The following is a 52,521-nucleotide window of genomic DNA, read 5'->3' as shown; positions in this document are numbered from 1 at the left end:
CGGCGCACAGAACGCGCCGCATATCGGACTAAGTTTTATTCAAATTTGTCTTCACCAACACGATTTGACGAAGAGCCAATAAAACAACGTCCTAAGATCAGCTTGATTGCTTCTTCCGCCTACATGGCTGCTATCTGCTGTTTTGGTCTCTTGTTTTACTTACGTCACAGACTTTTTTTACTTTTCGGGCCGCGTTGCTTTGACCTTTAATGTGCTGACCTTTAAAACGCTGGCTAAAGGGATCATACGAATTTGTTGCCGATCACTTTGCAGTTTCAAAACGACTTGTTCTTTCGCAACCGTTTTTCCAACGATCCAACCGGTAACGGTTTCAAAACTGCCAACCTTCTCGGTTTTCACTTGTAAGACGACCAGATGTTTGTCACTGGCCGCTTTTTGCAAAATTTGCCGAATCTCATTGATCTTTTCAGTTTGATTTTTTTTATCGGCATTGTCACTGAAGAAAGTATCCAACAAGGTTGTCGAAGTCATGACAATCAACTTGCCCAGCTGTCTGATGGGAGATGATTTCTTTTCCATTGGTCTTTCCTTTCTGCTAACAGCAGCGGGTTTCTCTAAAACCGCACATACGTTCTCGTTTATTGCTTTTATTTTAACAAATTTTGAGGAAAAAACAAGCGAACATTCCCTTTATTGGGCAGCATTTTTTATTTTTTCTATCCAAAGGGGCAGTCCTGCTTGAATCAAGCGGTATGTTTGGTTGAAATCTCCTGTGTAATAAGGATCTGGAATATCTTCTCCCTCTCCAGGAACGACACTTAAGTACGTGTAAAGCTTATGCTGCATACCTGCTGGAGCCATTGCTGAAAGGTCCTCATAATTGTTACGATCCATGCCAATAATCCAGTCATAGGTTTCAAAATCCTCAGAAGTGATCTTGCGGGAAACCATGTTCTGCCAAGAAATCCCCGCATCTGCTAATAGTTGACGAGTTCCTTGATGAGGCGGATTACCCGCTTCCCATGAACTAGTGGCTGCTGAATCGATCTGCCAAGGCAATTGACGTTCTGCTATTGCTTGCTTGAAAAGCCCTTCTGCCATCGGTGAACGACAAATATTTCCTAAACAGACAAATAAAACTTTCGTCATGATTATTGCTCCTCTTTTTGATAAATTTGATAAGAAAAAAATTCCACATCTTTTGCCAAGCGAAAGAGTTGGGTCGCGATTTCTAATGGCATTTCCGGAAAATCATCACGAATCCAAGTTTCTAAGATTCCACTACAGCCATAAGAAAAGAAACGGCTGTAAAAAGCAATGTCTTGTTGCGACAATTGTTGCTCTTCATCGACTTCATCAAACAAGCGCTGAAATAAAGGCTCCGTAATTTGATAAAACTCACTCATCAGAATATCCCGGTCATAAGTAACAGATTTCCGATAGAAGGTTCCGTTTTGCCGCATCGCCTTCAACATTTTCAAAGCTGCTTCTTCCCAATTGTCTAGCGAAATGTTTTCAGATGTTAGATAAATCAGCGCATCTGTTTTGTAGATCCAACGAATCAATGCTTTTTTATCCGGGAAATGATAATAAAAGGTTTGTCGATTGATCTGCGCCTTCTCAGCCAGCTCTTGAATGCTGATTTTGTTTAATTCTTTTGTCTCACAAAGTTCAACGAATGTTTGACCAATGACTGCTTTGGTTTGATTCCCTTCTGCCATGGTACACCTCTTTTTCAAATTCTCTCCTTATCATACCAAATTTCCAACTAAAAAAGTATTCTTGCAGAAAAAATCCCAGCTATTTCACTAGCTGGGATCAAAAAAAGAGCTGAAAACAATTTCAGCTCTTTTTTTAATAATGCAATCCTTCACGTCCCAATCGGTTGGGTGAACTTATTTCTCAAATTTTTTTTTCAAAAATTCTCTGCGGATGCCCACGACTTTCTCGGTAAAGTTGACCCAATCCACTGGACGCGGCGGCGCCAGCCACAAAATATGATTGATCCCCATTGCCCCATAAAAAGGCATGTTTGAAAGAGTCAGATGAGTCTTTTCATCCGGAAAACTTTGAAACTGAATATTCAAATCGAGAATCTTTTCAATATTGTTGCGAATCATTTGATTATACGAACGACCATAAGAAAAATCGACACATACATAGAGAGGAACAGATATTTCTTTTAATGGGATCGTTGAGATCAATAAAATCAGATAGCGAAAGAATAGAAATTCCTTGTTGTTCCACAAAATGGGTCGGTTCCGGTTAGCTTCAAGGTAATTCCGACAAAAAGCCACATATTCAGGGTATGTTTGCAGAAAATAAGTGACGTCCAAATGTTGATACTCGCATCGCGAACTGAAAGAAAATGAAAGCAGTTGGTAATGAATGTTCGTCAATTCAGTTGTAAGCAGTGCTAGAAGCTCTTGGGAAAGAGCAAAACGACCACTAAGTTCTGTATAGAAATGTTCATTTAATTGGGTGATATAATGATTTTGATCAATGTAGCGGTCATTTTCTACTAACCAGCCTTCTACGATCAGAAACCGCAATATCTCCTTTGCTTCCCGCTCTAAGGTAGTCAGGCTCACCGTAGGCAAGATCTTCGCCAGCCAGTCTTTCAGCTCTTCAATGATTCGTAAGTGTTCAGCATTGATCAAACCATCCTCAACTGTATTTTGCAGAAAATGACCATTGCACATTCGGGTAATAATGATTCCTAAGTATTGTTCTTTGCGGATCTGCATTCGGGCAGATTGCTGAGGGTTCAACCAGCCTTGACTATTAAGCGCATCGAAAGTCTTTCTTTTTGTTTCGATTTCTTTCGGAAAAACCGACTGATTCAAATAGTATTCTTTCATAAAAAACAATAATATGAATTCCCTTATTTCATTTTCTTCACCGATCAATCGAAATTCCTTCGTCACCTCAATGTCATAATCATTAAGGATCTGCTTGAATTGTTTAAATTCTTTATACACAGGCGTATGGCTTAAAAAATGGTTCGTAGCGAATTCATAAAGTGAAGACAGTTGTTCAAAAAAACATTCTTTCAGCATGGAAAATTTCAGTGACTGGTCCAAATAATAGGTCAAGACGTTATCAGAGGTTGCCAAACCAGAAGCATTTAATTTGATCACGGTCTCATCAGTCACAATACCAAACTCTTCATCCAATCCAAATTCATAAAAGTCCGTGTTTAATTCTTGAACGGTCTTGTTGATCAAAAATTCGGACATTGTCAGATTATCCATCAATGCCTCTTTTGTCTCGGATAAAGAAACCGCATTTTCCAAGTATTGAAGCAGCACCAATTTTCGCTTATCCGCTTTATTCAAAAATGTCAAAAACATGCGTTTTCAGGCCTCCATCATTCTTTTGCCCATAAAGGACACTTCCGGTAAATAAATAGCACAAGCTTGTAAGATAAGACGGCTGATCATTGCCATCACCACCTGAATCATCGTCTGGCATTGCTAAGTCGACCGACAGACTATTTGCAAGGAAGATATCTTCCACCGTCACGCGTTTTGCCAGCTGCTTGCCATCAGCCAAAAACGGTTTTGTTAGATTCAGTAACGGCTGTTCCTTTTGACTGTTTTCTTTTGATTTGGGTTCTTCCTTAGGCGATGCTGGTTCTGCTGCTTTTGGTGTCTTCTCATCAACAGGCGCCTCGTTGATTTCTGGAGGGTCTTTCGGAACGATTTCTTCTGAAGGATTCAGCGGATTATAGATGGTAGCGAATACGACCTGTTCGGTAACAAGGTCGATCATTCCGATAATAATACAGGCTCCTAAAACAAAGCCAAATTTGCGTTTCATTGATTATTTCACCGCCTTAACATAGTTCTATCTGGCATCTCACTTGGGCCTCTCCTCACGTACCATCAATAATCGATGAATCTATCAAAGACAGCCCCACACCATTAGGTGTAGCTGAAAAAGCCAGCTGTTCTTACTTGCTGCTAACTTGTTGTCCTAACTGGAGATCTTTCTCCATAAGACTTACTTTGAGAAACAGGAAAGAAAATGATTCCGCAATGAATCGGCTATCGCTCATCACTTTTCAAAACTAGTTACTCTCCTTCATTCTTTTTCTGACGATGCCAAACAATCAGAAATGCAATGATCACCAAGAGGAGTCCAATCAATAAATATTGCCACGTATGATCTTCTTCGATAGTGACATCTTTCCGATTGAGGTCTCGCGCAACATCGCCAGCCACTGTAAACTCTTTTTTAAATTCCCATCTGTATAAATATCTTTCTTCCTCATCACCATTCTTGACTTTATACTGTCCTTCATCGCTTTTTCCGCTGTAGGCAACAGATTTCAGCAGGTAAGTACCTGCTTCAAGCTTTTGTCCTTCTAATGAGATGGGATAAGAAAAATGGGAATTTGGTGCCATCTGCATACCAGAAGTATCAGAAGAATAGCGGCTGTCGTTTTGCCCTTTTTTAGTGACATCGTTGATCAAACAAAATGAATTCAAATAGGCAGCGGTCGGATTTTGAAAAGTCACATTGATTACATTGCGGGCATTCACTTGATCAGGTTCGACGGCTAACAACTTCAAATCTGGAACGATTTCATCCGTTGTTTGTCTCAACAAAATTGCGACGACATAGGCATATTCATTTTTGATCGCTAATCCTTGATCCTCGGACTGATCAGAGGCTTCTTCCTGCTTTTCTTTTAATGTCAGTCCACCGGAAATCACGCCTTTAAATGATTCTGAAGGCATGCTTACTTTTAAAGGCAAAGTCACTTGAGACTGTTTGGGAATCGTGATGGTCTCTGCGATGTCTACCAAATCCTTCAAATTGTGCGTTAAGGTTTCATCAGGTTCGATATCATTTTGACCATACTCAACAACGCCGTTTAGATTGGTGGTTGCCGAAGCGATCTTCGGCTCAATCACTACGTCCTTATCCGTATCATTTCTTAATAGAACCTCCACCGTTTGAACAGCACCTGGTGACATCTTCAAATCAAAATAAGTCTTAGATTTGTCTATTTGGTTCTCTGGTATGACTGGATTTACTGCAAAATTGAATTCAGAGGCCATGCCTCTTACCGAAATAAAAAAGAAAAGACTTGCCAAAACCAGTATAATGAGCTGTTTACTTTTTTTCATGATGGATTTTCCCTCTCTATCTATGTACCACCCTTACGTATCAAAACCTTACACTTAAAGGGACTGGTTGCTATGGATTTGTCGGGGTATCAGTTAGCAGCCAGGTAAATGTGGTACTGTACTTCACGGCATATTTCGTTGTTGAACCAGGCACTTCTAATTCAATACTATCTACTGCTGCGAATAAACTGTCACCCCAGCTCATAAGATAAGTACCGGCTCCTTCCCCTTTTTGGGCACTCATGACTAATGATTCAGCCCCATTGGGATCCAGGGTAATCGTGCTTTTAAAATTAGAAGGTTTTGGGGATTCGGATGGTGTAACGATCGTCCCGTTAGTCAAGCGAATTTGAGCTGCTTTTAATTCTTGGTCTTTCCCTGTTTTAAATTGGCCATTTTGTTTGACATGCAACGTCCAGCCGCTTTCCATTCCTCGGTTATCTGTGACTTGTACAAAATTTGGTCCTTCTTGTTCTGCACCTGCTGCATCCTCATATTTTTGCAATGAGGCATGGTAGACTTCCGTTTTTGAAGTGATTTTTTGCATGCCAAAATACAAACTGGAGGCAAAGTCGATCGATAACGGTCCGTTGGTTCCTGGTTCAGGTTTGCCATCTGGCGTGGTGGGATCGACTGGTTTGATTGGATTGTCTGGATCTGGGTCTATTGGACTGATTGGATCCGTTGGCTCCGTGTTTGGTTCAAAGACAATTTGACCATTTGAATGATAAGCTGCCACTTCTGCTGCTTGAGCAGTGACCGTGCTCGTCATTCCCAATCCTACGAATACTGCTGCGGTTACTATTTTTTTCACTTTTCTGCCCCTTCTTATTCAGTCTCTGGTACATTTTTGAGGTACCAAGTCAAGGTTGTTCGATATTCTTTGGCTAATTTAACCGAACGACCAGGAATGTTTAATTTTACAGCTGCCGCTCCTTCTGATGCATCAGCACCAAAGCGATAGATCCAAGTCCCCATCCCTTTGCCTGCCGGGACATTCACCAAGTTCATTTCACTATTGGGAACAAATGTGTGATTCTCTACTACTGTTGGTGCATACTGCTTATCTGTCACAGAAATTGCTGTTCCGGAAGAAATTGATAATGAAGCCCCTGCTAGCACTTCACTCTGTGCTGTCTTAAATTGACCGTTCTGTATGACGCTAAGAGACCAGCCTTCTTGAGTCCCCCGTTTATCTGTGACTTGCACATAATTCGGACCTGCTAAACTTGAAATGAACTCTTGCAGTTTTGCATAGTAATCCATTGTTTCTGATGTGATCTTTTGATTGCCAAATTGGAAACTGGAGGCAAAATCAATTGACAACGGCCCAGCAGTTCCTGGATTTGGTCCCATTGGATCCGTGGGATCGACCGGGTCGACTGGTTTTTCCGGATCGGTAGGGTCGACTGGTTTAGTGAGATCATTATCCGTTTCAAAAATAATTGCCCCATTTGATGTATACTCTGCTGCAACTGCGGTGATCGGCAAGATTATTGAACTAAGGATGACGATACCCATCGTTATTAAACTCTTTTTCATTTCATTTGCTCCTTTTTGATAAAATACCTAGTGCTGCCAACAAGCAACCCCCATCGCGAGTTAACTGGAAGAGTCAGAACCCGTTGTGGGTAAGATTTTATGTCCTTGTTGGTCGAATGGCTGATTTCTCAGTACTTTCGCCTATGGTCTTGGATTTTTTGCTGGATATTCCTAAACGCCATAAAATGACGTTCCGCCATTGCTGTCATCCGCGCCTATTTCAGCAGCTAAGGTAGTTGCCAAAAACAAGAATAATCAGCCGAGCAAACTTGCATTAATGACTGTTTTTATCTTTACTCTTCTGCCTTTTATGGATTGCCTGGAGCAGATACTAGTTGCCAGGATAACGTTCCGCTATATTCGCCTATTTTTTGCTTTTCTACCGGAACAACTAATTTAAGACCTTTATTCGCTGTTTCTCCCCATTCTTGATTCACATGATAGTCGCCGTTTTCGGTCAATTCCGTCTCTTCAACGATAATTTCCCCATTTGTTAGTAATTGCTCTTCCCCATTTTTTACAAAGAACAACGTATTTTCTAAATGATCTGTCCCATTACTCAAGCTCTGCTGTTCTTTCACAGTGAGCCGCCAAGGACTTCGTTCAGATCCTCGTGTATCTTTGACAATCAAATCTCCTTGAATGTCAGGCCAATACGTTTGAGTGGTGGTAGTGATTTTTTGTGCCCCAAAATCGATAGTTGTCGGTACACTGCTCAAGGTCAACTCACCAGCGATCGCCACATTCACTGTTTTTTCAGCAGTTTGCCCATTTTCGGTGAAATGATACGTAGTTGTGACATTTTTTAGCAGCTCTTCTTCGCTTGTTTGCTGGATCGATTCGAGTGCTTCTGGTGCAACTTGCGGCAACTGCTCGTCTCGACCATCAGCAAAAATCGTTGCGGCTTCCGTATATGCTGCTAAATCAGCTTGATTCGTGATAGCCGTTGCTTCCCCTAAAGTCAAGCGGCTATCTTTGGCAAAGACAGCGAATTGCCGATTGCTTGCCAAGGCACTCTCATTTTTCACGACTACCAGATTGACTGCTTGTTCTACAGATGATTGATTTGCTGCTCCTGCTTTGAATGAAACAAGATGCTTGCGAGAAGTTGCTGACCCCAATGGTTTTTGAATCTCTGCTATTGCTTCTTCCGTCAGACTATCTGTAAAGAATGGGCGTCCTTGTGCCTGCAAATAGTCCAGTGCATCTTCTTTAGTGAGGTTCTCAGCTTCTTGTTCTGTAATGATTGCGTTCTGAGCACGAAGTTCAGCTTGATTCGAGTAAGAAACCTTCACTTGATAGCTGTATTCACCATCGGGAATCTGCCAATCGACTGGATCTGAAGACGATTGTTCTGGGATTGTTTCTGTCGCACTAGCAACTTTGCTTGACTGGATCTGTCCAGCATAAAACCAAGAACCTTTATTCTGGGTTTCTGGTGTAAAGGTCAGTATCGGTAAATTTGACCCAGTATACGGAATAAGCAGCCGCCCTTTTTGAACCTGGATGCCAGCAATATCTGTTCCCCATGCTTGAATCACAAGTGGCGCATTATTTTCTTTAACGCCTGTCACGTCATGAGTGATTGAACCTTGCCCATCAGCGATACCGGGCATTTCGACTTCATAGTCGATCACTGAACCAGGAATCGCAATTCCGTAGCCATTGACTCCCGTCACATCATTGTCCCCAATGAATGTTTTACCAGTCGCTTTTTCGATGCCGCTAAAAGTGATCGGCGTGATCGGCGTCGCATTGTTTGCAACTGGATTGATAGTCAATACTTGGTAGCTTGTGACTTCTCCAAACCAAGTGCCCTGACTTTTTGCTCGTGCTGCAGCATCATTCTCCGTATTTTTGATCCAAGTCAAATGATCTTTTTTTGAATCTGGCACTTCAAAATAGGAAAGGTTGATCCGACCAGTACCCGGAGGAGATTCAATGGTTGCCTCATCTTCGATGGTTAACTTACTGCCTGAAATCATGTTGTTTGCTGAAGAAATTCCAATACCGGCATTTTTCGACAGCTGGATCGTCCCAAACTGGTGATAAGTCGTACTATGGTTGGCCGCTGTAGCTGAGCGCCCATTTTTTATATCCCCACCGGTAGCCATCAATGTCAATCCGTTAGTCACAGTTAATTCGGTAAAATTCACGAGACCTAATCCTGTCATAGATATGGGCTCATCTTGGTAAGCATTGGTTCCATCTACATTCTCGCCAAAATTCATTTTGACTTGATTGGTGCTGTTAGCAACGATTGCATTGGTGAAATTGTCCGTTGCATTTCCGCCAGAGATCCCATTGATACTTTTCGCCCCTTGAATACGCATCTCTACATCGCGCAAAATCTGATTAGAGGAAATATTCGAGTAATAGGTGGTATATAAATTACCAATACTGGAATCTTCCGCTTGAATGTTCATCATGATCTTGCCGCTTCTCGTATTGCTAGCAGTTCGGCCGCCATCCCCATAAATCGTGGCACCGTTCAAGACATCCGATCCTGGTTTTGTATAGATGTTCAGCGTAATCGTATTGGATGTATCTGTTCCGACAATATTTGTACTGTTGAATGGATTTCCGCCAGAAATATTGGTCCCGCTAGGCAGCTTAAACTCACCGTCATAATTTCTTAAATCCAATGTTAAACTTGCATTTCCCAATAGTCTGCCATTATTAGTCACACCGCCAGAAAAACCATTAGAGCCAGTTCGTGGGGTACCGGAAAAGTTCCCGCCGAAAATCCGATTATTCGAATTTCCGTTGATCGTATGAGAACTGGAATCTCCGTATGAAGCCCCTAGAGAGGCATTGATCACCCCATCATAAACCGTTACTGCCACGTTCCCACCAATCAAGAGATCGTTCCAGCCGCCGCCAGACAAGAACCAATCCACTTGTCCGTTATTGACTGTCGTTTCACCATTACCATAGACTCTTCTACCGGTATAGCCAGTACCTTCAAGGGTGTCTACGATCCCTGAGTTCAATGTATTCGATGCATTTCCTTCAATAACTCCAGAGAAAGAGCCGCCATAGGTCCAGCGAGCAACCGTATTATTTAGAATTGTTTTAGTATTCCCTTTGATGTAGATATTCCAGGTAGTTCCCGGATCTCCCCCACCGCCGACAATATCCCAGCCAGATAGTTCCCCTCGATTTTTGGTTGTTGTGGAATAAGCAAGGTTGGTCGGTTTTGATCCTTTATAAGCAATACCGTCTCCACCTGGACTGCCATCTGCTGTAATCGACCCCACTTCAATCGTGGTATTCCCATCAATATAACCGCCGCGACCTGCAGCTGTAGTATATGTTGCACCATTTGAAAAAGAACCGCTGACCAGATGGGAGGTAATATTGCCGTATACTTTGAAACTTGCTCCCGCTTCTGCTAATTGAGCCCGTTGTGCGGGAGTATAATTGTCGTAAGTCGTTGTATTCGAAGCTCCCATCGAACTTTGTGAGAGCGTGCTGACATTGTTCCCGCCGCCGCCATTGAAATCACCGATCCCACCGACACTAGCGCTAGGACCCGCTTTGACCGTATTTACGATGTTTCCATTGATTGTGCCAGAGTATCGATTACCACCTTCAAAAGTTGCCCGGCCTGTAGAATAGAGACTCGAATCAAGATTCGTTACGATGGCATCTTTAGCAGGTTCCGAGCCAATATTTCCATAATAGGAACCGCCGATAAAACGATTGGCTGTCCCAGTCCAGCCTCCACTACCGGAAACAGTGCTGTTGATTCTACCGTCGATCGTTCCATACTGAACCCCTCCGACAAACGTTCCCAACCGAAAATTGGCATTTTTCGTAGCAATCGTCGTTTCAACATTCCCAGTCACATTGGCTGCATTTGTAGCACTTGATCCAACACCACCGCCATAATAGTTTGTCAATGTGCCATTCAATTGCTTGATCGCTACTTTTGTATTGCCATCGATCGTTCCAACATTGGCTCCCCCTGCAATGGTACTTATCCCAGAGACGGTATTGTTTACGTTGATCGTTACATTCCCCTTCAACGTTCCGCCGCTTTGGTTGCCCCCATAAATATTCCAAGTACCTGAACCCGTGTTATTCACATGGATCGTCGGATTGCCTTCCAGATCCCCACTGTTTGTGCCACCATATATCGTAAAGCCATTTCCAACGGCACCCCCATTGAGGAAAAGACTGTGCCCGTTCATGTAAATCGTCGATCCCCTATAGTCGATATTGCGAAACACGATATCCGAGCCAAAATAATTATTCGTTGAGAAATCAACCCGTCGACTGCCTGAAGCCAATGTTGTCGCATCTGTGATGGGATCGTTAGCATGACCAGTTAATATCAAGCGACTAACTTTCCCTTGTAATGCATAAAACGTGATATTGCTACTGTCTACTGTGCTTGGTATTGTTTTGGCTGTCAGATCAGCCGGTAAAGTCAAGGTACCCCCTGATCCGACATACAAAGCAAACTCACCGCCATTGCCATTTTGATACATATCAAACAAGGCTTGCCGAAAGCCATCGACACTATTTGCATACTCAGCGTAAGTTTCCCCATCGCCTGCAGGACTTGGAACGGCAACAAGTCGTGAAGGATCTGCACTTGCAATAATATCTTTGATGGACAGGTCTACTAAGGAACCGCTAGACCGGACACTCACGCCCTGTTTAAAAACTGCTAGCAGGATCTGATCATGATCTAGGTCCACGTTTTGCAATGCTTCATTACTATAAATTTTTCCTTCTAGCTGCCAGCCTTCAAAGGATGCCGGATTTTTAAAGGAAGGAATGTCCGTTGCTGTAAGACGTTCCCCTTTTTTCTTGCTGATTTGAAGGCTTGTTTCTCCTGTTTCCAACAAACGCCCTTCAGCACTTTTGAAGGTTATCGTCAGTTCTTCTGACTCTTGTGAAGAACTAGTAACAGATTCTTGGGAATGAGATTCAGATGCTGAATGTGCTGGCGATTCATCCGATTCTGCTGTTTCAGTCGCTTCAGATGTTTCGTTTGTTTCGTTATCCTGACTTGCGGTACCTTCACTGCTTTCACTGCTACTTTCTCTGTTACTCGTGATACTTTCCTTATTATCTATATCGCTAAGCTTTTCTAACTCGTTTAAAGTATCCGTTGTTTCACTTTTTTGCGCGATACTTTCTGCATGTGCAACTACCTCTGTATATGAAAAACAAGGAGAAGATACTAATAGAAAAACAAGAAAATTGGTTAAAAAACGATTCACTTTATCCCTCCTGACTGAGTGAAAATGAGTAAAATATTGCGCAATACACGCATTATGCTATCCATAGTCTATATCCAAATAAAAAAAGGATTATAATTTTTTTCATCCATTCCAAAATTATGATTATAAATTGACATCCTAACCGCTTGTTTCTTCTCATTTTTGGCCTTGTCAGGCAGTTTGTTTGACATTTACTTGAAATGCTTGGAAAGGATAAATTTAGAGTTAATTTCACCTAGCATACTAAAAAAACGTAAGAGTTCAAGAGATATAATTAGAATAAGATTATAAAAATCACATAATAAAGCAATCTTTACCACTGAAAAATTAATCTATTATCCGAATTATTTGTACTTGATGCCCCTATATAGAAATCGCTAACATCATTTATATTTCATAGAATTAATAATGTTATAACGAATAATAATTCACTGTATTTTCTAAAATAAAATAACTCAAAGTATAATAACCGAAAAAAATTTTATAATTTTTTCTAAACAACATTAGAAAAATAATACAATCATAAAAAATAAAATAACTATTAATCTAATTTAACAGCATGTATTTTTATTTCCGTGCGCAAAAAAAGCACCAAACAGTCCTCTGTTTGGTGCTTCATTTTCAATTATTTGGAAAAGAACGTCCATCAATAAATGTTGTATAGATATGCTCGTCCTCTACTTGCTCTCCTTGAATCGATTTGACGATTTTCTCTGAAGCAATCATTCCCCAACGATGCTTCGAGTAAGAAATTGTCGACAACCGCGGCTGTATAAACGCCCCTAATTCTGTATTGTCAAAACCAATGATGCGGATATCTTCTCCGATTTTTAAGTCTGTTTTACGTACATACTTATAAACCCCGATGGCCATTTCATCGTTTAAGGCAAAGATATCGATTGGTCTTAGCGGATTTTTTGCTAAAATTTCTTCTGCTCCCCGATACCCTGAGGGTTCAGTAAAATCACCAGCTATTACATCATAGGAAATGCCAAATCGGGTAAGCTCTTTGATACTGGCTTCTAACCGTTCTTGACTATCATAACTTTTTTCAGGACCAGCAAGTAAAAAGACATGTTGGCTGCCACCTGAAATCAATTTATCAATAGCCAGTGCCGCACCACCTTTATTATCCAAAAGGACTTGATGGATATTTTCATGATCGAGGATCCGATCTAGTACAACGATTTGATGTCCCCGCTGAGCATACCGCTCAATTTCCTCTGAAGGAAAAGTCCAATCTAAAACGATGGCTCCATCGATCATACGCTCTGGTATAAACAAATGGGATTTTTTGCCGCTGCAAACAATCATTTCGTAACCAAAAGTCTCGAGACTTTTTTTAATCCCGTCTAGCAACTCTCCATAGAAACTCCCCGCGTAGTCTGCGAGGTACACGCCAATGATGTTCGTTTGTCTGCGCTTCAGTGTACGAGCAGCCATGTTCGGAACATAATTCAAGTCACGAGCAATCGCTTGGATACGGGCGCGCGTCTCCTCCGTCACTTTAGGGCTGCCGTTCAAAGCATAGGATACAGTGGAAATAGACACACCGGCTTTTTTAGCAATATCTTTGATCCCTACCATGGCTCCTCCTTTCTATCGATAAATATCGATATGATTTATTTCCTTATTGAACAACGGCAGCACTGCTGATTTGTCTAAACAAAAGGCCCCTTTTCGATAGCTGTTTTCTGCTAGTGTATAGTCTACCGGTTGGCCATTGATCAATACCTGTTCTTTTGACGCTTCGTGAAAATGGATCTTAACCGGTTGATCAAAGACCCGGTAGGTCATCGTTAAGTCAGATAACTCAGTTGGCAAGACAGGATCAAGGAACAAATCATCTGCCATTTCGCGAATGCCCAAGACATTGCTGATCAATTGATTCAAATAGATACCTGGTCCGCTGGAGTACACGCGCCAACCGCCTTTTACACCGACGCTTCCATCTCTAAGTTTACCAAAATTCTCTTGGGCTTCAAGCCTTGTTTTGAAATCGCCGTCAGAGCTGCTGAAATAGACATTGGCTTGTCGCAGTTCTGCATTTGGCACGCGTTCTTGCAACTGAATAGGATTGATGACCCCTAAAGCATGCCAAGTTTCTTCTTTTTGTCCCAATTTGGCCATTGCTTCAGTAAAACGGATGTGGGCATGAACATATTGCAACCCGATTTCCCGACCAAAGTTCGCTGCTTGCTCTGCACGTTTGAAATTCGTACTGACCCCACCATGATAAGCCGCTGGACGATTCATCAAGCGAACGCCATCTGGATGTTGCAAGTGTTCTTTGATGATGCCTAAATGGTGCTCGGCTTCGTCCGGAGAAAGTAATTCACCGATCATGCTTTGCTGCATCGGCAACAATCGGTACTGAATCCCTGTCTTTTTGTCTTCTGGATGGATCATCAATTCCACATGTTCAGGGTCTTCCATATAAACAAATCCTGGGATGGTTCCTGAGGACAAAATGTATTTATCAAAATCTGTACGAATGCCGCTGACGATGGTTTGTAAATGATCAGCATAATTTGGATCATAGTCTTTCAGCTGTGCCGCTAGTTTCTTCATCACTTCATAAGTTAATGCAACTGTCCAACTGCTGGCCATCTGCTTTTTCAATTTGCTATTGTTTGGCTGCAGGGTATCATCCCAGTCCCCATCCCCATAACATGAAAGATACGTACCTTCCAAGAAATTCGCTTCGATATATGCAATCTCTTTCTGTAAATGATCATAAAGAGAAGCAGTTTGACTTGTCTTTAAGAACGTTTCGCGATCTGTATAAGGTATTTGCGTTTCTAAAATCGCGAAGTCCTTCGTTTTTTCCAAGTAATCGCTGACGACTTTCATTGGCCACACAATCACATCTCCATGACTTTCGTCGGCTTTTTGTTTTTCGTAGCGGTCAAACATAAACCATTGCGGCCAATTGCCATCGTCGGCAAATTGATTGGCAAAGAGGTGTTTGATGATCGACGCAACGATCTCTGGACGATTGACTGCTAAGAAAAATTCTGTTGGTCCTTGTGAGACATCTCTGGTCCCCCAAGCAGCACCGCCATACTGTTCCAAACCATGAGGAGACAAATAATGGACCAGCATGTTGTGCGTGTACCACCGAGAGAGCAAATTAAGAGTTTGGACTTCTGCTTGGTCATGGGTCAATTCAAATTGATTCAGCAGTGAATCAATGAACGTCACATATTTTGCTTCTTCTTGCTGCTTAGAAGACGCTTGTTCTCGGTAAGGATCTCCGGTCAACGTTCCCTGAATCTTAAGGGTAACTTCTGACTGATCCGCAAATGTCAGAACAGTTAGTGCGCCATCACTGTTTTCTTGTAAGAACAAGGAATCATCTGTCACATCAAAAGGCTGATCCGCCTGCAGATAATAAGTTAATTCTGGATACGCTTCTTTTACTGGTGACGTAGTCCCGCTTGTGATCACTACTTGCTGCTCTTTTTTCACAACCGCTGTCGGTGCTTCTTCATCTGGTCCCATCAAAAACTGGTTGCTGATGGCCCATGAATAAGCCTTTTTGCTATGGATCATCGTTCGGATCTCACGGCTGTCAAGCAGTGTATACGTCGTGACCGTGATCAAATCATCTGCTGTTTTGTAATACCACGTTGCAGAGTTCAGCCCCATCTCGAACGCAGATGGCATCGTCAATAAGCGCCACGTATCCTGTTCTTTCAAGTAGATCCGCTGTCCTGATCGTTTCATGACATTCAACGCATTACGGCTGTTACTCAATAATTTATTCATTGACGTATTCCCTAGAACGATCTGCGAATTGAAAATACCATACATATAAACCGTCGTACTAAGCAACGGCTGATCTACCACTAGATCACTGCCACTCAGCAATATATGCCCATGAGCCCGTTCCATGGCACTTTCTTTTTCCTTCAACACAACGTGACGGTAGTTTTCGGTAAAAAATGAATACATTTGGCCATCGATTCGTTCCATTGCTTCCTGTTTTGGAAATAGCGCGGAAATATCTGCTTCTGACAAGGTATCTCCAGTCAATGCTGCTCCGAGTTGTTTTGCCGGAAGTAGCTGTGTCGTCAATGACTCAAAAGTCAATTTTTGAAACTGTTCCTTCAGAGAAGGGCGGTCGAATTGCGGACCGGATACTGCTTGTGGCTGATCTGCCTTGACAGCACTATAAAAAATGACTTCTGTTGTTTCGTCAGATAGCTGATAAGACTCGGACTGCAAAGCAATGTAGGCAAATTCATATTGATACACTTCATTCGCTAATGTTTCGTGCGCTAAGGCTTGCGGCAAATTAGTCACCTTGTATGTTCTGCCAAAAAATTGATACCCATCTGTTGAATAACTCCGCAAGGGTTGGAAACTTCCTTGTTCGACTAATGGAAATTTGCCGGATTGCGGTTGATTTTGACGAGAAGAGACGACGATCGTTCCGTTATCCTGAGTCACGTGGTGATCCAGATATTGAGAAACATACGCTTCATTGGACTGAACTGCTCCTTTTAGTGCATTGCCTATATCTTGACCATAAATGATATCTGCTTTTCCAGAACCCGTTAACTGGATTCGCCAAAACCAGCAATCTTCTGCCAGTTGCAAGTCCACTTGATAATGAACGTCCAAAAACTCTCCTGACCAAGACAACTGCTGTTGGGAATACCCAAACTTACTGGCTGAATTAGAACCGACCATCGGTGTCCAACGAATCCCTTCTGATGTATAGACTCGCAGATACAATTGATTCAAACTGCCGTCTACCGGATTGCCATTTAGTTGATTGATCATCATGCCATTGCTATCTATTTCATACAGATCCCCGGTTTTCAAAAACCTCAGGCGTGTCTGATTCTTTTCAAGAGTAATATATTGTGTCATATAAACCTTCCTATCCTTATCTTACGAATTTGAATGTAGCCGTCTGCAGATCGCGACTGTTGCTGCCGACCATGGCTTGGAATGTGCCAGCATCACTGGATGTTTCCTGATTGCTGTGGACGTAACGCAACATATCTTCCGTAATTGAAAAAGTTACTTCTTTGGTTTCCCCTGGTTCTAACCATACTTTTTGGAATCCTTTTAATTCTTTGATTGGTCGGACAACTTCACCAACGAGGTCTCGCAGATATAACTGGACGGTTTCTTCACCAGCAAAGTCGCTATTATTCTTGATCTGAAGGGATACTGTCAGTGTCTCTTCAGCAGACAGTTGTGATTTATCTAAACTTAACTCACTATACTGAGCCTCGTGATAGCTCAAACCGAAACCAAAAGGATATTTTGCATAGTTGGAGACATCCAAATATTTCGAGACATATTTTTCATCAGGTGCACTTTCATAAGGACGACCGGTAGTTTCAGTATTGTAATAAACAGGTACTTGACCGACTGTTTCTGGGAAAGACATACTCAAACGGCCGCTTGGATTGTATTGTCCCCATAAAAGATTTGCTAATGCGTGACCACCTTCTGTTCCAGGGAACCATGCTTCAACGATGGCTTTTGCTTCATCAATGCCTTGAAGATCTAATGGACGACCATTATACAAGGTCACAACGAGTTGCTCATTGACTGCCTGCAATTGTTTGAATAATGCTAACTGCGCTTCAGGCAAGCGAATATCGCTGCGGCTCGCTGCTTCTCCGCTCATCCAGTCTTGTTCACCTAGTGCGAGAACCACTTTATCTGCTTGTTTAGCTAATGTAACAGCTTCATTGATCGCTGCTTCTGTTGGCGCAAAATAATCGAATGGTTCTTTTCCATAAAGAATATTCTCTGAAACTGCTTTGCTCCCTTCGATCAATGAAACGGCTTCTTCTTGTTTCCCTTGCCATGACCATGCACCTAAAATATCTTTAGAGTGAGCCGCTGGTCCAATGATCGCGACCGTCTCCGTTGATTTAAATGGTAAGATGTTCTCATTCTTCAATAAAACCATTGATTTTTGAGCGATTTCTCTCGCGGCTGTTCGATGTTCTTGCGAAAGTACGACCCTAGCTTCAGCAGCTTCATCTGCCCCACGATGAGGATTTTCAAAAAGACCAAGATCATTTTTAAGGGTCAAGATCCGCAATACTGCTTCATCCAATAACTCTTCCGCAACAGCGCCTTCTTCGATCAATTCTTTCAAATAATCGTTGTAGCAAGTCGTCATCATTTCAATATCGACGCCTGCTTTGATCGCTAATTCTGCCGCCTGTTTCTCATCCTCTGCTGCGCCATGGGCAATGATTTCTTTGACCGCACCCCAGTCAGAGATCACTACGCCATCAAAACCAAATTCTTTTCGCAACACATCACGGAACAACCAGCGATTCGCTGTAGCCGGAATCCCATCTACCGTATTAAAGGAAGTCATCACCAATTTTGCCCCAGCTGCTAGTGCGGCTTGGTAGCCTGGTAAGTAACTTTCCCGCAATTGACGCTCAGACATATTGACTGTGTTGTAATCACGACCGCCAATTGCTGCGCCATACGCCGCAAAATGCTTCACACAAGCGGCGACCCGTTCAAAATCATTGGTCAAGTCTTCTCCTTGGTAGCCTTTCACGAAAGCCTCCGCAAGGCGACTGTTCAAGTAGGGATCTTCTCCGGTAGATTCCATCACTCGTCCCCAACGAGGGTCTCGGACTAAGTCCACCATTGGCGAGAACGTCACATGGAGCCCAGACACAGCGGCTTCTCTAGCTGAAATTTCGGCCATTTGTTCCGCAGCATTCAGATCCCACGAACTACCTAGAGCCAATGGAATCGGGAAGATTGTTCGAAACCCATGGATAATATCTGCCATTAGAATCGTCGGGATCTGCAGGCGATTGTTTTTGATGTATTCTTGTTGTACTCGGATCGCTTCTTTGGCACCGGAAACGCCTAGCGTTGTTCCAGCGTTGTTGATGGTTTCTTGGGTCAGTCCCAGATCACTCATCGGTCCGGTTTTTTCTTCCGCTTTGTCTGAATAAAACGCAGCAGCCAGTTGCAATAATTGATCGATTTTTTCATCGATAGTCATTTGTTCAAGTAAGTGCGTCAATTTTGTCTTTTCCATTTTTGTTCCACCTTTATCGTTCATCGAATCGGAGATCTGCTTCCAACGGGAAATGATCGGAAGGAAACCGTCCGTCACAAGAATCCGTCAAACACCCGGTTTTAATGATTCGAAATCCTTTAGTATAAATATAATCAATTTCTTCTAACTGGTTCCATGGGAGTTGATAGTCAAAATTTTGATAGGAACCTCTGGGACCGTAATGTCCTTTTTCATTTTGTTCTTTTGCGTTAACAAAAATCGTTTGCAGGGATTCATGGACGCGTTCAACTGCTTCTGCATTGAGATCCCCCATTAGTAAAACGGGTAAAGCGGCGATTTTATCCGCTAACCGTTCCAAGATGACTTTCATCCCTTCAAAACGGGCGATTTCTGAAATATTGTCCAGATGCGTATCGATGACTAAAAAGTCATGTCCTTTTCTATCTCTTAGTACCGTCCACAAACACAGACGCAAGTATTCCGCTTCTGGATGAATACTTGGCACATCAGGTGTCAGAGATAACCAAAATGAGCCTGAATCTACTTTAGAAAACATCGTCTTCTTATAATAGATCCCGATACCTTCTCCTGTTCCATCGCCGTCTCGTTCAGCAGTTACCGACTCGTAATCAGTCAATCTTGCTAAATCAGCGACTTGCGTCGGCCGGACTTCTTGTACGCACAAAATATCCCAATCATGATAATCGATCAATGCCAATACTTTGTCCGCACGATAAGACCATTGCCACTCTTTATCGTAATCCGTATCCACACGTAAATTGTAAGTTGCCACTTTCATTTCTTCATATCCTTTTTAACAATTTTTGGATCTGTTGCATTTCTTTTCGAATCTGTTTGGCTTCACCGCCGCCATGCCCTTTGTTTAAATACACAGTTAATTGTTTTGGGGTTGAGATTCGATGGTAACTGACAAAAAAATCGGTCATTGGGCAGATAGGATCCTGGCTCCCTACTGAAGCAAAGACAGGGCCAGTGATTTTTGCTGCCAGATTTTTCAAATCATAGTAGGCCATTTGGTAATAGATGGTCTCCTTGCTATCTGGAAAGGTATCAATATATTCTTGCATCACATGATAGCTCCCAGTTCTGCTTTCGATGCGGTGAGAAATATTCGAGTGACTAGGAACATCTGCAAAAGTCGCAAAGATTGGCGTTTCAGCCAGCGCATTGACAATTAATGCAATCCCGCCGCCTTGTGACCCGCCTCTTAAAATCACTCGTTCAGAATCAATCTCCGGCAGCTCTGCTGCGACCTCTAGCAGGCGAAGACTATCTGCAATCATGCGTTTCATATAAAAATCTTCTTTTTTTAAAATTCCTCGACCAAACGGTGCCTCATGTTGCGTCGTTTCATAAGGATGTGTATCTTTCGTACGGCCGCCTTGCCCGCGATTATCGATCACCAAGCAGGCACAATCAATCAATGCCCAGTGGGCAAACTGAAAGGGTTCCTGTAGGTGATTCATATAACCTAAATAATCGATGACGATTGGAAGTTGGCTCTTATTTTTCGGAACTAAAAGATAGCCGTAAATCGTTTCATTGTATAAACTTTGGAAATTGACCTGATAGACATCGATTCCTGTCAGCAATGCTGGTTGTTGCTTTCGTTCAAACGCTAATGGAATCTGTTTGATTTCTTGTTTGACTTGTCGCCAAAAACGGTCGATTTCCTCCTGAGATGGTTCATTTCTAATTGATTTCATTGACGTCACCCTCTTTTGCCCACACCTTATGAAAGAACAGTACTTGCAGATAAGCGAATCCTGAAATACCTAAACATACGAATAAGAAAGAATTGATCTTATTCAGCAATAGAAATACGAATACTGGAATCACTAGCAAGATGATCGCATTTGCGGTACTACTCAACACCGCATAGGCAGTTTCGTGTGCGGTTTGTTTGACTGTGGAAGAAAACAAACAAAACAGTAGGACAAACACCGTCAAGAATAAACCAGCTAAACTGCTGAGTATCACTGCCAACACCCCAAGATAAGTGGTGATTCCCATCAATCCATAAATGATCGCCGCGGTGACAGCAACATACCCCACGATGATCCCTTCAAGTACGATTCCACGTTTGATATTTGCTAGAAAAGCTCGACTATACCGTTGCCAAACTGGAACATCTTTTTCTTGGTAAAGCTGATCGATGGTTTGATACAAGGCGATCAAGGCTGGTCCTGTCAGTACAATCGTGACCGCAGGAACAAGGAACAAAAAACTTAATAGGATCATATCCGCGGCAAAGGAAAAGACACGATAGTACCATCCTTCATAAGAGAAAATTTGTTTCATCTCCACTCACCTGCTCCCTTTCTAGTTTCAATCCTACTGATTTCTTGTTGTTTTCTTACTCATCTCTTGTTTATTATCCTTTTGCTAAAGTAGTAAAAAGATCCTTTTACATATACTTTTGTTGGTACATTTCTACATCTGCTCGTCTACACTGCGCTTCGCCTACAGTTGCTTCTAGGCTGGCGCCAAGAAGAACTTGCATGTCTTGCTTTGTAAGCCAATCGCAGTGTTTCAAAGCAAAAAGAGGAAAGGTCGTTGGGTCTCGCTTTCCTCTTTTCATCCTTTCTATAACTGATTATTTAAGTTTTTCGCGGTTTTCTGCCATTTTTTCAGATTTGACTTCTTTGATTGCATCCCAATTGTTGGAATCTAAGAAACTTTCAAAATCAGACAGTGTTGAATCAAACGTTTTTTCATCTTTTGAACGAATCAAGGAGATGACTGTGCTATTTAGTTTTGTTTTGATCGAATTATTGGAACGAGCTTCTGCAGTCCCAGCATCTGGATCTGTGTTCTCAATAACAAAGTGCGGATAAAGTTTTCCTTCACCCCATTCTTGCATTTGGGTTAATGCGCTCTCTGTTTCTACTTTCAATGCATTGACACGGTCATTGTTGAAGTAGTTGAAGCGACTGATACCATATTTCTTGTTGTACCCTTCGTTATCTGTTTTCTCCATTTCTTTTACTTCAGGTAAGTAATCGATTTTGCCTTCGTCATTGTATTCATAAGTGACGCCTTCAACACCGAATTTCGTCAAGATTTGTCCTGGTTCATCGATCAAGTAAGTGAATAGTTGAGTGACTTTTGCTGGATCGACTGCATCTTTTGTGATGTAGTTGATCAACCAGCCTGAGATACCGGTTTGATTCAATGTTGGTTTCCGGCCTGATGTGCTGGCTGGTCCATCAATAGCAATATAGCGAGTATCAGAATTCTTCATAAATTCAGTAAAGTTGCCGCCTTGACCACTAGTTCCTGCAACAAGCATCGTTGCATATTTCCCTTGTTTTACTTTTTCATCATAGGTCGGACCGTCATCTGTAAAGCTGTCATCACTGATGTTGCCTTCACGGTATACTTTGTTGAATGTTTTCAACCAATTGATATATTCTTCATCTAAGTTGCGGTCATAGTAATTACCAGATTCATCTTCTAATGGAACACCTAAGAAGTCTTGTAATTTATCTAAGAAAGGACCTGCTGTGTCACCGACAGTCGTGAAGCCCAGTGGGGTTAGATCAGGATATTTCTCTTTGATTTGATCCATTACTTTGACAAAATTTTCTGGTTTAGAAATGTCTGGTTTGCCAAGTGCTTCATAGACATCTTCACGAATGACGAAGTTATCATTTACCGGAATATTGCCGCTTTCATAATCGGCTGCTGTATTCGAATAGTTTGGATAGCCATATGTTTTGCCATCGTCTAATGCAAACCAATTGAAGGTATCTTCTGTTACGACATTCAATAGGTAAGGATCATATTTTTTCGCTAGATCATTCAATGAGTAAGCCCAGCTATCTGCTTTAGTGGCTGCTTGACTGGTTTTGTCCATCAATGTCACGATGTCTGGCATATCGCCACTTGAAATAAGTGCATTCAACTTCGAGTCGTCTCCGGAAATAAATTCGATATCGATATTTAAATCTTTCTTGATCTGTGCGGTGGTAACATCTTCCCCAAAAGGTAATGCCGTCCAGTCTGAGTTGATGTACCAAGTGATTTTAGTTGGTTCTTTTTTGGTATCAAGTTTCCATGCTGGTGTTTTCTCATCAAGCTCATAACGATCTTTGATCGAAAAATCTGAGCTGCTAGCGTCATCCGAGCTGCCGCCACATGCTGCTAAGCTAAGTAATGCTGTTGCTGCCAATAAACTGCCTAATACTTTTTTCATACTGATCCCTCTTTCTATTCTTTTACCGCACCGGCCATCATACCGCCGATGAAGTGTTTTTGAAGTAATGGATAGATAATCAAAATTGGTACAGTCGTGATAACGATAGTAGCCAATTGCACCCCGCGGGTCGTTGCCTGCACGACAAAGTCGGTACTACCGCTTTCGGTCATCGTGCTTAAGTTGGACTGCACAATGATTTCATAGATCTTCATTTGCAGCGGATAGAGATATTCTTTGGTGATGTACAATTTTGTGGTCATAAAGTCGTTCCATTGTCCGACACCATTGAACAATATGATGGTAGCTAATGCTGGTTTCGTTAATGGTAGGAAAATCTTGTAAAAAATTTGAAATTCGCTGGCCCCATCGATTTTCGCCGATTCTTCCAAAGAAGGAGGAATCTCACGGAAAAAGTTCATCAAGATAACGACGTCATAATAGCTGAATAACGCTGGAATGATATAGACCCAAAATGAATCTAATAACCCTAACGATTTGATCAGCAAATAGGTTGGGATCATCCCCCCGCCGAAGTACATCGTAATGACTCCTAGCGTGGTGTAGATATTCCGGCCGATCAGCCGTGATTTACTGAGTCCGTATGCCACAACGGCACAAAACAGTGTATGTGTCACTGCCCCGATCAATGTTTTCAGTACAGAGATCAAAAATGCCCGTGGGATACTGTCATCGGAAAATACTTTCCGGTAATTCTCCCAAGTAAATCCCCGCGGCCATAAAACGAGACCGTTTTCAGCCAACCCTGAACTAGAAGATACCGATGAGACTAAGATATTCCAGATTGGAATAATGATCAGCAGCGAAAACAGAACGAGGATCACTGTGTTAAAGAAATAAAACCATTTGTTCTCTTGTGTTCTTCTTTTTATCACTTGGTCACCCCTCCTATAAGATAACTGAATTGCCATTGTTCAATTTGCGTGTCACACGATCGGTGATGACTAGAAGAATGACAGAAATGATTGCTATTCCCAAGCCAACCGCTGTTGCATATGAGAAATCGCCTTGTGTCAGACCCATTTTATAAACGAATGAGTTGATGACTTCCGATTTGTTTTGGTTTTGTGAATTCATCAAAACCAATGTCTGGTCTAAATTAGATCCTAAGATGCCGCTCACATTTAGGATCAGATTCAATGAAATGATCGGCGTCAAAAGTGGTAATGTGATTGTCCGAATCTGCGTCAACTTGGTGGCGCCATCGATTCTGGCCGCTTCATAAAAAGTTGGATCGATACGAGACATTCCTGCAAGATATAAAATCGTTCCCCATCCTACTTCTTTCCAAAGGTCAGATAAAACAGCGATCCACCAATATTTATCAGGATCCAACAAATGATTGACACCTTTATCCATCATTCCTAAAGACATCAGGACTTGGTTGATAAACCCATTGGTCGACAACCATGAAATCATCATACCGCCTAGGACAATCCAAGAAAAAAAGTGAGGGATATACGAAACGGTTTGAATAAATTTCTTCAATTTTCCGTCCCGCATCTCAAAAATCATAATGGCGAGAATAATTGGAATCGCAAAGCCTAAGCCTAACTTCATCATACTGATTGCTAACGTATTCCCAACTGCTTCCCAGAAAAAACTGTCGTGTAAAATAATTCGGAAATTCTCTAACCCTACCCATGGTGCAGAGGAAATCGTATCAATGACCGTATAATTCTTAAAAGCAATAATGATTCCATAAATTGGAATATAATTAAATACGATCATGAATGCCACGCCTGGTAGTACCATCCAATGCAGTTGCCGCTGCCGGTATATCTCTTTCAGCTTACTCATACGCAAAAACCCTTTCTGTTATCGTCTCAACGCTCATCCTATCTTTTTCTTTTTAGTGAAACGTTTCTACGAGTTGATTATAAATCGCGCTAGAAAGAAATGCAAGCCTTTACATCATTAAAGTTTTATCATTTTTCATTATCTCATTTTTAATGACTTACATATCCTTTAAAGATATTTTTCACAAACAAAAACCTTTAATAACAAGGTTATCCGCTACACCAGATCACTTATTTTTGTTTTTCTACAGCTCTTGCAACTGTTTATTGCGTTGTTTCTTTTCTCGAAGCAACTAATTTTAGAACATGAACAATAGAAAAACGTTTCACTAAACCATAAAAAAAAGAGCTTTACAGCTCTTCAAAATGATTTTCATAGCCAAAATGGGTATAAGCAAGTGTGGTAGCGATCCGTCCACGTGGTGTTCGTTTCAAAAACCCTCTCTGAATCAAGTAAGGCTCATACATATCTTCCACGGTCTCTGTTTCTTCACCGATGTTTACAGATAATGTGCTGAGGCCCACAGGCCCTCCACCATACAACTCGATCATCGTTCGAATCAGCTTCTGATCCACATAATCTAAACCAGCATGATCGACTTGCAAAAGCAGCAAAGCTTTATCTGCGATTTGGCGGTCAATGATTCCATTCGCTTGCACTTGCGCGAAGTCTCGAACACGTTTCAGCAAGCGGTTAGCGATCCTTGGCGTTCCTCGAGATCGTCGAGCAATCTCAAATGCCCCTTCTTCCACGATCTCCGTCTGAAAAATATCCGCTGAACGTAAGACGATTTCTTTTAAGTCTTGGTCTTCATAATATTCCATATGAGAAATGATCCCAAATCGATCCCGTAATGGTGCAGAAAGCATCCCTGCCCTAGTCGTAGCTCCTACTAGGGTGAATGGCGGCAACGGGAAATGGACCGGATGCGCAGTTGTTCCTTGGCCAACCATGATGTCCACGAAGAAATCTTCCATTGCAGAATAGAGCATTTCTTCGGCAACTCGCGGCAAACGATGGATCTCATCAATAAACAAGACATCCCCCGGCTGCAATTCATTCAAAATCGCAATCAAGTCTCCCGGCTTTTCGATAGCAGGTCCACTAGTCGTCTTGATGTTGACCGCCATTTCATTGGCGATGACCATCGCCATTGTCGTCTTTCCTAATCCAGGTGGTCCGTAAAGCAGCACATGATCCAATGCTTCTTCCCGATTTTTGGCTGCTTGAATGTAGATCGACAACTCTTCTTTTACTTTATTTTGACCGATATATTGCGCGAGAAACTGCGGACGCAATGATTTTTCGATCAATTCTTCTGTTTCATTCGTTTCCGGTGAAACAATCCGTTCATCCGTCACCTAACTCGCTCCTTATTTTTTCATCATCAATTTTAATGCTTCTCGTAAGTATTCATCTGTTGATTTAGTCGTATTAGGCGCTAAATATTTCTCAGCTTTCTTGATTTCTTTTTCACTATAGCCTAATGCTTTCAAAGCTGCCATCGCTTCGTCCAACGCGGTATTCGCCACAGTGACTGGTGCCGTTGGCTCTTCACCGACTAATTCTGCGACTTTTCCTTTTAAGTCCAATATCATTTGCTGTGCTGTTTTTTTGCCAACACCTGGGAATTTGGTTAAATAAGTGACATCTCCGTTTTCGACAGCCGTGATCAATCCCGCATGGTCTTCATTCGCCATAATTGCCAATGCACTTTTAGGACCGATCCCAGAGACGCTGATCAGTTTTAAAAATAATTGCTTTCCTTCTAATGTAGAAAACCCGTATAAACTATGGGCATCTTCTCTAATTACTTGATGCAGATAAATCTTCACTTCTTGATTCAGCTTGCCGCTGAACGCATACGGATTGCCGAATGCCACTTGATAACCGATACCGTGCGTTTCAACAACGATATACGCCGGAAAGATATCCGTGACTTTTCCAATAATATATTCGTACATAACCGTTCCTTTCTATACATCTAGCTGTACATACGTTCCCTTTATTGTAGCATAGACTGAAAGACAAAAAAAGAAGCAAGCGAAGCTTGCTCCTTTACTCAACAAGAGAAGTATATTCTCCATATCCTTGCTCAGCCATTTCTTCCAATGAGACGAATCGCAAGGCTGCGGAATTGATGCAGTAGCGCAACCCGCCTTTGTCTTGCGGGCCGTCTGAAAAAACATGTCCTAAATGGGAATCTGCTTCTTTACTGCGGACTTCGACACGGTGCATGCCATGAGAGAAATCTGCTTTCTCTTTGATTTCTTTGCGGTTGATGGGCTTCGAAAAAGAAGGCCATCCACAACCAGCATCATACTTATCTGTCGAAGCGAATAGCGGTTCGCCGCTGACGATATCCACATAGATCCCTTTTTCATAAAAATCATCATAAGTCCCTGTAAAAGGACGTTCGGTCGCATTTTCTTGTGTGACCGCATATTCGATCGGTGACAATTTCGCTATCAAATCTTCTTTTGATTCTGACATTTTTCTCACCTACTTTCTTCTCTTATCTTGCCTTTTTTCCAATCGTTTGTAAACGAACTTGCTTCTTTACTTAAGAAGAGGGCAGTTCTGGCCACCTTCTGGTTCTTTCAGCAAAATGATAAAACGGCGGCTGGTCTTTCGTATAGATTTCTTCTGTGAAAACTGCTTCTGTCAATTCTTGAAACAAACCAGTGGCAAAGAAGAATTCTGCCGTCTCCTGTGCATAATAAAATAAGCTAGAGCCACACTGGCGGCAAAATCATCTTTGCGCCCAATTAGAAGAGTTATACCGTTGAATCAAGGATTCGCCAGTAAATGTGATTTGATCACGGGAACAAGCGGCCAGCGCTAAAAAAGGACCACCATGAAATTTCTGACACATTGAGCAATGACAAGCAGTCACTTGGGGATGAACCTCCGTTAGCTCAATCGTAACTTGACCACAAAGACACCTGCCGGATAGATTCATTTTTCCAGCTCCTCCGGAAATTCTTTTAATAACTTGGCAACCGTATTAACAGGGAAGCCAACGATCGTATAAAAATCCCCTTGGATCGCTTCAACAAACACTTTTGCTGCTCCTTGGATCCCATAGCCCCCGGCTTTGTCTTGATATTCCCCAGTTTTCAGATACTCGGTAATCATTTGCTCCGTCAACAGACTAAAGGATACTTGTGCAGAAACCAATTTTTCTCGTCGTTTTTCTTGTTTTTGTAAAACGACCGCAGTATGGACCCAATGAGTCTTTCCACTCATCTTCTGCAACATCCGTCTGGCATCTGCTTCATCAGCAGGTTTGCCGAAAATCTCCTGGCCCACCACTACGGTAGTGTCACTGGCGATCACAAGATCTGTGGGAAAGCAGGCTGTGACAGTTGCTGCCTTTTCCCGCGCCATTCGCTGCACATACTCCTCTGGTGCCTCTCCAAATACCACAGACTCATCGATATCTGCCGGCTGTATCTGAAAAGATGGGACCAATTCCGCTAATAATTCTTTTCGCCGTGGCGATTGAGAAGCTAAGACAATCATTCCATTCCACTCCTTGCACGATGCGGATCTTGGATCCGTTTAAACATTCGCTCCATATCACTATTGGTAAAATGAATCAATACCGGACGTCCATGAGGACAATTGAAGGGATTCTCACACTTTGCAAGATCCGCCAATAGGATTCGTGCTTGCGCCTCATTTAGATAATGATTGGCTTTGATCGAACGTTTGCAGCTCATCATGATCGCTGTTGCTTCCCTGAATTTCTTGACGCTGACTGAACCTGTCTCTAAAAGCATGTCGATCATTTCTCGAATGATGCTTTCTTCTTCTCCTGCTGGGTACCAAGTGGGATGCGCCCTTACAATAAAGCTGTTCGCCCCAAACTCCTCCAAATGGATCCCAACTTCTTGTAATTTTTTAGTTTGTTCCTTCAACTTAATCGCATCATTATTGGGATAATCTAAGACGATCGGTACCAATAATTCTTGCAAATCGTCGCTCACTTCTCCGATTTTTTCCCGAAAATATTCATATTTGATCCGTTCTTGGGCCGCATGCTGGTCCACGATATAAAGTCCTTCGTCGCTTTGAGCAAACAGGTACGTCCCATGCATCTGTCCGAAATATTCTAAATGAGGGAAACGTTGCTTGGCAGGCGTTTCTTCTAACAAACGATCCACATATTTCGTATAGTTTTTCTGTCCGGCATGCAGTTCAGGATGCAGCCGTTCTTGCGCCTGCTCTTCGATTAACGACAAGTCCTGCTGACTGGCATCCTCGAGAACAGACGCTGCTGGTTGATCAACTTCTTGGACAATCTCTGTCACAGGTACTGTCGCAGCAAAGGGATCTCGCAACGTTTTATTGGGCAGTGTTTCTTCCAGACTATCGAAAACTGCTTGATTTTCCACAGAATATGCCGAAGACTCCGGAGCCTTTTCCCTTTGCTCCGCGCTTTCTGGAAGTTTTCCACCTTCCTCCACAGGGTTTTCCACAAAGTTATCCACAGTCTGTTGATAACCTGATGACGCCACTTGAAACTTTCCTGTCTCGCGGTTGAAAGTTAATCCCGAAGAAGTCGTAGGACTCGTTCCCAGATCCAGTTTCGTTTGTTCCACAGGTTCAGTGGTCACTTTTTTCTTAAAACGAAGATTATCGGCAGCATTCGGAATCAAATTCTCGTCTCGCAAACTGTCATTGATCGATTTACTGATCAATTTGGTCAGTTCTTCTTCTTTTGATAAACGTACTTCTTGTTTAGTGGGGTGAACATTGACATCGACTAATAATGGATCCATCGTGATCTCCAGGACCGCAATCGGGAATCGTCCCACCATCAATTTTGAGCCATATCCAGCAACGATTGCTTTATTCAAGGCAAAATTCCGAATGCATCGTCCATTGATGATCGTGGATAGATAATTACGGCTAGCCCGGGTCACTTCAGGCAACGAGACATAACCAGTCAGCTTAAAATCAAGATCTTCACTGTTGATAGCTAACATTTTTTTAGCAGTCTCAACACCATAGATCCCGGCGATGGTTTGTTTCAAATCCCCGCTACCAGTAGTAGTCAGCATTTTATTGCCTTCATGGACCAAGCGAAAAGCAACTTCCGGGTGACTCAATGCAATACGGTTCACGATATCGCCGATATTGGCCAATTCTGTCTGCAATGTTTTGACATATTTCAAGCGCGCTGGCGTATTATAAAAAAGGTTTTCTACAGTGATCTTCGTTCCTTGCCGCAAGTTCGCTGGTATATGTTCTTCCACAGTGCCTCCCTTCAACCGAAGGAATGAGCCTTGGGAAGCATCTTTGACAGCTGTTTCGATTGTTAAAATCGAGACTGAGGCAATACTTGGCAATGCCTCACCGCGAAAGCCAAGTGTCCGTATCCGAAACAAGTCATCGCGGTTATGGATCTTACTGGTGGCATGGCGCTTGAAGGCCGTAACGACATCTTCTTCGGCAATCCCCTCGCCATTATCGATCACCTGGATTTTGCGTAGACCGGCTTCTTCAATGAAGATATCGATCTGTGTGCTGCCGGCATCCACTGCATTTTCCACAAGTTCTTTGACAACAGAGGCTGGCCGTTCCACGACTTCACCGGCAGCGATTTGATTCGCTAGACGTTCAGATAATTCTTGGATCTTGCCCATCTGTTTTCCTTCTTTCTAGATTCGTTTTTGCAATTCATAAAGCTTATTTAACGCATCCATTGGGGTCATTTCTAAGAGATTCAGTTTTTTCAACTGATCGATGACGCCAACTTCTTCTGTGGACACCTCGCTAAACAATGAAAGCTGTTGTGTTTCTTCTATCACAGGCTTTTCGATCGTTGGTTCATGTTCTTCCAGAGCTTTCAAGATCGTTGCCGCCCGTTGTAGTAATCCGCTAGGCAGTCCTGCAATTTTCGCCACATGGATTCCGTAGCTCTTGTCTGCCGGACCTTCCATCATTTTATGCAGGAAGACAACTTCACCGTCTTTTTCTACCGCTCCTACATGAATGTTCCGCAAACGCAGTAATTCTTCGTCCAATATGGTCAGTTCGTGATAATGGGTCGAAAAAAGGGTCTTCGCTTTGACTTCTTTATGGATATATTCAATGATGGCTTGAGCAAGTGCCATCCCATCATAGGTGGCTGTTCCACGCCCTAATTCATCGAATAGGATCAAACTGTTTGGTGTGGCATGACGCAACGCCTGATTGGCTTCCATCATCTCGACCATGAATGTACTTTGTCCAGCAATCAAGTCATCGCTGGCACCGATTCGGGTAAAGATGCGGTCAAAAATCGGCATTTCTGCTGATTGCGCAGGAACAAAACAACCGATTTGAGCCATAATCACTAACAGTGCCAATTGCCGCATATACGTACTCTTACCAGACATATTCGGTCCAGTGATCAGTAAAATATCGGTGTCTTCATGCATCACGATGCTATTAGGAATATATTCTTGGTGCCCCAGCACTTTTTCCACAACGGGATGACGCCCATCGATGATATTCAAGGAGCGCTCTTTTTTCAAAACTGGCCGTACATATTGATAGCGTTCAGCAATTGTCGCAAAACTTTGTAACACATCGACTGCACTAATGGCTTTGGCTAATTTCTGCAAGCGAAGGATACTTTTTTTCACTTCTTCTCGTACTTCCAAGAACAATTGGTATTCCAGATCCACCGATTTTTCTTCCGCTTCTAAAATCACTGTTTCCAGCTTCTTTAATTCAGGTGAAATAAAACGCTCCGCATTAGCAAGGGTCTGTTTTCGTTCATAACGGCCTTCTTCGAGACCAGCCAGATTGGCTTTGGTGATTTCGATGTAATAACCAAAAACACGGTTGAAGCCCACTTTTAAATTCTTGATGCCTGTTTCTTGGCGTTCTTTGGCTTCTAACTCAGCTAGCCACTGCTTGCCGTTGCGCATCGCTTCCCGATACTTGTCTAGTTGTTCGTGAAAGCCATCTTTGATGACATTTCCTTCAGTGATCTGCAGCGGTGCGTCTTCATCGATGGCGCTATCGATCAATGCCACTAACTCATCCAGTGGCTCCAATTCGATCAACAGGTCATTCCACTCTCCACGATTGATGCCTTTGATCAACTGGGCGATCAGAGGAACTTGCTGCAAAGAAGATTTCAGCTGCAGAAGATCCCGTCCATTGACATTGCCAAAGGCAACTCGCCCAACTAAGCGCTCCATGTCATATACTTTTGTCAGTGCGTCTTGTAAGTCTGCTCGTTCAAAAAAGCTGTCCAACAATGATTGAACCATTTCTTGACGTGCAAAGATCTTCTTTGGTTGGATCAAAGGACGATCCAACCACTGCTTCAATAAACGGGCACCCATTGCTGTTTTGGTTTCATCTAATAACCATAAGAGTGTTCCATGCTTTTTGCCAGTTCGAATGGATCGACTCAATTCGAGATTGAACTTTGAGTAATAGTCCATTTTCAAAGAATGATCTGGTTGATATTCTACTGCTTGCTGGATATGAGCCAAGCTGCGTTTTTGGGTGATTGCGAGATAACTCAATAATTTGCCAGTGACCGTCTTTTCATCTTCAGGCAATCCGCTAGTCAAAAAACGGAATTCAGCATTTTCTTCATATGTCTCTTGTTTTGAAAAAACAACACTCAAGCGAGTGGTCAACAGTTCTTTAAGGGAGTCAGGAACTTCGCTGCACAAAACGACTTCCTTGGTTTGTAAGGCAGCGGCCTCATTCAATACCGCGTCCTCGTCTTCTAAAAGCGCGGTCTTTAACTCGCCGGTACTCAAGTCTGCATAAGCAAAACTGTAACCTTGCGTCGTTTTCATCACAGCCGTCAAGAAGTTATTATCTTTGGCGGACAGCCCTTTGCTATCCATCACTGTCCCTGGAGTGATCAATTGAACGACTTCCCGTTTGACCATTCCTTTGGTGGTTTTGGGATTTTCGACTTGTTCACAGATGGCGACTTTATAGCCTTGTTCGATCAACGTATCAATGTAATTACTGGCGGCATGATAAGGGACTCCGCACATTGGGATCGGTTCTTCCGCATTTTTGTTGCGGCTTGTCAATGTCAGCTCCAAGATTTGTGCAGCTTTGATCGCATCTTCATTGAACAGTTCATAGAAATCTCCCAGACGATAGAACAAAAAAGCATCTTGGTATTGTGCCTTGATGCTTAAATATTGTTCCATCATAGGAGTGTTTTTAGTTTTTTGAGGCATGAGCATCTTCCTCCTCGATGGCTTTATTCACTTGCTTTTGGATTTCTGTTGTGACGTAGTGCAGCAATTCATCTGCTGCCTGAAGTGCCGCACGATAGGCGATCACGAGTGGATGCTGGTCATATTGTTGGGTCAACTCAGCCACTCGTCGCAAAGCATCCTTTTTTGCTTCCGGTTTATCATAATGTTCATACTGAACGATTTCTTTTTGGGTTTGCTTGATTGCTTCTTCTAACTCCAGCAGCTTTTGATTCTTTTGCGCCCGTTGTTGAATCCTTTGAAACTCTTGTACTACCGGGTGTTGTGCCAATAATTGCCGCAACGCAGCCAATTCTTGTGCTACTGCTGTTTCTTTTTCTAATGGGTCCATGATTCTCCTATTCTGTAAAAGGCCGGTCTTCGCTGATTTGGATTGGACGAATCGATTTGGCTTTTCCAGTTTGTTCATCGATCTCGATCAGACAAGCGGACAAAATACTGCGTCCGTTCTCGATCACTTCAAAGCGTTGCGGCAATGCCGTCAAGAATTTTTCGATGATAGGTTCTCGTTTCATCCCTAAAATCCCATCATAAGGACCAGTCATTCCTACATCTGACAAATAAGCCGTTCCTTGTGGCAAAATTCGGGCATCATTGGTTTGTACGTGGGTGTGTGTGCCGACGACTGCAGAAACTCGTCCGTCTAGATACCAGCCCATGGCTTGTTTCTCACTCGTTGTCTCACCATGAAAATCAACAAAGATAAATGGTGTACGCTTGCGGGCGATAGTCACCAACTCATCCATTTTACGAAAAGGGTCATCAATGTCGACCATGAAAGAGCGTGCTTGCATATTGATGACTGCTAATTCGATCGCATTGACTTTCACAAAGACCATTCCTGTACCAGGAGTCCCTTCTGGAAAATTTGCCGGACGAATCATTTTTTTTGCATCACCAATAAATTCAAAAATATCTCGATTATCCCATGTATGATTTCCTAGTGTGATCACATCGACGCCATCTTGAAGAAATTTCTTATAAATTTTCCCCGTGATCCCCCGACCCGCAGCTGCATTCTCGCCATTTGCGATCGTCACTTGCGGCCGATAGGCTTTCTTCAATTTTGGTAAATACTCTGTCAAGGTATTTCTCCCTAACGATCCAACCACATCTCCAATAAATAATACCCGCACACTTTTTCCTCTTCTCTTTTAACATCTTTCTTTATTATAAGTGTTTTTCTTGAGAAAAAAAAGAGCTATTCCATAACAGCAAACAACCTTAAACTACAGGAATTCCTTCCTACCGACTGCTCTTGTTGCTCTTCTAGGACCCTTTAGAAAATAAAACACTCTCCAAACAACGTTGGTCGTTTGGAGAGTCATCATTATTCAGCAACACGTTTCACGATCGCAACGATTAAGTCCCGCGCCTTTGCCATCGCTTCAACAGTGATAAATTCATATTGACCGTGGAAATTCTCGCCGCCGGTAAATAGATTAGGGGTTGGGATCCCTTTGTAAGTGATTTTGGACCCATCTGTGCCGCCGCGAAAAGGGGCTTCGATCGGTGTGATCCCTAAGTCTTTCATTGCTTGACGAGCAATGATAACACTTTGAGGATTTTCTTTGATTCGGTCGCCCATATTGTAGTATTGATCATACAGCTGATAGGTGATCCGCTCACCATAGTACTCATTCAACTTTTCAATGATCTGCACCATCTTCTCCTTGCGCTTTTGGAAAAGCGTTTGATCGTGATCACGAATGATGTAGGAGAGTTCTGCTTGCCCGATATGTCCAGAAAGATTGTGAAGTAAGTAAAAGCCTTGATAGTCTTTTGTTTTTTCCGGGACTTCTGCTTGCGGCAGTGCCGCATCGATCTGGTTGGCGATCTTTAATGCATTGACGAGACGACCATAAGCCGTCCCAGGATGGACGCTTGTTCCGTTGATTTGGATATCGATCCGCGCAGCATTAAAGGTTTCATACTCCATATGTCCCACACGACCACTGTCCATTGTATAAGCAAAAGCCACTGGGAAATCGGCTGGGTCAAACAGATCCGCCCCTTTCCCAATTTCTTCATCCGGACCAAAAGCGATCCAGACATCTCCCCGTTCTTGTGGATCAATCGTTTGTAAAATCCGCAATGCATCGATGATCTCAGCAATCCCGGCTTTATCGTCTGCACCTAGGAGCGTCGTTCCATCTGTAGTGATCAACGTCTCACCTATGTAGTCTTTGAGGTTAGGAAACTCAGCGACTGTCATCATGATCCCCAACGGCTCATTGAGGCAAACGTCTTTGCCATCATAATTTTCATGGATCTGGGGTTGGATGTTTTCGGCTGCAAAATCAGCGGTGTCTACATGTGCGATAAATCCGACAGCCGTTTTGTCCGGATTTCCTGCAAGACGTCCGATCACAAAGCTATTCTTTTCATGGTACAACACATCGTTAAGCCCCATAGACTGCAATTGATCCCGTAATAAAAGTGCCAGCTCAACTTGTCCAGGGGTAGTAGGAATTGTTTGGCTGCTTGCATCGGAACGGGTATTGATTTTGGCATAACGCAAAAAATCGGCGATCATTGGTTTGTCCTTCACTTTCGTCACTTCCTTCAAAAAGATAATGGTCGATGGTCCGTTTCATGGATGATCTGTCGGAAATCTGCAAATCCTGCATCTAATCCTCGGAGCAGCATTTCTGCTGTACCGATATTCGTAGCCAACGGGATTTCATAAACATCTGACAGACGGATCAATGCGGTCACATCCGGCTCATGTGGTTGCGCTGCCAATGGATCGCGCAAAAAAATCACCATATCCAACGCATCCTCCGAAATCATCGCCCCAATTTGTTGATCGCCTCCTAAAGGACCAGACTTATAGCGATGAACGGATAGTCCCGTAGCTTCTTGGATTCGTTTTCCTGTTGTTCCTGTGGCATATAATTGATGCTGTGCCAAGATTTCGCGATAAGCGGTGACCATCTTCACCATCAATTCTTTTTTGCGGTCATGGGCTATCAATGCTATTTTCATCTTCACTCCTCCTCTTTTTTCCATTGTACCAATACTTGCTGAAAAAAAGAAACTGTGCTCCCAAGAATAAGACATTGCCTAATCTTACACAGAGCTTCCATCATAGAATCAACCGGATCCCTTAGTAAAATAGGTAGGCTGCCACCTTAAGAAGGGGCACCGAAGGAAATCCTTCTGGCAATTTGCGGGGCTGATTTCTCTGATTTGGCTGTTGCAAAAAATTTCAGGTTTGTCTGTTTCTTAGGACACAGTTTGTTTAAATCAAGTCTAGTTCTTTCAATGCTTGCCAGATGCCATCCTCATCATTGCTGGCGGTGACTTTATCAGCGATCGCTTGAATCTCGGGAGCCGCGTTACCCATGGCCACGCCGACGCCGGCAGCTTGCAGCATTTCGCGATCATTTTGGCCATCGCCAAAACAAATCACATCTTTTTGTGAGATTCCTAGTTGGTGTGCCACCGAAAGAATCGTGGCTGCTTTTGAACCATGTTTTGGCACGACATCGACACTGTTTTCATGCCAGCGAACAAAACGTAATTTACTGTAGCGATCGTCAAAATAGTCTTCATACTCTTTCCCATAAAAAGCCAACGCTTGATAGACTTCTTTTTCTTCCGGAAAGTGCATGTCTAATTCAGGCAATTGTGCGCCAAAAGAGCGCATTGCTTCATCCATGATGCCAATATTTAAAGAAGAAGCTCGTTTAGCCGTATCCATTCCCACAAATGCGGTATCGATCCCTAACTCGTTTGCTTCAGCAACAAATGCTTTTAGCTGTTCTTCATCTAATAAATTTTTGTACACTTGTTGGTGTGCCAAAAATGCAGCAGCGCCATTGCATAAAATATAATTATCAAAAGCAAGGGAGCGGATGATGTCTTTCGCATGGAAACGACTGCGGCCTGTAGCAACTGTCACGAAATGCCCTGCATTTCGCAGCAACTCCAATGCTTCAATCGTACTTTCCAACGGTTGCTTGTTCGAATCCAGTAACGTGCCATCAATATCAAAAGCAAAGAATTTCCGATTCATATCCATAAAAAACTAAGACTCTCTTTCTGTAAGAAATAACAAGAATTTTTACTTTTGGATCATGTTCTCTCCAAAAAGCATACCCTATTCTTAACATAAAAAGCTGTCTATTTCAATAAGTGGCGGATCTTGGTGAATGACTCTTGCTCACCAATGAAGGTGGGCTCATTTTTTTGGGAAACTGAAATATTTTCAACCACATGAAGTGTTTGCCTCAATCGTCTTTGTCTATTTGGCAGTGACTGGTTGAGTGCCCCAGACTTCATCTGCCACTTCAATGATCAGCTGCAATTTCTTCCATTGATCTTCTTCTGACAGAATGTTGCCCTCCTCTGTTGAAGCAAAGCCACACTGCGGACTCAAGCTCAAACGCTCTAAGGGCACGTATTGGCTGGCTTCTTTGATCCGGGCAATCAAGCTTTCTTTCTCTTCCAGAGCCCCATTTTTACTTGTGACTAGACCGAGAACGACTTTCTTTGTTTCCGGGACAAACCGCAATGGCTGGAAGTCCCCAGAGCGATCATCATCAAACTCCAAGAAAAAGGCTTCGACCGCTTCATGTCCCAACAGCGAATCCGCAACTGGCTCATAGCCTCCCGATGCCGCCCATGTCGAATGGTAATTGCCACGGCAAACATGGGTAGTCACGTGCAGGTCGTTAGGCAGATCCACCAATGCACTGTTATTCAACCGCAGATACAATTTTTGTAATTTTTGTGTATCATACTCATCGTTGGTCCTTGACTGCCAGTAATTTTTGTCCACCAGCATCCCCCACGTACAGTCATCCAATTTTAGATGACGACAGCCAAGATCATACAAGGCTAAAATGGTTTCACGATAGGCTTGCGCAATATCAGCAAGCAATACTTCCCGATCCGGATAGATAGCGTTCACTTTTTCTTCGTTGCTGCCTCGAACAAGTTCGACAAACAATTGAGCAGGCGCTGGGATACTCTGGCGAACAGGCACCCCATCTGCCTGAGCCGCGACAAAGCGATATTCCTCAAACACGGGATGTTCTGGATTGAATGCGACTTTCCCAGCTAATCGTGCAGAATCAGCACGGGTTTCTTCCCCATGGAACAAGTAGCCTTGATCCATTAAAATATGCTCTATTCCTTGAAATCCCCAGAAAAAATCCAAGTGCCAATAACTACGGCGAAATTCGCCATCGCTGACATATTTCAAGCCAACTTCTTTTTGTTTTGCGACTAACTCACTGATCGCCTGATCCTCAACTTCTTTTAACTCGGATCGAGTGATTTTTCCTTCAGCGAACGCTTCCCTTGCTTGCTTCAACTTCTCCGGACGCAAAAAACTTCCTACAATTTCATAATGATTGATCACTTGGCACATAGTTTCTCCTCCTTTTTTGGGTAAAAAAAAATCCTTAAGAGTTATCTCTTAAGGATGTAATAAATTTACATGGTACCACCTTAGTTTGCATCCGACTTACGAAGAATGCCTCTACTCCAATGCGACGCTGTTGCGTGATATTGGGGTCTCAGTAACGGGGACATCCGTGCGCTTCTAAAACTTGCGTTCTCGAAACACCCACTCAAAAGCCATTTTCAGATTCGTTTTCTTTCACCCTTTTTCAGCTGTCGGGGCTCTCTGTTAGAAATTCCACAGAATCTTACTTTCTTTTTCTACGTGTTTACTTATTGATTTTTAACAAGGATAGCAGAATGATTTTAGTGTGTCAATATTGATTTTAAAAAAAAGAAGCATTGCTGCTTCTTTCTTCGTTTAATCCACATAAGTTGATTTTGATTGATTGAGCCATGCATAGCCCAGACCCATGATCAAGCCGCCACCGATATAGTTCCCGATAAAGGCAAAGACAAGATTGTGAATCACGCTGCCGACAGTCATACCAGCTAAGTGGCCGCCAGATGCCCAGAAAGCTAACGTAAACGCTGGGAAGTTAGCGATGACGTGTTCATAGCCTAAGAAGGCAAAGATAAAGATAATGAAAATAATCGCAGCTACTTTCCCTGCATCATCTTTCATCCGCATACTTACTAAAACAGCTGTATTAACGACAATGTTTGCGAACATTGCTTCGACGACGATTTGGAGTGTCGGCTTATCAAGTTTTGCGGTAATGGAAGTCAATAAGAAATTATCCGCAGGCAACCCTTGAAAAGGTCCAGTCAAAGAAATAATTGATCCAAAAATCAAACCACCGACTAAATTGAAGAGCACACAAGTGAACAAAATCTTCAATGCCAAAGGAACACTCAATCGTTTGCGATAAACACCGACGGTCATATACAACATATTTGATGTGCCTAATTCTGCGTTCATATATAAGATCATGACAAGGGACCAACTAAACATAAATGCATACAACATTTTTCCTAGTCCATGTGCAATGTCCTCACCTTTCATAGCAATCGCAAAGGCAATCGCTGTTCCTAGCGTCAAGAAAAGACATGCCATCATGGCCCGTACAGCATAGCGTAAATAACTGCTTTTGATCAAATCGACCTTCTTTTCAATGGAAGAATCAATTTTTTCAAATAATGGGGATACTGGATTCATTTTTCTGCTCCTTTTTATGGGTATGATAATTGAGTTCGTTATAAAGTACACAATACCTTCACATTTTAATAACCAAACGCCTATTTGTAAAGTGTTTTCTGAAAAACGTTACTTTTTATATGAAATTTTCATCACATTTTCATTGCAATTGAATTCAATCATACCTTGACTTTTCCTCTTATTTTATCGTATACTGTTCCTTGTGTAAAATAATGCAGCAGGGAAATAACAGCTCGTCACCAGTTCGTTGCCTAAAAGGTTCAATTGCGTAACCGCGGCTGCAAAGGTGAAGATTGAAGAACGAACTGCACGGATGTGAATTTTTCAACGGATTATTTTACTCCAAACTATATTTATTGGAGGAACTAAATTATGTCTCGTTATACAGGACCATCATGGAAAATTTCTCGTCGTTTAGGAATTTCTCTTTCAGAAACTGGTAAAGAATTGGCACGTCGTCCTTACGCTCCAGGACAACACGGACCAAACAGCCGTGGCAAAAAATCAGAATACGGTATGCAATTGACTGAAAAACAAAAACTTCGTCATATGTATGGCATGAACGAACGTCAATTCCGTACATTGTTTATCAAAGCAAGCAAAATCAAAGAAGGTAAACACGGTGTTAACTTCATGATCTTGTTAGAACAACGTTTGGATAACGTCGTTTACCGTTTAGGTCTTGCAACTACTCGTCGTCAAGCACGTCAATTAGTAAACCATGGCCACATTTTAGTAGATGGCAAACGTGTAGATATCCCTTCTTACCATGTTGAAGTTGGTCAAGTGATCAGCGTTCGTGAAAAATCACAAAACATCTCAACAATCAAAGAAGCAATCGAAGCAACTACTGGTCGTACAGCATTTGTAAGCTTTGATGATGAAAAATTAGAAGGTTCATTGACTCGTTTACCAGAACGCGATGAATTGACTGCAGAAGTTGACGAAGCACTAGTCGTTGAATTCTACAACCAAAAACTATAAGAATTTTCACCAGAAGCTGCGACAGAAATCTTGTCACAGCTTCTTTTTTTATAAATTGTTAGAAATAACTTCTTCGGAAAGAAGTCAAAATTTCACAGAAATCCGACAAGCAATTTTCGAACTCTCCTTTTCATCTCTCTTGAAGCAGACTACTTCTGACATGACCTCTTTTTTGAGAAATCAAAAAAACTGTGCTGGTTTCCCGAAGAAATACCACACAGTTCGCGATTAATCGGCAGGTCGACTTCAAATAATATTGACGACGGACTCTCCGGATGATTTTTTTTGATGATAGTTGAACAACAGCAAATCTTTCTGACGCTTTTTAAAGATTACTTTCCGAATATTGCGTGGCACAAATTTGCGGATATCATCTTCATTATATCCTACTTGCAGTTTGTCGCCATCAACAATGATGGGACGTTTCAATAAATTCGGGTATTGCTCAATCAATGCTAATAATTCTTCTAATTTCAAGTCATCCAAATCAATGGCTAATTTTTGATACACTTTTGAACGTGTTGAGATAATATCTTCTGTCCCGTTTTTTGTCAAAGAAAGAATTTCCAGTAGTTCATCACTATTTAATGGATCGCTAAAAATGTTTCTTTCTTTGAAGGGTAGTTCATTTTCGGTCAACCAAGCCCGCGCTTTGCGACATGATGTACAGCTAGGCGTTGTGTATAGTGAAATCATTGATCATTCTTCCTTTCTGATTTTTCTGCGGATTCTTATTGATTATCTGTGATTTTTTCGATCGTTTCTTGTTTGACGACATCCACGATGCGAATGTTGATTTCTTTGACTTCTAAAGCAGTCAACCGACTAACTTCTTGCAAAACAATTTCTTGGATCTGAGCAAACAACCGGGGAATATCCTTCCCGTAGGCAACAATAACTTCCAAATCAATTGCTACTTGTTCTTTGCCAACTTCCACTTCGATCCCCGATGTCACATTGCTCTGGTCGGCCAAATCTTCCGTCATACTTGAAAAAAATTTTCCATCTGCACTGATTAAGCCATCAATTGACGCCAAGGCTACACCTACGATCGTCTGCAAGACTTTCTCCTCAAAGGTAAGCGAAGCAGTCTCTACACTTGCCGCTTGTTCATTTTCCATTTTTCACACTCCTTGTTTGCATTTCTGAAAAAAGAACGTTTTTTTTAGTAACAGATCCACCAAAACCAACAACCTTTTGCGGTTATCTGCCACCATGGGTAAAAATACCCTCCTCTATTAGCATAGAAGTTTTTTGTTTTTTTTACAAAGAAAAACACTTGTTACCGGATACTTTTTTTGCAAATTACCGAAATAAGGTACGTTTTTTTAATATAAAAAAGCGATTCCAGAAAATATTTCCCTCGATCGCTTCTTATATTTTATCTGATTTATCTAAAAAGATTCTTCCTCAATCCTACCGCTCATTCAACCTTGTATAGCTCCGGTCAGAAGACACTTCCTTATAAGCTGGTCGCATGATTTTTTGGGCATTGACTAATTCTTCGATTCGATGAGCAGACCAGCCGACGATTCGCGCAATCGCAAACATCGGTGTGTAAAGTTCTTCTGGCAAGTCTAACATTTTATAAACAAAGCCGCTGAAAAAATCAATGTTCGCACTGACGCCTTTATACATTTTTCGTTTTTGAGCAATCACTTCCGGAGCGATTCGTTCAACAGTTGTGTAAAGTTGATATTCTTGCCAAGCGCCGATGCCTTTCTCTTGTGCGAGTTTGGCTACATAATTTTTAAAAATTGCCGCTCGAGGATCATTGTCACTGTAGACAGCATGTCCCATACCATAGATCAAGCCCTTGCGATCAAAAGCTTCTTTATCCAAAACTGCTTCTAAATAACGACGAACTGCAGCTTCATCTGTTGTATCAGCAATCTGGCGTTTCAGATCACTCATCATCTCCGTCACTTTGATATTGGCTCCACCGTGTTTAGGCCCTTTTAGCGACCCTAATGCGGCTGCGATCGTTGAATAAGTATCGGTACCGCTAGAAGTAACTACCCGAGTAGTAAAGGTCGAGTTGTTTCCGCCCCCATGTTCCATATGAAGCACCAGCGCCATATCCAAGGTTTGAGCTTCTTGAAAACTATAGGCTTTATTAGGACGCAGCATGGTCAAAATCGTTTCTGCCGTGCTTAATTCCTCCGAAGGGCGATGAATATACATACTTCCCTCTTGATTGTAGTGATTATAGGCGTGGTAAGCGTAGATCGCCAGCAGTGGAAAGACACTGATCAGCATCAAACTTTGCTCTAATACATTCTCAATACTGACATCATCGGCTTGCGGATCATAACTGGCTAATGTCAAAATACTGCGAGATAAACTATTCATGATATCCGCAGAAGGTGCTTTCATGATCACGTCACGAACAAAATTGGTTGGAAGCGTACGTTTATCCGCCAATAACTGACGAAATCCCTGCAATTCAGATAACTTTGGCAGCTCGCCAAAAAGTAATAAATATGCAATCTCTTCAAAACCAAACCGATTTTCTTCAACGAATCCTGCAACCAGTTCATTGATATCGATTCCGCGATAACGTAATTCCCCACAAGCCTCGAGGGGTTTCCCCGCCACGATTTTTTCTGGATAAATGGTAGAAATGGTTGTTAAGCCGGCTAAGACGCCTTTTCCATCTAAATCTCTCAGTCCACGTTTTACGTCATATTCTGAATAAAGATTCATATCGATTTGATTGTGTTTCTGACACAATGATGAAAGATATACGATATTCTTTTCTTTTTCTAATTTTTCCACAGCCATGTTACCTCCTAACATCCTTACGTAACCATGCTACTAACTTCATTTGATTCAAAAAATAAAAACTTTTAAACATTATAGCACGATGTTTATAAAATGAAATATTTTTCATAATTTTAATTGATTTTTCTTTTTATAAACGTATAATTATTCCTAATAGATTGATATTTAAGGAGGATGCTTATGAATTGGCACACAAACCTGATCGTGAATGATCAGCGCTATACGTTTATTGATTTAGCAAAGGTCGCGGCTGACTTTAACGCTGAATTAAAAAGATTGCCTTACTCGATTCGCGTGTTACTAGAAAGTGTCGCCCGTCACCAAGATGAAGAGATTACTGCTGTTTACTTGGATTATTTGGTCAATTGGAACGCTGAACAGCCCACAGGCGTCGTACCTTTCAAACCCGAACGTGTCGTTTTGCAAGACTTCACTGGTGTTCCAGCGGTCGTAGACCTTGCTGCGATGCGAGACGCCATCGTTGCCTTAGGTGGGAATGCAGATACGATCAATCCTGAGATTCCCGTGACTTTGGTTGTCGATCATTCCGTCCAAGTCGATTGTGCAGGGACTCCGGAAGCAGTGGCTTTCAATACGGCGCGTGAATTTGAACGAAACCAAGAGCGCTACCAATTCTTGAAGTGGGCTCAGGGTTCATTTGACAATTTTGAAGTCGTCCCTCCAGAGACCGGTATCATCCATCAAGTAAATATTGAATCACTTTCTGATGTGATTTTGGAAAAAAAAATTGCTGGCGAGCCGTTTCTTTTTCCGGATACATTGCAAGGAACAGATTCCCATACAACGATGATCAATGGTCTCGGTGTATTGGGCTGGGGCGTTGGCGGTATCGAGGCAGAAGCAGCGATTTTGGGCGAGCCGTCATTTTTCCCGACTCCAGAAGTTATCGGTGTCTGTTTTGTGAACGAAATGCCTGCCGGTACGACCGCAACTGATTTGGCGTTGACTGTTACTGAAGTCTTGCGAAAGGAGCAAGTGGTAGGAAAATTTGTTGAATATTTCGGAACCGGTTACCAACGGTTAAGTTTAGCTGACCGTGCGACCCTTGCCAATATGGCACCAGAATATGGCGCCACTTGCGGTTTTTGTCCAATTGATGAAGAGACCCTCAACTATTTAGCTACTACGGGACGAACACCCGAATTGATCCATAAGGTTGCTGCCTACACAAAAGCCAATCATCTCTTTTATGATGCGACGGAGATACCAGACTACACCAAAACGGTCACCATCGATCTAGCCAAGATCCAGCCCGCATTGGCAGGACCAAAACGACCACAGGACCGTATCTTATTACCGGAAGTTGGCACTGATTTCGATCGTTCCCTCACGGCTGACATCGGACCAAAAGGCTTCGGTCTTTCGGAGAAGGAATGGCAAAAAAGCAGCCAAGTTAACTGGCCAAACGAGCCTTCCGAAACATTGCAGACAGGAGATATCGTACTTGCAGCTATCACTAGCTGTACGAATACGAGCAATCCCTTCGTCATGCTCTCTGCGGGATTGTTAGCAAAAAAGGCGGTAGAAAAAGGATTGACCGTGCCAAAATCGGTCAAGACTTCCTTGGCCCCTGGTTCCCAGATCGTAACCACCTATTTGACTGCCAGTGGATTATTGCCTTATCTTGAACAATTAGGCTTTTATTTAGTTGGATACGGCTGTACGACTTGTATCGGCAACTCCGGTCCATTAGAAGCACCCGTAGCAGAAGCAATCGAAAACGAAAATTTACTGGTCGCTTCTGTTTTATCTGGAAACCGCAACTTTGAAGGTCGGATCCATCCACAGATCAAAGCCAATTATTTAGCTTCTCCTCCGTTAGTCGTCGCCTATGCCATTGCTGGAACCATCCGGAAAGATTTGACGAAGGAGCCTCTAGGCATCGTAGCAGGACAAGAAATTTATCTGACGGATATCTGGCCAAGTAACGAAGAAGTCAATGAATATATTCAAGCTTTTGTTGGACCAGAAGCGTTTCGTGCAGCTTATGCGCATCTATTCGACGCCAATGAGCGTTGGAACCGTATCGATACAACTGCCAGTGATTGTTATGCTTGGGAGGACACATCAACATATATTGCCCACCCACCCTATTTTGATTCCTTGACCAAAGAATTACCTATCCAAACAAGTTTGTCTGATTTGAAAGTGTTAGCCAAATTGGGGGATTCTGTTACGACAGACCATATTTCTCCCGCTGGTAGCATTGGATTAGATTCTCCCGCCGGCAGGTTTTTGCAAACCAAAGCTGTTCCTTACCGTGAGTTCAACTCTTTTGGTTCACGGCGAGGCAATCATCACATCATGATGCGGGGAACTTTCGGCAACATTCGTTTACAGAATCAGCTGGTTCCTGGAAGTACTGGCGGGATCACCCATTATTTTCCTACAGGGGAAACGATGTCAATCTATGACGCTGCCATGAATTATCAGAAAAACGAACAGTCTTGCATTATTTTAGCTGGTAAAGATTATGGGATGGGTTCTTCCCGAGATTGGGCAGCTAAAGGGACCCAACTTTTAGGCGTCAAAGTAGTCTTGGCAGAAAGTTTCGAACGGATTCATCGCAGCAATTTGGTCATGATGGGTGTGATTCCTCTAGAATATCTTGCTGGGCAAACTGCCGCTTCCTTGGGATTGGATGGCTCTGAATCCTTCTTTATCCAACTGCCCGAAGAACCGCAGGTCAATCAGCAGATTGATGTGACAGCCAAACGTACAGATGAAACAATGATCACCTTTCCGACTCGGCTGCGTTTCGATGCACCAGCAGATATCCGTTACTGGAAACATCAAGGAATCTTACCAATGGTCATTCGCAAAAAAATAGAAGCAGGAGGAACTAGCAATGCATTCTGAAGCGTCCTTATCTAACACTGTTCTCACAATTCCTTATATCAGTGGTGACGGCATTGGTCCAGAAATTTGGCAAGCAGCGCAACCTGTGATTGATGCGGCCGTAAAACAAGCGTATGGTCCCAAAAGAAGGATCCACTGGCAAGAAGTTTTAGCTGGTGAAAAAGCATTTAGACAAACCGGCGAATGGTTGCCGCAGTCGACTCTTACCACTATCCAAGAGGCTAAAATCGCATTGAAGGGACCATTGACCACACCAGTTGGCAAAGGATTCCGATCCCTCAATGTCACATTGCGCCAAACATTAGACCTCTATGCTTGTGTTCGGCCCGTTCGATACTTTGCCGGGGTACCTTCTCCTTTGAAGCATCCGGAAAAGACGAATATGGTGATTTTCCGTGAAAATACAGAAGATGTTTACGCAGGAATCGAATTTGCAAAAAATGATCCCCTCACGAAACAATTAATTGAGGTGCTGCAAACACAATTCAGTGTCAAAAACATTCGCTTTCCAGAAAGCAGCGCCATCGGGATCAAACCGATCTCAAAAGAGGGCAGTCAGCGGTTGATCAGCGGAGCGATCGAGTATGCTATCGCACACCACTTGCCGTCTGTCACCCTTGTTCATAAAGGGAACATCATGAAATTCACCGAAGGCGGCTTCAAAAATTGGGGCTATCAATTAGCGGAAACGAATTATGCCGATCAGTGCTTCACGATGAACCAATGGGCAACAATTAAATCTGAGCAGAATATTGAAGCGGCTCAAGCAGCACTTGCTGCTGCACAACAAGCCGGAAAAGTCATTATCAATGATGTGATCGCAGATAATTTCCTGCAACAGATTCTTTTGTACCCAGAAAAATTTTCAGTGATCGCAACTTGCAATCTCAATGGCGACTATCTTTCCGACGCATTAGCCGCTCAAGTCGGCGGAATTGGGATCGCTCCAGGTGCAAATATCAATTATGTAAGTGGTGCCGCAATCTTTGAAGCAACCCACGGTACTGCCCCCGATATCGTTGACACAGGAAAAGCCAATCCCTGCTCGTTGTTGCTCTCTGCTTGTATGCTCTTGGAATATATCCAGTGGGATGAAGCAGCAGTTCTTATTACCACAGCCATCGAGACAGCAATCAAGGAAAAGAAAGTCACAACTGACTTTGCGGCAGCTATGACTGACGCGCATTGTTTGTCTACCAAAGCGTTCGGTGACTATCTGGTCACATTGATCACTCCATAATCATTCACCGCTCTCGTTGACTTGTCATTTTAGACAACTCAACGAGGGCTTGAATTTTTTTGAGACAACTCAACGAAGGCTTGATTGTATTTCAGTTGCTAGTTCCCCTATACTGGAGACACGAAAGGAGGAGTTCACATGAATGAATTCAACATACGGCAAATCGGCCAACGGATTGCCAGCAAACGTCGAGAACTAAATATGACTCAAAGCAACTTAGCAGATCAATTATTGGTCAGTTATCAAGCTATCAGCAATTGGGAGCGAGGCAATACATTGCCTGACATCGAAAAATTGTCCCAGCTAGCAACAATTTTGCAGTTATCCATTGACGAACTATTAGGAAATAGCGGAGTTGCAGTAATGCATTACCACGAGGGAGTCGCCGATTCTCAGGAAATCACCACGTTGGCGCCGATCATTAAACCTAAAGAATTGGCAGCTGCGACTCAAGCCCAGCCTTTTGAACTTGAGTTAGTGGAGCAATTGGCACCTTTTTTGAGCAGTGAAGAATTATTTGCTTTATTGAAACCTATAACAGAACCGCTGACCGAAGAAGCACTAGAAGAATTTTTACCTTTTTTAGAGACAGATCATTTGGAACAATTGATGAAAGAGGACTATACTTTCGCTTTTCTGGAAGAAGCAGCGCCCTACTTATCTGCCACTTTCTTAGCCCAAAAAGTTGAGCAGTCTGTCTCAAACTCGCTGTCTTTGTACGAGTTGGAAGATATTGCCCCTTTTCTCGAAAAGCAAGATCTAGGACGCATTCTTCAAAAGATCCTGGCAGCGTCAGAGAATCCGGAGCAACGGTTGTCAGAGCTTGAAGACCTGCTACCTTTTCTCGATGAATCTACGTTAGTAACGCTTGTCGGATACTTTCCTGTACCCTCTGAGGTTTTTGAACTGTTTACCCCTTTTTTGGCTACAGAAACTTTGTTGCAAGCGTTGCGAAAAAAACGTTGATTTACTCTTTACTTTTCGTTAACCAAGATTTATAATTTCGTTAACCAACTATTGGATTATATGTTAACGAAAGAAGGATACTATGAAACTACCATTGCGAGAACAAATCTATGCTGCTTTTTTTGCCATCATTATTGCTGGGCTGTCTCAACTAACCATCCCATTAGGATTGATTCCTCTGACAGGCCAAACCTTTGCTGTCGGCTTGGCGGTAACCTTTCTAGGAATGCGCACAGGGACCATGTCGATCCTTATTTACTTATTGCTGGGGTTGATCGGATTACCAGTTTTTGCCGGCGGAGCAAGTGGCATCGGCGTCTTATTCGGACCTACAGGCGGCTATCTGATTGGTTTTATCTTTAATGGACTCTTGACGGGGAAACTTTTGGAAACAGGCCGCGCCGGATATGTGAGAGGGATGTTAGCGAATATCGCTGGTGCATTAGCAACATTGTTTTTTGGTACCTTATGGTTAAAATGGAGCACCGCTATGTCTTGGACTGCTGCCATCAATGGCGGTTTTGTTCTCTTCCTTCTGCCCGGTGTGATCAAAGCCATTGCTGCGGCTTATTTAGGGATTTTCTTGCGGAAAAGATTGCAGCGGTAAAAAAAGAGAAAGTAGCAAACGTGGACTGCTTCAAGCAATAAAAAGGAATTGCCGAAAATTGCTGCTTTATTTTTTTGAAATTTCTGCTTATTTCCGAAGAAGCTACTGTTAGTCGTTTATTCGAAAAAAAGAGGGACTGTGCCATAAGTCATCATCCAACAAGTTAAACCGAATAATAGTCTGTTGCTAGGATAGATTCCTCTGACTTTTGCGACGAGGAGTCCCTGCACCGCAGGAGCAATAATCATTAATGTTCGGATAGTTTTACTTGTAGGAGACTTATGACACAGTCCCGCACGCTTTTATCTCGTAGCGAATCAATAGTTGATCCATGTGATTGCTTGCTGGAGCTCTGCTCTTAAATGGGCTGCTTTGTATTGATTGAACGCTGCTTGATTAGTTCGCAAAAGTCCCCGTAGCTTTGTTGGCTGAAAATTTTCTGTCAACTGATTTTCCAGAACAAATCGTCGGGTCAATTGCCATTCATAGTAATAGCCCAAAGGACGACAGCTATAAATCGTCTGTCCAATCACTTGATCTTCAAACCGACGATGGGTATGACCAAAGACTACTTGACGCACATTGTCCGCCTCATCAATAACTGCCCCAAATTCTGGTGAACCTAGAAACGCGTTCAAATGATTCCAACGAACATACTTCCCCGTTTGTTTGACGATAAAGGTTGCTTTCGGAACAAAATGAGTCGTTACGATGACTTCTTTATCTTGAGGGAGCCCTCGCAATGTTTGACGCAGTCTTTCATTGATCTGATGACTGATTTCCGGATCGGTTCCTGTCCGCTGAATCATACGATCATACCAAAAGAGGTGCTTGAGACGAAGGATCTCTTCTGTGCTTTGCAAGTCAGAATAGCCGTAGTCATACCAGCCATTGACACCTAACAAGAGTGTTTTTTCCGATAAAGCGACTGTTTGAAAGTTCAAGAAAGCTGGATCAGGATAGGTTTCGATCAATGATTCTGATAAATCAGCCATTTCATGATTGCCCCAATGAAAGGTAGTAGGCAGCTGTCTTTGAAAGAAATCAATGACGGTCATCGCTGCTGTCTCTTTGTTTGCAATATCTCCAGCTAGATGCAAGTGCGTCGCTTGATTGGCGTCTAGCAATTCGGCTATCAGCTGCAAGTCTGTTGCACTGAAATGATTGATATCGACATGCAAATCGCTGATAACGGCTAATTTCCCCATATCAGTTTCCTGCCACCTTTTTGTCCATGCGCAACAGTTGAACGTTAGATGCCAGCAGACCGCTGTCACTAGTCAACTGCAAGCGCTGATAGTCAGGATCGACCACCAAGCGTGTCCGCTCTTCTAAATACATTGCTGCGCCTTGTTTTAACCAAACTGTTCCAATTGCTGTATCCAGCTTCGTATCATAGATAGACAATCCTTCTTCTGGATAATCTGCTGGTACGAGGATCAAGCGAAAACTAATATCTAACCGGCAAGAGATCGCCGTAGCCGGAAAAGGTCCCACACCATCTTCAAAATCTAGATAAATTCGATCTCCCTCCTGTTTGACTTCTGAGATTTTTGCTACTGCTGCTGCATCCATATCAATCGTTATTTCCATAGCGATTCTCCTTTACATGATTCGTTTTTGCCACTCGTCTCGGGTAATTCCCCGCATCACTTCGTCCACTACTTGCCCACGAAATCTTCGCGCAGCCGGAATCTGTGCTTCCACTTTCATGCCAATTTTTTCCATCACGCGACCAGATCGATGATTTCGCTGATCGTGCAGTGCATAAATACGAACAAGCGCTAATTTTTCAAAACCCAAAGACAAAAGCATCCGAGCAGCTTCCGGTACGATCCCTTGCCCCCAGAAAGCTTTATTCAAGGTATAGCCTAGTTCTGCCACTTCCTTTAGCGGGTCCACCCGCAAGTCGATCGTTCCGATCATATTGCCACTCATTTTCTCTTCAATAGCAAATTTACCTAATGGCGCCGCTAAAAAATACATTGCAATGGCGATTTTTGTATCCACAAGTGATTGATGCCTCGGAAAAACAAACTCCGTCGTTTCTTCATCACTTGCGTATTCGAATAAATCATTGGCATCTGCCATCGTCACAGGACGCAACCATAATCGTGGTGTCTCGATTCGTTGATTTTCTGCTAAAATCAATAAGTGGTTCTTTTGGATTTCCATGTTTCACCAGCTTTCTTTCTGATCTTTTTTAGTCTTTTTTATGACCTCACTGAAATAGCTAAATGTTTCTAATAATCGACGCTCCCTTTTTTGTGCTATAATATAAAGCAAGAAAACGCTTAGGAGGATTTTCAATGTCCGATGAATTGGAGAAACGCCTAGATACAGGAATGTACGGGACACCTCGTGTTAATCCAGATGAACAAAGAAAATACTTGGGAACGTTTCGTGAACGTTGTTATCTAAGTATGACGGTAGCAGAAATGAAGAAAAAGGACAACCAAGAAACGTTACAGTCGGTTCTCCCTAACTATCAAGGGGCACTGATCTTGATCAACGGAAAATTGCCCGAAACGCTTCAGACGACCTTTATTTCATTGATTACGAAACAACAGCTCGATTTTCGAGTGGTGACTGACGCCCAGACTGCTGATCCTGACAGTATCGGTTTACTGATCGTTGCCAATGAGGCAGTGAATGAAGAGGTAATCGATATCGAAGAAAAGTATCCTCAAAAGACAAAATCATCTTCCGAAGAAGATCCCATCAAAGAAAAAAAACCATTCTGGGAACGATTCTTCCGCTAAACAAACCAACGGATCAATTACTAGTGATCCTTCACTAGTACGAACAGCAAAAGAAGTTGTATTAGAAATGGTCAGCTTTAAGATATTTCGGCTTATTTCCGAAGAAGCTACTTCTAACCATTTATTCTAAAAAAAGGAACAGTGACAAAAGCCTTGTCACTGTTCCTTTTTCAACTTCTGACTGTTAAGCGGCTGTTAAAATCGTTCCGGAAAAAGCAGCTTGAGGACAGACATGGTTAAGCGGCGGCTTTGTCCTTGGTACGGGTAAATATGCATATGCATAGCGGGATTGAAGTTCGCTTCAATAATGCCGTATGCTCCCGGATCCTCCGCGGGCTTTTCCTTGTCAGGAATAATCAAATCAATCCCACTGATTCGTGCCTGTAATGCGGTCACGGCATCTGCAGCGATTTTTTTGTAGTCATCATTAAATTGATCGGTGACATCGATCGAATCGCCGCCCGTGCTGATATTGGAATTTTCCCGCAAGTAAACGATTTGTCCTTTTTCTGGGACAGAATCTA

General features: G+C 42.6%; 46 protein-coding genes and 1 other annotated feature (1 of these 47 cut by a window edge). Of the genes, 6 read left to right on the top strand and 40 right to left on the bottom strand.

Features of this window, described 5'->3' with window-relative positions:
- Positions 1–177: 177 nt before the first annotated feature.
- From DVW06_RS12370 to DVW06_RS12215, 33 genes are all read right to left on the bottom strand, one after another.
- Complete coding sequence (locus tag DVW06_RS12370) at positions 178–540, bottom strand: hypothetical protein (protein ID WP_005470095.1); 363 nt, start codon at positions 538–540, stop codon at positions 178–180.
- Between the two features lie 111 nt (positions 541–651).
- The gene (locus DVW06_RS12365) at positions 652–1,110 is read right to left on the bottom strand and encodes a low molecular weight protein-tyrosine-phosphatase (protein WP_005470093.1); all 459 of its coding nucleotides are present in this window, start codon (positions 1,108–1,110) and stop codon (positions 652–654) included.
- A gap of 2 nt (positions 1,111–1,112) precedes the next feature.
- Positions 1,113–1,682 (bottom strand): TetR/AcrR family transcriptional regulator, encoded by a 570-nt coding sequence (locus tag DVW06_RS12360; RefSeq protein ID WP_005470091.1) that lies wholly within the window; start codon positions 1,680–1,682, stop codon positions 1,113–1,115.
- A 174-nt stretch (positions 1,683–1,856) separates the two neighbouring features.
- The gene (locus tag DVW06_RS12355) at positions 1,857–3,314 is read right to left on the bottom strand and encodes a helix-turn-helix domain-containing protein (protein WP_137264699.1); all 1,458 of its coding nucleotides are present in this window, start codon (positions 3,312–3,314) and stop codon (positions 1,857–1,859) included.
- Positions 3,292–3,783 (bottom strand): hypothetical protein, encoded by a 492-nt coding sequence (locus DVW06_RS12350; RefSeq protein ID WP_003128114.1) that lies wholly within the window; start codon positions 3,781–3,783, stop codon positions 3,292–3,294. Before DVW06_RS12350 ends, DVW06_RS12355 begins: the two co-directional genes overlap by 23 nt.
- A 254-nt stretch (positions 3,784–4,037) precedes the next feature.
- Entirely contained in the window at positions 4,038–5,099 is a 1,062-nt protein-coding gene (locus tag DVW06_RS12345) for a DUF916 and DUF3324 domain-containing protein (RefSeq protein WP_029486287.1), read from the bottom strand.
- Positions 5,100–5,169: 70 nt separating this feature from the next.
- Positions 5,170–5,871: a WxL domain-containing protein gene (locus DVW06_RS12340; RefSeq protein ID WP_137264701.1), complete on the bottom strand. Its 702-nt coding sequence runs from the start codon at positions 5,869–5,871 to the stop codon at positions 5,170–5,172.
- A 56-nt stretch (positions 5,872–5,927) separates the two neighbouring features.
- Positions 5,928–6,641 carry a WxL domain-containing protein gene (locus DVW06_RS12335; protein WP_029486285.1) on the bottom strand — a complete coding sequence of 238 codons (714 nt, stop codon included), beginning with the start codon at positions 6,639–6,641 and terminating at the stop codon, positions 5,928–5,930.
- 308 nt (positions 6,642–6,949) lie between these two features.
- Positions 6,950–11,878 (bottom strand): hypothetical protein, encoded by a 4,929-nt coding sequence (locus tag DVW06_RS12330; RefSeq protein WP_131731976.1) that lies wholly within the window; start codon positions 11,876–11,878, stop codon positions 6,950–6,952.
- Between the two features lie 621 nt (positions 11,879–12,499).
- Positions 12,500–13,465, bottom strand: coding sequence for a LacI family DNA-binding transcriptional regulator (locus DVW06_RS12325; RefSeq protein WP_029486283.1), 966 nt, complete (start codon positions 13,463–13,465; stop codon positions 12,500–12,502).
- 12 nt (positions 13,466–13,477) lie between these two features.
- On the bottom strand, positions 13,478–16,759 hold the full coding sequence (locus DVW06_RS12320; RefSeq protein ID WP_003128107.1) for a GH36-type glycosyl hydrolase domain-containing protein: 3,282 nt from the start codon (positions 16,757–16,759) through the stop codon (positions 13,478–13,480).
- Positions 16,760–16,775: 16 nt separating this feature from the next.
- Positions 16,776–18,926, bottom strand: a complete 2,151-nt coding sequence (locus DVW06_RS12315) for a glycoside hydrolase family 3 N-terminal domain-containing protein (protein WP_003128106.1) — start codon at positions 18,924–18,926, stop codon at positions 16,776–16,778.
- Between the two features lie 13 nt (positions 18,927–18,939).
- Positions 18,940–19,707 carry an endonuclease/exonuclease/phosphatase family protein gene (locus DVW06_RS12310; RefSeq protein ID WP_003128105.1) on the bottom strand — a complete coding sequence of 256 codons (768 nt, stop codon included), beginning with the start codon at positions 19,705–19,707 and terminating at the stop codon, positions 18,940–18,942.
- Positions 19,708–19,711: 4 nt separating this feature from the next.
- Positions 19,712–20,635, bottom strand: coding sequence for an acetylxylan esterase (locus tag DVW06_RS12305; protein ID WP_005470078.1), 924 nt, complete (start codon positions 20,633–20,635; stop codon positions 19,712–19,714).
- The gene (locus DVW06_RS12300) at positions 20,622–21,230 is read right to left on the bottom strand and encodes a DUF624 domain-containing protein (RefSeq protein WP_003128102.1); all 609 of its coding nucleotides are present in this window, start codon (positions 21,228–21,230) and stop codon (positions 20,622–20,624) included. Before DVW06_RS12300 ends, DVW06_RS12305 begins: the two co-directional genes overlap by 14 nt.
- A 106-nt stretch (positions 21,231–21,336) precedes the next feature.
- On the bottom strand, positions 21,337–21,510 hold the full coding sequence (locus DVW06_RS17090) for a hypothetical protein (RefSeq protein ID WP_003128101.1): 174 nt from the start codon (positions 21,508–21,510) through the stop codon (positions 21,337–21,339).
- Positions 21,511–21,525: 15 nt separating this feature from the next.
- On the bottom strand, positions 21,526–23,127 hold the full coding sequence (locus DVW06_RS12295) for a sugar ABC transporter substrate-binding protein (protein WP_137264698.1): 1,602 nt from the start codon (positions 23,125–23,127) through the stop codon (positions 21,526–21,528).
- Between the two features lie 14 nt (positions 23,128–23,141).
- Positions 23,142–24,023 (bottom strand): carbohydrate ABC transporter permease, encoded by an 882-nt coding sequence (locus tag DVW06_RS12290; protein WP_021150594.1) that lies wholly within the window; start codon positions 24,021–24,023, stop codon positions 23,142–23,144.
- 13 nt (positions 24,024–24,036) lie between these two features.
- A complete protein-coding gene (locus DVW06_RS12285; protein WP_005470074.1) occupies positions 24,037–24,948 on the bottom strand; it encodes an ABC transporter permease in 912 nt (303 codons plus the stop codon).
- A gap of 350 nt (positions 24,949–25,298) precedes the next feature.
- A complete protein-coding gene (gene ruvB, locus DVW06_RS12280; RefSeq protein ID WP_003128097.1) occupies positions 25,299–26,309 on the bottom strand; it encodes a Holliday junction branch migration DNA helicase RuvB in 1,011 nt (336 codons plus the stop codon).
- 12 nt (positions 26,310–26,321) lie between these two features.
- The gene (gene ruvA, locus DVW06_RS12275) at positions 26,322–26,912 is read right to left on the bottom strand and encodes a Holliday junction branch migration protein RuvA (protein ID WP_003128096.1); all 591 of its coding nucleotides are present in this window, start codon (positions 26,910–26,912) and stop codon (positions 26,322–26,324) included.
- A gap of 94 nt (positions 26,913–27,006) precedes the next feature.
- Positions 27,007–27,441, bottom strand: a complete 435-nt coding sequence (gene msrB, locus DVW06_RS12270; protein ID WP_137264697.1) for a peptide-methionine (R)-S-oxide reductase MsrB — start codon at positions 27,439–27,441, stop codon at positions 27,007–27,009.
- Between the two features lie 259 nt (positions 27,442–27,700).
- Positions 27,701–27,910, bottom strand: a complete 210-nt coding sequence (locus DVW06_RS12265) for a GFA family protein (RefSeq protein WP_003128094.1) — start codon at positions 27,908–27,910, stop codon at positions 27,701–27,703.
- Complete coding sequence (locus tag DVW06_RS12260; protein ID WP_005470071.1) at positions 27,907–28,473, bottom strand: Maf family protein; 567 nt, start codon at positions 28,471–28,473, stop codon at positions 27,907–27,909. The genes DVW06_RS12265 and DVW06_RS12260 overlap by 4 nt, the downstream gene beginning before the upstream one ends.
- On the bottom strand, positions 28,470–30,602 hold the full coding sequence (gene mutL / locus DVW06_RS12255) for a DNA mismatch repair endonuclease MutL (RefSeq protein ID WP_005470069.1): 2,133 nt from the start codon (positions 30,600–30,602) through the stop codon (positions 28,470–28,472). The genes DVW06_RS12260 and mutL overlap by 4 nt, the downstream gene beginning before the upstream one ends.
- Before the next feature lie 15 nt (positions 30,603–30,617).
- Positions 30,618–33,164: a DNA mismatch repair protein MutS gene (gene mutS, locus DVW06_RS12250; protein WP_131731973.1), complete on the bottom strand. Its 2,547-nt coding sequence runs from the start codon at positions 33,162–33,164 to the stop codon at positions 30,618–30,620.
- Positions 33,148–33,534 carry a YlbF family regulator gene (locus tag DVW06_RS12245; RefSeq protein ID WP_029486274.1) on the bottom strand — a complete coding sequence of 129 codons (387 nt, stop codon included), beginning with the start codon at positions 33,532–33,534 and terminating at the stop codon, positions 33,148–33,150. The genes mutS and DVW06_RS12245 overlap by 17 nt, the downstream gene beginning before the upstream one ends.
- Positions 33,535–33,541: 7 nt before the next feature.
- The gene (locus DVW06_RS12240) at positions 33,542–34,339 is read right to left on the bottom strand and encodes a TIGR00282 family metallophosphoesterase (protein WP_003128088.1); all 798 of its coding nucleotides are present in this window, start codon (positions 34,337–34,339) and stop codon (positions 33,542–33,544) included.
- Between the two features lie 194 nt (positions 34,340–34,533).
- A complete protein-coding gene (gene pepT, locus DVW06_RS12235; RefSeq protein WP_005470063.1) occupies positions 34,534–35,739 on the bottom strand; it encodes a peptidase T in 1,206 nt (401 codons plus the stop codon).
- Positions 35,740–35,768: 29 nt separating this feature from the next.
- Entirely contained in the window at positions 35,769–36,191 is a 423-nt protein-coding gene (gene mgsA, locus DVW06_RS12230; protein WP_003128085.1) for a methylglyoxal synthase, read from the bottom strand.
- 256 nt (positions 36,192–36,447) lie between these two features.
- Positions 36,448–37,224, bottom strand: coding sequence for a Cof-type HAD-IIB family hydrolase (locus DVW06_RS12225; RefSeq protein WP_137264700.1), 777 nt, complete (start codon positions 37,222–37,224; stop codon positions 36,448–36,450).
- 228 nt (positions 37,225–37,452) lie between these two features.
- Positions 37,453–38,583 carry a 5-methyltetrahydropteroyltriglutamate--homocysteine S-methyltransferase gene (locus DVW06_RS12220; protein WP_005470059.1) on the bottom strand — a complete coding sequence of 377 codons (1,131 nt, stop codon included), beginning with the start codon at positions 38,581–38,583 and terminating at the stop codon, positions 37,453–37,455.
- 47 nt (positions 38,584–38,630) lie between these two features.
- Positions 38,631–38,888: a binding site (T-box leader), on the bottom strand.
- Positions 38,889–38,976: 88 nt separating this feature from the next.
- Complete coding sequence (locus DVW06_RS12215; RefSeq protein ID WP_003128082.1) at positions 38,977–39,774, bottom strand: formate/nitrite transporter family protein; 798 nt, start codon at positions 39,772–39,774, stop codon at positions 38,977–38,979.
- Between the two features lie 372 nt (positions 39,775–40,146).
- Between DVW06_RS12215 and rpsD the strand changes: the two genes are divergently transcribed.
- The gene (gene rpsD / locus DVW06_RS12210; protein ID WP_003128081.1) at positions 40,147–40,758 is read left to right on the top strand and encodes a 30S ribosomal protein S4; all 612 of its coding nucleotides are present in this window, start codon (positions 40,147–40,149) and stop codon (positions 40,756–40,758) included.
- 246 nt (positions 40,759–41,004) lie between these two features.
- Here the strand turns inward: rpsD and spx are convergent, their stop codons facing one another.
- From spx to DVW06_RS12195, 3 genes are all read right to left on the bottom strand, one after another.
- Positions 41,005–41,454 (bottom strand): transcriptional regulator Spx, encoded by a 450-nt coding sequence (gene spx, locus DVW06_RS12205; protein ID WP_060813259.1) that lies wholly within the window; start codon positions 41,452–41,454, stop codon positions 41,005–41,007.
- A gap of 35 nt (positions 41,455–41,489) precedes the next feature.
- Positions 41,490–41,879, bottom strand: a complete 390-nt coding sequence (locus tag DVW06_RS12200; protein ID WP_060813260.1) for an Asp23/Gls24 family envelope stress response protein — start codon at positions 41,877–41,879, stop codon at positions 41,490–41,492.
- 295 nt (positions 41,880–42,174) lie between these two features.
- Positions 42,175–43,536, bottom strand: a complete 1,362-nt coding sequence (locus DVW06_RS12195; protein ID WP_172956408.1) for a citrate/2-methylcitrate synthase — start codon at positions 43,534–43,536, stop codon at positions 42,175–42,177.
- Between the two features lie 186 nt (positions 43,537–43,722).
- Between DVW06_RS12195 and acnA the strand changes: the two genes are divergently transcribed.
- The 4 genes from acnA (at position 43,723) to DVW06_RS12175 (ending at position 49,235) form a co-directional block, all read left to right on the top strand.
- Complete coding sequence (acnA, locus tag DVW06_RS12190) at positions 43,723–46,422, top strand: aconitate hydratase AcnA (protein ID WP_137264696.1); 2,700 nt, start codon at positions 43,723–43,725, stop codon at positions 46,420–46,422.
- Complete coding sequence (icd, locus tag DVW06_RS12185) at positions 46,412–47,662, top strand: NADP-dependent isocitrate dehydrogenase (protein ID WP_003128073.1); 1,251 nt, start codon at positions 46,412–46,414, stop codon at positions 47,660–47,662. The genes acnA and icd overlap by 11 nt, the downstream gene beginning before the upstream one ends.
- A 138-nt stretch (positions 47,663–47,800) precedes the next feature.
- A complete protein-coding gene (locus DVW06_RS12180; RefSeq protein ID WP_096710883.1) occupies positions 47,801–48,628 on the top strand; it encodes a helix-turn-helix domain-containing protein in 828 nt (275 codons plus the stop codon).
- 82 nt (positions 48,629–48,710) lie between these two features.
- A complete protein-coding gene (locus DVW06_RS12175) occupies positions 48,711–49,235 on the top strand; it encodes a biotin transporter BioY (protein ID WP_003128071.1) in 525 nt (174 codons plus the stop codon).
- 317 nt (positions 49,236–49,552) lie between these two features.
- Here DVW06_RS12175 and DVW06_RS12170 read toward each other — a convergent pair whose 3' ends face one another.
- Genes DVW06_RS12170 through DVW06_RS12160 form a run of 3 tightly spaced genes read right to left on the bottom strand, consistent with a single transcriptional unit; the run spans position 49,553 to position 51,410 of the window.
- Positions 49,553–50,443: a metallophosphoesterase gene (locus tag DVW06_RS12170; protein ID WP_003128069.1), complete on the bottom strand. Its 891-nt coding sequence runs from the start codon at positions 50,441–50,443 to the stop codon at positions 49,553–49,555.
- Between the two features lies 1 nt (position 50,444).
- Positions 50,445–50,828 (bottom strand): iron-sulfur cluster biosynthesis family protein, encoded by a 384-nt coding sequence (locus tag DVW06_RS12165; protein WP_003128068.1) that lies wholly within the window; start codon positions 50,826–50,828, stop codon positions 50,445–50,447.
- Between the two features lie 12 nt (positions 50,829–50,840).
- Positions 50,841–51,410, bottom strand: coding sequence for a GNAT family N-acetyltransferase (locus DVW06_RS12160; protein ID WP_003128067.1), 570 nt, complete (start codon positions 51,408–51,410; stop codon positions 50,841–50,843).
- A gap of 134 nt (positions 51,411–51,544) precedes the next feature.
- Between DVW06_RS12160 and DVW06_RS12155 the strand changes: the two genes are divergently transcribed.
- Entirely contained in the window at positions 51,545–51,997 is a 453-nt protein-coding gene (locus tag DVW06_RS12155) for a YueI family protein (protein ID WP_041119905.1), read from the top strand.
- Positions 51,998–52,192: 195 nt separating this feature from the next.
- Here DVW06_RS12155 and gshAB read toward each other — a convergent pair whose 3' ends face one another.
- Positions 52,193–52,521, bottom strand: partial view of a bifunctional glutamate--cysteine ligase GshA/glutathione synthetase GshB gene (gshAB, locus tag DVW06_RS12150; protein ID WP_003128065.1) — the end only. Its footprint extends 1,927 nt past the window's final position; 329 of the gene's 2,256 nt are visible here — the last part of the coding sequence; the start codon falls outside the window, past its right edge — the gene reads right to left on this strand; the stop codon is at positions 52,193–52,195.

Origin of the sequence: Enterococcus sp. ARL09-542, from assembly GCF_005234805.1 — a bacterium.
GTDB classification, from domain to species: domain Bacteria; phylum Bacillota; class Bacilli; order Lactobacillales; family Enterococcaceae; genus Enterococcus_D; species Enterococcus_D gallinarum.
This window is presented reverse-complemented; position numbering and strand designations above follow the sequence as displayed.

What these genes read in the sequence shown, in the direction of transcription:
- DVW06_RS12225 (WP_137264700.1), bottom strand. Translation starts at nt 37,224, where the DNA reads ATGAATCGGAAATTCTTTGCTTTTGATATTGATGGCACGTTACTGGAT.
- DVW06_RS12285 (WP_005470074.1), bottom strand. Translation starts at nt 24,948, where the DNA reads ATGAGTAAGCTGAAAGAGATATACCGGCAGCGGCAACTGCATTGGATG.
- DVW06_RS12170 (WP_003128069.1), bottom strand. Translation starts at nt 50,443, where the DNA reads ATGGGGAAATTAGCCGTTATCAGCGATTTGCATGTCGATATCAATCAT.
- DVW06_RS12215 (WP_003128082.1), bottom strand. Translation starts at nt 39,774, where the DNA reads ATGAATCCAGTATCCCCATTATTTGAAAAAATTGATTCTTCCATTGAA.
- mgsA (WP_003128085.1), bottom strand. Translation starts at nt 36,191, where the DNA reads ATGAAAATAGCATTGATAGCCCATGACCGCAAAAAAGAATTGATGGTG.
- mutL (WP_005470069.1), bottom strand. Translation starts at nt 30,602, where the DNA reads ATGGGCAAGATCCAAGAATTATCTGAACGTCTAGCGAATCAAATCGCT.
- DVW06_RS12245 (WP_029486274.1), bottom strand. Translation starts at nt 33,534, where the DNA reads ATGGACCCATTAGAAAAAGAAACAGCAGTAGCACAAGAATTGGCTGCG.
- DVW06_RS12305 (WP_005470078.1), bottom strand. Translation starts at nt 20,635, where the DNA reads ATGAAATCAATTAGAAATGAACCATCTCAGGAGGAAATCGACCGTTTT.
- rpsD (WP_003128081.1), top strand. Translation starts at nt 40,147, where the DNA reads ATGTCTCGTTATACAGGACCATCATGGAAAATTTCTCGTCGTTTAGGA.
- DVW06_RS12370 (WP_005470095.1), bottom strand. Translation starts at nt 540, where the DNA reads ATGGAAAAGAAATCATCTCCCATCAGACAGCTGGGCAAGTTGATTGTC.
- DVW06_RS12175 (WP_003128071.1), top strand. Translation starts at nt 48,711, where the DNA reads ATGAAACTACCATTGCGAGAACAAATCTATGCTGCTTTTTTTGCCATC.
- DVW06_RS12325 (WP_029486283.1), bottom strand. Translation starts at nt 13,465, where the DNA reads ATGGTAGGGATCAAAGATATTGCTAAAAAAGCCGGTGTGTCTATTTCC.
- icd (WP_003128073.1), top strand. Translation starts at nt 46,412, where the DNA reads ATGCATTCTGAAGCGTCCTTATCTAACACTGTTCTCACAATTCCTTAT.
- DVW06_RS12160 (WP_003128067.1), bottom strand. Translation starts at nt 51,410, where the DNA reads ATGGAAATCCAAAAGAACCACTTATTGATTTTAGCAGAAAATCAACGA.
- DVW06_RS12295 (WP_137264698.1), bottom strand. Translation starts at nt 23,127, where the DNA reads ATGAAAAAAGTATTAGGCAGTTTATTGGCAGCAACAGCATTACTTAGC.
- DVW06_RS12260 (WP_005470071.1), bottom strand. Translation starts at nt 28,473, where the DNA reads ATGATTGTCTTAGCTTCTCAATCGCCACGGCGAAAAGAATTATTAGCG.
- DVW06_RS12310 (WP_003128105.1), bottom strand. Translation starts at nt 19,707, where the DNA reads ATGAAAGTGGCAACTTACAATTTACGTGTGGATACGGATTACGATAAA.
- acnA (WP_137264696.1), top strand. Translation starts at nt 43,723, where the DNA reads ATGAATTGGCACACAAACCTGATCGTGAATGATCAGCGCTATACGTTT.
- DVW06_RS12315 (WP_003128106.1), bottom strand. Translation starts at nt 18,926, where the DNA reads ATGGAAAAGACAAAATTGACGCACTTACTTGAACAAATGACTATCGAT.
- DVW06_RS12340 (WP_137264701.1), bottom strand. Translation starts at nt 5,871, where the DNA reads ATGACGAGCACGGTCACTGCTCAAGCAGCAGAAGTGGCAGCTTATCAT.
- DVW06_RS12335 (WP_029486285.1), bottom strand. Translation starts at nt 6,641, where the DNA reads ATGAAAAAGAGTTTAATAACGATGGGTATCGTCATCCTTAGTTCAATA.
- DVW06_RS12165 (WP_003128068.1), bottom strand. Translation starts at nt 50,828, where the DNA reads ATGGAAATAACGATTGATATGGATGCAGCAGCAGTAGCAAAAATCTCA.
- DVW06_RS12320 (WP_003128107.1), bottom strand. Translation starts at nt 16,759, where the DNA reads ATGACACAATATATTACTCTTGAAAAGAATCAGACACGCCTGAGGTTT.
- pepT (WP_005470063.1), bottom strand. Translation starts at nt 35,739, where the DNA reads ATGATCGCCGATTTTTTGCGTTATGCCAAAATCAATACCCGTTCCGAT.
- DVW06_RS12180 (WP_096710883.1), top strand. Translation starts at nt 47,801, where the DNA reads ATGAATGAATTCAACATACGGCAAATCGGCCAACGGATTGCCAGCAAA.
- ruvA (WP_003128096.1), bottom strand. Translation starts at nt 26,912, where the DNA reads ATGTACGAATATATTATTGGAAAAGTCACGGATATCTTTCCGGCGTAT.
- msrB (WP_137264697.1), bottom strand. Translation starts at nt 27,441, where the DNA reads ATGTCAGAATCAAAAGAAGATTTGATAGCGAAATTGTCACCGATCGAA.
- DVW06_RS12220 (WP_005470059.1), bottom strand. Translation starts at nt 38,583, where the DNA reads ATGTGCCAAGTGATCAATCATTATGAAATTGTAGGAAGTTTTTTGCGT.
- DVW06_RS12360 (WP_005470091.1), bottom strand. Translation starts at nt 1,682, where the DNA reads ATGGCAGAAGGGAATCAAACCAAAGCAGTCATTGGTCAAACATTCGTT.
- mutS (WP_131731973.1), bottom strand. Translation starts at nt 33,164, where the DNA reads ATGCCTCAAAAAACTAAAAACACTCCTATGATGGAACAATATTTAAGC.
- DVW06_RS12155 (WP_041119905.1), top strand. Translation starts at nt 51,545, where the DNA reads ATGTCCGATGAATTGGAGAAACGCCTAGATACAGGAATGTACGGGACA.
- DVW06_RS17090 (WP_003128101.1), bottom strand. Translation starts at nt 21,510, where the DNA reads ATGAAAAGAGGAAAGCGAGACCCAACGACCTTTCCTCTTTTTGCTTTG.
- spx (WP_060813259.1), bottom strand. Translation starts at nt 41,454, where the DNA reads ATGATTTCACTATACACAACGCCTAGCTGTACATCATGTCGCAAAGCG.
- DVW06_RS12355 (WP_137264699.1), bottom strand. Translation starts at nt 3,314, where the DNA reads ATGTTTTTGACATTTTTGAATAAAGCGGATAAGCGAAAATTGGTGCTG.
- DVW06_RS12345 (WP_029486287.1), bottom strand. Translation starts at nt 5,099, where the DNA reads ATGAAAAAAAGTAAACAGCTCATTATACTGGTTTTGGCAAGTCTTTTC.
- DVW06_RS12350 (WP_003128114.1), bottom strand. Translation starts at nt 3,783, where the DNA reads ATGAAACGCAAATTTGGCTTTGTTTTAGGAGCCTGTATTATTATCGGA.
- DVW06_RS12200 (WP_060813260.1), bottom strand. Translation starts at nt 41,879, where the DNA reads ATGGAAAATGAACAAGCGGCAAGTGTAGAGACTGCTTCGCTTACCTTT.
- DVW06_RS12265 (WP_003128094.1), bottom strand. Translation starts at nt 27,910, where the DNA reads ATGAATCTATCCGGCAGGTGTCTTTGTGGTCAAGTTACGATTGAGCTA.
- DVW06_RS12300 (WP_003128102.1), bottom strand. Translation starts at nt 21,230, where the DNA reads ATGAAACAAATTTTCTCTTATGAAGGATGGTACTATCGTGTCTTTTCC.
- DVW06_RS12365 (WP_005470093.1), bottom strand. Translation starts at nt 1,110, where the DNA reads ATGACGAAAGTTTTATTTGTCTGTTTAGGAAATATTTGTCGTTCACCG.